General features: G+C 67.6%; 47 protein-coding genes (1 of these 47 running past the window's edge). 19 read left to right on the plus strand and 28 right to left on the minus strand.

All coding sequences use genetic code 11. The features are described from left to right. Positions 1-111 precede the first annotated feature (111 nt). The 3 genes from UUA_RS02490 to purM form a co-directional block, all read right to left on the minus strand. A complete protein-coding gene (locus UUA_RS02490; RefSeq protein ID WP_008433999.1) occupies positions 112-819 on the minus strand; it encodes a DUF3108 domain-containing protein in 708 nt (235 codons plus the stop codon). 125 nt (positions 820-944) lie between these two features. Beyond that, positions 945-1,610, minus strand: a complete 666-nt coding sequence (gene purN, locus UUA_RS02495) for a phosphoribosylglycinamide formyltransferase (RefSeq protein WP_008434001.1) — start codon at positions 1,608-1,610, stop codon at positions 945-947. A gap of 8 nt (positions 1,611-1,618) precedes the next feature. Further along, positions 1,619-2,707 carry a phosphoribosylformylglycinamidine cyclo-ligase gene (gene purM, locus UUA_RS02500; RefSeq protein WP_008434002.1) on the minus strand — a complete coding sequence of 363 codons (1,089 nt, stop codon included), beginning with the start codon at positions 2,705-2,707 and terminating at the stop codon, positions 1,619-1,621. Positions 2,708-2,856: 149 nt separating this feature from the next. On the opposite strand from purM, the gene UUA_RS02505 reads away from it, so the two are divergent. From UUA_RS02505 to hda, 3 genes are all read left to right on the plus strand, one after another. Then, on the plus strand, positions 2,857-3,837 hold the full coding sequence (locus UUA_RS02505; RefSeq protein WP_008434004.1) for a DUF2066 domain-containing protein: 981 nt from the start codon (positions 2,857-2,859) through the stop codon (positions 3,835-3,837). Positions 3,838-4,027: 190 nt separating this feature from the next. Next, positions 4,028-5,197 carry an AI-2E family transporter gene (locus UUA_RS02510; protein ID WP_008434005.1) on the plus strand — a complete coding sequence of 390 codons (1,170 nt, stop codon included), beginning with the start codon at positions 4,028-4,030 and terminating at the stop codon, positions 5,195-5,197. After that, complete coding sequence (gene hda / locus UUA_RS02515) at positions 5,194-5,892, plus strand: DnaA regulatory inactivator Hda (RefSeq protein WP_008434006.1); 699 nt, start codon at positions 5,194-5,196, stop codon at positions 5,890-5,892. The genes UUA_RS02510 and hda overlap by 4 nt, the downstream gene beginning before the upstream one ends. A gap of 51 nt (positions 5,893-5,943) precedes the next feature. Here hda and UUA_RS02520 read toward each other — a convergent pair whose 3' ends face one another. After that, complete coding sequence (locus tag UUA_RS02520) at positions 5,944-6,747, minus strand: inositol monophosphatase family protein (protein ID WP_008434007.1); 804 nt, start codon at positions 6,745-6,747, stop codon at positions 5,944-5,946. 114 nt (positions 6,748-6,861) lie between these two features. Here UUA_RS02520 and UUA_RS02525 point away from each other — a divergent pair, with 114 nt between their 5' ends. After that, positions 6,862-7,620 carry an RNA methyltransferase gene (locus UUA_RS02525; protein ID WP_008434009.1) on the plus strand — a complete coding sequence of 253 codons (759 nt, stop codon included), beginning with the start codon at positions 6,862-6,864 and terminating at the stop codon, positions 7,618-7,620. Between the two features lie 285 nt (positions 7,621-7,905). Here the strand turns inward: UUA_RS02525 and UUA_RS02530 are convergent, their stop codons facing one another. Continuing rightward, positions 7,906-9,228 (minus strand): hemolysin family protein, encoded by a 1,323-nt coding sequence (locus UUA_RS02530; protein ID WP_008434011.1) that lies wholly within the window; start codon positions 9,226-9,228, stop codon positions 7,906-7,908. A 135-nt stretch (positions 9,229-9,363) separates the two neighbouring features. Here UUA_RS02530 and UUA_RS02535 point away from each other — a divergent pair, with 135 nt between their 5' ends. Further along, positions 9,364-9,993: a DUF47 domain-containing protein gene (locus UUA_RS02535; protein ID WP_008434012.1), complete on the plus strand. Its 630-nt coding sequence runs from the start codon at positions 9,364-9,366 to the stop codon at positions 9,991-9,993. An 87-nt stretch (positions 9,994-10,080) separates the two neighbouring features. Further along, positions 10,081-11,193 (plus strand): inorganic phosphate transporter, encoded by a 1,113-nt coding sequence (locus UUA_RS02540; RefSeq protein WP_008434013.1) that lies wholly within the window; start codon positions 10,081-10,083, stop codon positions 11,191-11,193. 92 nt (positions 11,194-11,285) lie between these two features. Here the strand turns inward: UUA_RS02540 and UUA_RS02545 are convergent, their stop codons facing one another. Further along, positions 11,286-11,690, minus strand: coding sequence for a hypothetical protein (locus UUA_RS02545; RefSeq protein WP_008434015.1), 405 nt, complete (start codon positions 11,688-11,690; stop codon positions 11,286-11,288). Positions 11,691-11,756: 66 nt separating this feature from the next. Here UUA_RS02545 and UUA_RS02550 point away from each other — a divergent pair, with 66 nt between their 5' ends. The 5 genes from UUA_RS02550 to UUA_RS02570 all read left to right on the plus strand — a co-directional run bounded on the left by UUA_RS02550 (position 11,757) and on the right by UUA_RS02570 (position 19,934). Next, a complete protein-coding gene (locus tag UUA_RS02550; RefSeq protein ID WP_008434017.1) occupies positions 11,757-12,098 on the plus strand; it encodes an MGMT family protein in 342 nt (113 codons plus the stop codon). A gap of 235 nt (positions 12,099-12,333) precedes the next feature. Further along, complete coding sequence (gene recQ / locus UUA_RS02555; RefSeq protein WP_008434018.1) at positions 12,334-14,169, plus strand: DNA helicase RecQ; 1,836 nt, start codon at positions 12,334-12,336, stop codon at positions 14,167-14,169. Positions 14,170-14,503: 334 nt separating this feature from the next. Next, positions 14,504-15,928: a sugar porter family MFS transporter gene (locus tag UUA_RS02560; RefSeq protein WP_008434019.1), complete on the plus strand. Its 1,425-nt coding sequence runs from the start codon at positions 14,504-14,506 to the stop codon at positions 15,926-15,928. 159 nt (positions 15,929-16,087) lie between these two features. Then, entirely contained in the window at positions 16,088-17,110 is a 1,023-nt protein-coding gene (locus UUA_RS02565; RefSeq protein WP_008434020.1) for a LacI family DNA-binding transcriptional regulator, read from the plus strand. A 325-nt stretch (positions 17,111-17,435) separates the two neighbouring features. Beyond that, positions 17,436-19,934, plus strand: coding sequence for a sensor domain-containing protein (locus UUA_RS02570; RefSeq protein ID WP_008434021.1), 2,499 nt, complete (start codon positions 17,436-17,438; stop codon positions 19,932-19,934). Between the two features lie 18 nt (positions 19,935-19,952). Here the strand turns inward: UUA_RS02570 and UUA_RS02575 are convergent, their stop codons facing one another. The 18 genes from UUA_RS02575 to UUA_RS02660 form a co-directional block, all read right to left on the minus strand. Then, positions 19,953-20,363 carry an ACT domain-containing protein gene (locus UUA_RS02575; RefSeq protein WP_008434022.1) on the minus strand — a complete coding sequence of 137 codons (411 nt, stop codon included), beginning with the start codon at positions 20,361-20,363 and terminating at the stop codon, positions 19,953-19,955. A 27-nt stretch (positions 20,364-20,390) separates the two neighbouring features. Further along, complete coding sequence (locus UUA_RS02580; RefSeq protein ID WP_008434023.1) at positions 20,391-20,831, minus strand: GNAT family N-acetyltransferase; 441 nt, start codon at positions 20,829-20,831, stop codon at positions 20,391-20,393. An 18-nt stretch (positions 20,832-20,849) separates the two neighbouring features. Beyond that, positions 20,850-21,038, minus strand: coding sequence for a hypothetical protein (locus tag UUA_RS02585; protein WP_008434024.1), 189 nt, complete (start codon positions 21,036-21,038; stop codon positions 20,850-20,852). Between the two features lie 80 nt (positions 21,039-21,118). Beyond that, positions 21,119-21,466, minus strand: coding sequence for a GFA family protein (locus tag UUA_RS02590; RefSeq protein WP_008434025.1), 348 nt, complete (start codon positions 21,464-21,466; stop codon positions 21,119-21,121). Next, the gene (locus tag UUA_RS02595; RefSeq protein ID WP_039953441.1) at positions 21,463-22,029 is read right to left on the minus strand and encodes a GNAT family N-acetyltransferase; all 567 of its coding nucleotides are present in this window, start codon (positions 22,027-22,029) and stop codon (positions 21,463-21,465) included. Before UUA_RS02595 ends, UUA_RS02590 begins: the two co-directional genes overlap by 4 nt. A gap of 135 nt (positions 22,030-22,164) precedes the next feature. Beyond that, on the minus strand, positions 22,165-23,082 hold the full coding sequence (locus tag UUA_RS02600; protein WP_008434027.1) for a S1 family peptidase: 918 nt from the start codon (positions 23,080-23,082) through the stop codon (positions 22,165-22,167). Positions 23,083-23,335: 253 nt separating this feature from the next. Then, entirely contained in the window at positions 23,336-24,733 is a 1,398-nt protein-coding gene (locus tag UUA_RS19205) for a hypothetical protein (protein WP_008434028.1), read from the minus strand. Between the two features lie 181 nt (positions 24,734-24,914). Continuing rightward, on the minus strand, positions 24,915-25,367 hold the full coding sequence (locus UUA_RS02610) for a carboxymuconolactone decarboxylase family protein (RefSeq protein WP_039953442.1): 453 nt from the start codon (positions 25,365-25,367) through the stop codon (positions 24,915-24,917). A gap of 95 nt (positions 25,368-25,462) precedes the next feature. Then, the gene (locus UUA_RS02615; RefSeq protein WP_050981787.1) at positions 25,463-25,720 is read right to left on the minus strand and encodes a hypothetical protein; all 258 of its coding nucleotides are present in this window, start codon (positions 25,718-25,720) and stop codon (positions 25,463-25,465) included. Between the two features lie 463 nt (positions 25,721-26,183). Beyond that, positions 26,184-27,860: an alpha-amylase family glycosyl hydrolase gene (locus tag UUA_RS02620; protein ID WP_153022853.1), complete on the minus strand. Its 1,677-nt coding sequence runs from the start codon at positions 27,858-27,860 to the stop codon at positions 26,184-26,186. 152 nt (positions 27,861-28,012) lie between these two features. Further along, positions 28,013-29,506, minus strand: a complete 1,494-nt coding sequence (locus UUA_RS02625; RefSeq protein WP_008434032.1) for an MFS transporter — start codon at positions 29,504-29,506, stop codon at positions 28,013-28,015. After that, positions 29,503-31,707, minus strand: coding sequence for an alpha-L-rhamnosidase-related protein (locus tag UUA_RS02630; protein ID WP_008434033.1), 2,205 nt, complete (start codon positions 31,705-31,707; stop codon positions 29,503-29,505). Before UUA_RS02630 ends, UUA_RS02625 begins: the two co-directional genes overlap by 4 nt. 302 nt (positions 31,708-32,009) lie before the next feature. Further along, the gene (locus tag UUA_RS02635; protein ID WP_008434035.1) at positions 32,010-33,566 is read right to left on the minus strand and encodes a GH39 family glycosyl hydrolase; all 1,557 of its coding nucleotides are present in this window, start codon (positions 33,564-33,566) and stop codon (positions 32,010-32,012) included. Between the two features lie 167 nt (positions 33,567-33,733). Further along, positions 33,734-35,758: a glycoside hydrolase family 13 protein gene (locus tag UUA_RS02640; RefSeq protein WP_008434036.1), complete on the minus strand. Its 2,025-nt coding sequence runs from the start codon at positions 35,756-35,758 to the stop codon at positions 33,734-33,736. Positions 35,759-35,891: 133 nt separating this feature from the next. Further along, positions 35,892-38,276 (minus strand): glycoside hydrolase family 31 protein, encoded by a 2,385-nt coding sequence (locus tag UUA_RS02645; protein WP_153023008.1) that lies wholly within the window; start codon positions 38,274-38,276, stop codon positions 35,892-35,894. Between the two features lie 17 nt (positions 38,277-38,293). Then, positions 38,294-39,841 (minus strand): alpha-amylase family glycosyl hydrolase, encoded by a 1,548-nt coding sequence (locus tag UUA_RS02650; protein WP_008434039.1) that lies wholly within the window; start codon positions 39,839-39,841, stop codon positions 38,294-38,296. 38 nt (positions 39,842-39,879) lie between these two features. Further along, the gene (locus UUA_RS02655) at positions 39,880-41,397 is read right to left on the minus strand and encodes a tryptophan halogenase family protein (protein WP_008434040.1); all 1,518 of its coding nucleotides are present in this window, start codon (positions 41,395-41,397) and stop codon (positions 39,880-39,882) included. A gap of 97 nt (positions 41,398-41,494) precedes the next feature. Then, positions 41,495-44,452: a TonB-dependent receptor gene (locus tag UUA_RS02660; protein ID WP_008434042.1), complete on the minus strand. Its 2,958-nt coding sequence runs from the start codon at positions 44,450-44,452 to the stop codon at positions 41,495-41,497. A gap of 434 nt (positions 44,453-44,886) precedes the next feature. Here UUA_RS02660 and UUA_RS02665 point away from each other — a divergent pair, with 434 nt between their 5' ends. Together UUA_RS02665 and UUA_RS02670 are read left to right on the plus strand one after the other, a co-directional pair. Further along, the gene (locus UUA_RS02665) at positions 44,887-46,509 is read left to right on the plus strand and encodes an alpha-glucosidase family protein (RefSeq protein ID WP_008434043.1); all 1,623 of its coding nucleotides are present in this window, start codon (positions 44,887-44,889) and stop codon (positions 46,507-46,509) included. After that, a complete protein-coding gene (locus tag UUA_RS02670) occupies positions 46,509-47,486 on the plus strand; it encodes an alpha/beta hydrolase (RefSeq protein WP_039953444.1) in 978 nt (325 codons plus the stop codon). Before UUA_RS02665 ends, UUA_RS02670 begins: the two co-directional genes overlap by 1 nt. Positions 47,487-47,691: 205 nt before the next feature. Here UUA_RS02670 and UUA_RS02675 read toward each other — a convergent pair whose 3' ends face one another. Continuing rightward, entirely contained in the window at positions 47,692-49,314 is a 1,623-nt protein-coding gene (locus UUA_RS02675) for a M28 family metallopeptidase (protein WP_425476874.1), read from the minus strand. Between the two features lie 110 nt (positions 49,315-49,424). Then, positions 49,425-49,859 (minus strand): PepSY domain-containing protein, encoded by a 435-nt coding sequence (locus tag UUA_RS02680; protein ID WP_039953445.1) that lies wholly within the window; start codon positions 49,857-49,859, stop codon positions 49,425-49,427. Positions 49,860-50,060: 201 nt separating this feature from the next. On the opposite strand from UUA_RS02680, the gene UUA_RS02685 reads away from it, so the two are divergent. Both UUA_RS02685 and UUA_RS02690 read left to right on the plus strand, forming a co-directional pair. Then, a complete protein-coding gene (locus UUA_RS02685) occupies positions 50,061-50,594 on the plus strand; it encodes an FHA domain-containing protein (protein ID WP_153023007.1) in 534 nt (177 codons plus the stop codon). Then, positions 50,591-52,297: a protein kinase domain-containing protein gene (locus tag UUA_RS02690; protein ID WP_039953446.1), complete on the plus strand. Its 1,707-nt coding sequence runs from the start codon at positions 50,591-50,593 to the stop codon at positions 52,295-52,297. Before UUA_RS02685 ends, UUA_RS02690 begins: the two co-directional genes overlap by 4 nt. An 8-nt stretch (positions 52,298-52,305) precedes the next feature. On the opposite strand, the gene UUA_RS02695 is transcribed toward UUA_RS02690, so the two are convergent. Together UUA_RS02695 and UUA_RS02700 are read right to left on the minus strand one after the other, a co-directional pair. After that, positions 52,306-53,217, minus strand: a complete 912-nt coding sequence (locus tag UUA_RS02695; protein ID WP_008434053.1) for a LysM peptidoglycan-binding domain-containing protein — start codon at positions 53,215-53,217, stop codon at positions 52,306-52,308. A 27-nt stretch (positions 53,218-53,244) separates the two neighbouring features. Then, positions 53,245-53,523 (minus strand): hypothetical protein, encoded by a 279-nt coding sequence (locus UUA_RS02700; RefSeq protein ID WP_008434054.1) that lies wholly within the window; start codon positions 53,521-53,523, stop codon positions 53,245-53,247. Positions 53,524-53,903: 380 nt separating this feature from the next. Here UUA_RS02700 and UUA_RS02705 point away from each other — a divergent pair, with 380 nt between their 5' ends. The 4 genes in view from UUA_RS02705 to UUA_RS02720 are tightly spaced (at most 53 nt apart) and all read left to right on the plus strand, a layout consistent with a single transcriptional unit that may run on beyond the window. Beyond that, positions 53,904-55,304, plus strand: coding sequence for a TIGR03013 family XrtA/PEP-CTERM system glycosyltransferase (locus UUA_RS02705; RefSeq protein WP_008434056.1), 1,401 nt, complete (start codon positions 53,904-53,906; stop codon positions 55,302-55,304). A gap of 30 nt (positions 55,305-55,334) precedes the next feature. Further along, positions 55,335-55,958, plus strand: a complete 624-nt coding sequence (locus UUA_RS02710; protein ID WP_008434058.1) for an XrtA/PEP-CTERM system exopolysaccharide export protein — start codon at positions 55,335-55,337, stop codon at positions 55,956-55,958. A 53-nt stretch (positions 55,959-56,011) separates the two neighbouring features. Next, the gene (locus UUA_RS02715) at positions 56,012-57,601 is read left to right on the plus strand and encodes an XrtA system polysaccharide chain length determinant (protein WP_008434059.1); all 1,590 of its coding nucleotides are present in this window, start codon (positions 56,012-56,014) and stop codon (positions 57,599-57,601) included. After that, positions 57,598-57,671, plus strand: partial view of a P-loop NTPase family protein gene (locus UUA_RS02720; protein WP_008434062.1) — the beginning only. It continues 838 nt past the right edge of the window; the window shows 74 of its 912 coding nt (coding positions 1-74); it begins with the start codon at positions 57,598-57,600; its stop codon lies beyond the right edge, outside the window. Before UUA_RS02715 ends, UUA_RS02720 begins: the two co-directional genes overlap by 4 nt.

Raw genomic sequence — 57,671 nt, forward strand, 5'->3', positions numbered from 1 at the left:
GGGGTGCTCTTGATCTTCCGGCAAGTTCGGGGCTACGCCCTCCAACCTCCCCCTGCTTGCAGGAGGAGGAATCGAGGTGCCGTTGCTGCGTCGAGGCTGGCCAAGGCCACTTCAGTCGGCTTTGTAGCTCACCAGCTCCATCACCATGTCGCCACCGTCGTGCTGCGACAGCTTCACCGGCAGCGGGTAGCGATCGGGTGCGTACCATGCGCTGAAGCCGCGGTCGGCGTCGGTGCGGTCGACCCGTTGGGCGTCGAAGCGGCCGGCGGGTACCGTGATGGCTTCGCGGCCGGTCACCTTGAAGTTCTGCACCTGCACTTCCTGGCGTACCGCCACCGGCAGCGCAACCTGCTGCTTGCCGTCGCGCAGGGCCACGCCGAGTGCCAGCGCCAGGGTGTTGCGCTCGACCATGCCGGGGACGGCCCGGTAGCTTTGCGGGCCCTTGCCTTCGTCGACGCTGACCTGTTGCCTCGGCCAATCGACCGCCAGCTGGCGCTGTTTCTGCTTGACCGCCGTCTGCATCCGGTAGTCGTAGCTGATCGCCTCCGGCACGTCGCCCTTCCAGCGGAAGCGCGAGCTTTCGGTGACGCTGGCAGCGAGCAGCGCGGCCAGCCCGCCGGTGCCCTTGACGTCCTTGCGGTAGATCCACTCGCCGTTGCCGGCCGCGTGCAGGCTCACCGTGGCCTGGCCCATCGACTGGCCGCCCTGCGACACGTTGTAGGTGGCGGTGAACGCCGGGGGCGTGGCGGCGATGGCGGCGCCGGCGCCAAGCAGCAGGCCGAGGCCGAACAGGGAGGCGAGCAGGGATCGGATGGTCATGCGCCGAGTCTGCCCATGCGGGGCTGAACCGGTTCTAAGGCCGCTCTTGCCCGTCATTCCGCCTGACCAGCCTCTGGCTGTTGAAAAGCGCCTCACGGGAGTGACGGCGGTTGTTCGGACCTGTCCTAGGGCTGCAGGCCGCGGTCACCCAGCCGCAGCGGCGCCGTCAGCAGCTGGCCGTCGAAGCGCGGCGCCTGGCCGTCCCAACGCAGCCGCCCTTCAGTCAGCAGGCGCAGCACCTCCGGCAGCAACCGGTGTTCCAGCGGCAGCAGGCGCTGGGCCAGACGTTCCTCGTCGTCGCCGGCTTCGATCGACAGGCAGGCCTGCGCGATCACCGGGCCGCCATCCAGTTCGGCGGTGACGAAATGCACGCTGGCGCCATGTTCGGCATCGCACGCCTCCAGCGCGCGGCGGTGGGTGTGCAGGCCGCGGTATTTCGGCAGCAGCGAGGGGTGGATGTTGATGATCCGGCCCACCCACGGCTGCAGCGCCTCGCCATCGAGCACCCGCATGAAACCGGCCAGCACCAGCCACTCGGCACCGCTGGCGGCGATGCGGGCGAACAGGTCGAAGTCGAACGCGCGCCGGTCCGGGTAGCTGCGCGGGTCGAGCGCCAGCGTCGGGATGCCGGCGGCTTCGGCCAGGCGCAGTGCGGGCGCGGCGGCCTTGTCGCTGCCGACCAGCACGAACTCGACCGGCAGTTCGCCGCGTGCGTGCGCATCGAGCAGCGCGGCGAGGTTGCTGCCGCGCCCGGAGGCGAGCACGGCGACTTTGGCAGGAGCAACGGTCATGGAGCGGTTCAGCCGATCTGCACGCGCTCGTTGCCGGCCGCGGGCACGATTTCGCCGATCACCGAGCTGGCCAGGCCGTGCTTCGCCAGCAGCGCCGAGGCGCCCGCCACCGCGTCGCGCGGCAGGATCACGGTGAAACCGACGCCGCAGTTGAACGTGCGCCACATTTCCTCGCGCGCCACCTTGCCTTCGCGCATCAGCCAGTCGAACACCGGTGGCAGCATGATGGCGGAGGCGTCCAGCGCGATGCCGAGGCCGTCCGGCACCACGCGGATGATGTTCTCCTTGAGGCCGCCGCCGGTGATATGGGCCATGCCGTGGATGGCCGGGATTCGGGATTCGGGACTGGTCCCTTCGACAAGCTCAGGGCGGGGAATTCCGGAAGAGCTGGCGCCCAGCAACTCAAGCATGGGTTTGACGTAGATCGTGGTCGGCGCCATCAGCGCGTCGACCAGCTTCACGCCGCCGAGGTCGAGGTCGAACGGGTTGCCGGCGCGCTCGAGAATCTTGCGGATCAGCGAATAGCCGTTCGAGTGCGGGCCGCTGGAGGCCACGCCCAGCACCACGTCACCGGCCACGATGGCCGCGCCGGTGAGCATCCGCGACTTTTCCACCGCGCCGACGGTGAAGCCGGCCAGGTCGTATTCGCCCGGCGGGTACATGTCCGGCATCTCGGCGGTTTCGCCGCCGATCAGCGCGCAACCGGCCAGTTCGCAGCCCGCGGCGATGCCGCCAACCACGGCGGCGGCGGTGTCCACGTCCAGCTTGCCAGTGGCGAAGTAGTCGAGGAAGAACAGCGGCTCGGCACCCTGCACCAGCACGTCGTTGACGCACATGCCGACCAGGTCGATGCCGATCGTGTCGTGGCGGTGCAGCGTCTGCGCCAGCTTCAGCTTGGTGCCCACGCCGTCGGTGCCGGAGACCAGTACCGGCTCCTTGTAGCGGCCGGAAAGGTCGAACAGGCCGCCGAAGCCGCCCAGTCCGCCCATCACCTCGGGGCGGCTGGTGCGCTTGACCAGCGGCTTGATGCGTTCGACCAGCGCATTGCCGGCATCGATATCGACGCCGGCGGCGCGGTAGGTGAGGGCGTCAGACATGGCGGAAACCGGCGTGGGTGAAACGCGCAAGTTTACCAGCTTGCGGCGCCGTTGCCGGCCGCTGGCGCCGGGTTTGGTGACGGCCGCGATGGACGCTGGGGGCGCGATTGGGCAGACTTCCGGCGAGCTTTCCCGGAAGATGCCAGCCCATGCGCCTGCCCCGCCTGTTGATCGTCACCCTGTTGCTGCTGCTTGCCGCGTTGCCCGCGGCGCACGCGCAGGTCGCCAGCTCGCCGTATGCGGTGGTCGTGCCGGTGGCCGACACCAGCGATGCCCAACGCGACCAGGCGTTCGCCACCGCGCTCGGCCAGGTGCTCACGCGGGTCGCCGGCGGCCAGGACCTGCGCAGCAACGCTGGCTACGGCGAGGCGCTGGGCAAGGCGGCCTCGATGGTGCAGAAGTTCCAGTACCAGCGCGCCGCGACCGGACTGGTGCTGGAGGTGGAGTTCGAGCCGGGCACGGTGCGCCGGCTGGTGGCGAAGCTGGGCGTGCAGAGCGTAGGAATCAAGCCGCCAGTGCTGTTGCTGGTGCAGGGCAGCGACGGACACCTGCTCGACCAGGCGGCGCTGGCCAGCCTGGCCACGGTGGCCGGCGCACGCGGCACCAATGTGGTCTATCCCGATGGCAACCCGCCGGACCCGGCCAAGGTCGCCGCTGCCGAGCCGGCCGCGCTGGTGGCGGTCAACCGGCAGTACCACACCGGCCTGGTGCTGCTCGGCAAGCTGCGCAATGGTGCCGCCGACTGGACGCTGATCTCCGGCGGCCAGGCGCAGCACTGGAGCGGCCAGGGCGCGAATGCGGGGGCACTGCTGGGCGATGCCGGCAACGGCTTGGCCGACCGCCTCGGCAAGCAGTTCAATGTCATTGGCGCGGGCCCCAGCGAGGGCAAGCTGTGGGTCAGCGGGCTGGAATCGGCGATGGATTACGCCAACCTGGTGGCGCTCCTGCAGGAGGACCCCTCGGTGAAGCAGGTGCAGACCCTGGGCGCGCAGAATGACGGCGTGCTGCTGTACGTCAAGGCGTCCGCGCCGATCAGTGCGCTGGCCGCGAACCTCGCCGCCGGCGGCCACCTGCTGCTGCAGGGCGAACCGCATCCGGGCGCCGACGCAAACCTGCGCTGGCTGAGGTGACCGAGTGCTAGTCCCTCGCAAAACCCCGCACATCCCGGTACGGACTATTCATGGGATGCGAGTCCCTCGCAAAACCTCGCACGTCCTTGTGCGGACTACTCATGGGATGCGAGTCCCTCGCAAAACCCCGCACATCCCTGTGCGGACTCCTCAAGATAACGGGTAACCATTCCTTCCCGGGGCGTGCCGAGTGAATCAGGACAAGGATCTTTCGCGCCGCTGGCAACTGCTCGCCATCACTGCGGCCATCGCCTGGCTGGTCTGGCTGCTGGCGCCGGTGCTGATGCCGTTCGCGGTGGCCGCCATGCTGGCCTATCTGGGCGACCCGCTGGCCGACCGGCTGGAACGGCTGGGGCTGAAGCGGATGTGGGCGGCCACCATCGTGTTCGTGGTGATCATGGTCGTCGTGGTCGGCGTGCTGCTGCTGCTGATCCCGCTGATCGCGCGCCAGATCGAGAACCTGGTCAGCAACCTGCCGCGCTATGGCGACTGGGCGCAGAACACCGTATGGCCGTGGCTGCAGGCGCGATTGCACCTGGATCCGCATACCTTCGACAGCGACCGCCTGATGGCGGCGATCAAGGCGCACATCGGCTCGATCGGCGGCGTCGCCACGGCGGTGCTGGGCAAGGTGTCGCGCGGCGGCCTCGGCATCGTGATGTGGCTGACCAACCTGGTGCTGATCCCGGTGGTGGCGTTCTACCTGCTGCGCGACTGGGACCGGCTGGTGGCCAAGGTTGACGCCGTGCTGCCACGCTCGATCCAGCCCACCGTTGCCTACCTGGCCAGCGAATCGGACCAGATCCTCGGCGCGTTCGTGCGCGGCCAGATGCTGGTGATGCTGGCGCTGGGGGTGTTCTACGGCGCCGGCCTCGGCGTGATGGGGCTGACCGTGGGCCCGCTGATCGGCATGGTCGCCGGCCTGCTCAGCTTCGTGCCGTACCTGGGCTTCATCATCGGCTTCGTGGCGGCGATCGTGGCCGCGCTGGTGCAATACGGCGACTGGGCGCACGTGCTGCTGGTCTGCGGCGTATTCGCGGTCGGCCAGTTGCTGGAGGGCTACGTGCTGGTGCCCAAGCTGGTCGGCGACAAGATCGGCCTGCACCCGGTGGCGGTGATGTTCGCGGTGCTGGCCGGCGGCTACCTGTTCGGCTTCCTCGGCGTGCTGCTGGCGCTGCCGGCCGCGTCGGTGATCATCGTGCTGCTGCGCTACCTGATCGAGCGCTACCGCATGAGCGAGCTGTACAACCGGACGGGGCCGGACGATCCGGTGGTTGCCGAGGTGGAGCTGGCCGTGCATCGCGACGGCGCGGTCGAGGCCACCGTCGAACCGCCGCAGGACGACCGGACCGAACCATGATCCCGCAGTTGCCGCTGGCTTTGCGCTGGCCGCGCCGCCAGCGCTTCGAGCATTTTCACGCCGGCGCCAACGCTGCTGCATTGGCTGCGGTGCAGGCACTGGCGCTGCAAGCCGCTGCGCCGTGGGTCTACCTGCACGGCGCTGCCGGCAGCGGCCGCAGTCACCTGCTGATGGCCGCCTGCCAGGCCGCCAGCGCGGCGGGGCGGCAAGTGCAGTACCTGCCGTTGGCCACGGTCGTCGATCGCCCGGCCGCCCTGCGCGGCGTCGCCGGCAGCGAGTTGCTGGCGCTGGACGATCTCGGTGCCATCGCCGGCAACCGCGACGCGGAGCATGCGCTGTTCGACCTCTACAACCGTGCCCGTGCCGAAGGCAGCGCCTTGCTGTTCGCCGCCGACGCCACGCCGGCTGCACTGGGAATCGAGCTGTCCGACCTGCGCTCGCGCCTCGGCGCCTGCACCCAGTTCGCGCTGAAGCCGCTGGACGACGCCGAGCGCCGCGCCGTGCTGAAGGCGCAGGCTGCATCCCGCGGCATCGAGCTGGACGACAGCGTGCTGGACTGGCTGTTCGCCCGCCACACGCGGGACCTCGGCGCGCTGCTCGACCTGCTCGATAAACTGGATGTCGCGTCGCTGGCTGCGCAGCGGCGCATCACCATTCCGTTCCTGCGCGGCTTCCTGCGCGAGGCGGCATCCTGAAACGACGAAGGCGCCCGCAGGCACCTTCGCTCATCCGGTCGGTCGCACCGCTCAGGCCTTGAGCAACCCCGGCGTGGCGTGCTGGCCGATCGCGTCGGTCAGCGCCTTGGCCACGTTGAGGTTGCCGGCGATGAGGTTGCCGCTTTCCGGGATGCCGTCGCGGCCGGCGAAGTCGCAGTAGCGGCCGCCGGCTTCGTGCACCAGCAGCACGCCGGCGGCCATGTCCCACGGCTTCAGGCCGATCTCGAAGTAGCCGTCGTAGCGGCCGGCAGCGACGTAGGCCAGGTCCAGCGCGGCGGAGCCGGAGCGACGGATATCCTCGGCCTGGCCGAGGATGGCGCGGGTCATGTCCAGCTGCGCGGCGAGGTGTTCGCGCTGGCGGAACGGGAAGCCGGTGGCGATCATCGCGCCGCCCAGGTTCTCGCGCTTGCCGACGCGCATGCGGCGGTCGTTGAGGTAGGACCCGTCGCCCTTGCTGGCGGTGTACAGCTCGTCTCGCAGCGGGTCGAACACCACCGCATGGATCGGCACGCCCTTCTCCAGCAGCGCAATCGACACGCAGAAATGCGGGATGCCGCGCAGGTAGTTGTGGGTGCCGTCCAGCGGGTCGATCACCCAGGTCAACGGGCCCTTGCCGGTCGCGCCGCTTTCCTCGGCGAGGATCGCGTGGTCGGGGTAGGCGCGGCGCAGTTCCTTGATGATTTCCGCCTCGGCCAGCTTGTCGACCTCGGAGACGAAATCCATCTGCTGCTTCTCGACGATGTTGAGGCCGTCGATGCGGTTCATGTAGCGCAGGATCACGTTGCCTGCGGAACGGGCGGCGCGCGCCGCGATCGTGACGTGGGGTCGGGCCATGGGTTTCGACTTTGGAAGAGAGCGGGGCTGCGGCCGGCGATTCTAGCAGAGGCGGGCCCTGGCCGCCCCGCGTCCACTATTCTTGTCGACCCGAACCACCTATCCGCCCAGCGCATGACCGACCTTCACGACCTCGCCGCCCGCATCCGCTACGTGCTGGTGCGCACCTCGCATCCGGGCAACATCGGCAGCGCGGCGCGGGCGATCCGCACGATGGGCTTCGCGCGGATGGAGCTGGTCGCGCCGCACCGTTTTCCCGACCCGGAGGCCAACGCGCTGGCCGCCGGTGCGGACGAGGTGCTGGCCAGCGCGGGCCTCCATGCCGGGCTGGTCGACGGCCTGGCCGGCAGCAGCCTGGCGCTGGGCCTGTCGGCGCGCCGGCGCGGCGTGAACCTGCCGGAACTTTCGCCGCGCGAGGCGGCCCGCCAGGCGCTGGCGGCGGCGACGCGCGGCGAGCAGGTGGCGCTGGTGTTCGGCAACGAGCGCACCGGGCTGGAGAACGAGGAACTGGCGCGCTGCCACGCGATGGTGCGGATTCCCAGCGTGGACGACTTCAGCTCGCTCAACCTGGCGCAGGCGGTGCAGGTGATGGCCTATGAACTGCGCATGGCGCTGCTCGGCGACGAACCGCCGGCGCCGCCGCCGGAGCACGACGAGCCGCCCGCGGACGCGGCGCAGATGGAGCAGTTCTACCGCCACCTGGCGCAGACGCTGGACGACATCGACTTCCACAAGGGCCGCGAGCCCACCACGATCATGCTGCGCCTGCGCAAGCTGTTCCAGCGCGCGCAGCCGGACGAGCGCGAGTTGCGCGTGCTGCACGGCATCCTCGCCGATGCGCAGCGGATGGCAGGGCTGGCCAACGGCAGGTAGGCGGCTTCGGTAGGGCGGGCACTGCCCGCCGGCCTTTCAATGTGCGGTGGGTAATGCAGGAGCGGCGGGCGGTGCCCGCCCTACGAAGCTGCACGGCATCCTTGCCGATGCGCAGCGGATGGCGGGGCTGGCCAACGGCAAGTAACCGGCTTTGCTCCCTCCCCTGCGCAGCAGGGGAGGCTGGGGTGAGGTGCTTTTTGCCAGGGCGGTGCGAAGAGCTTCACCCCCTCCTGACCTCCCCCTGCGAGCAGGGGGAGGGGCCGACCGTGCGGTCAGGGATGTTTGTCACTGCTCGTCGTCAGACAGCTCCAGCGACGGCGCCGGTGTGACCAGCAGCTTGTCGATGCGGGCGCCGTCGAGGTCGACCACCTCGAAGCGGATGCCGTGCCAGGCGAACATCTCGCCGGTCTGCGGAACGTGGCCGAGCGCGGTCATCACCATGCCGGCGGCGGTGCGGTAGCCGTGTTCCTCCTCGCCCGGCAGTTCGTCGATCTGCAGCAGCTCGCGCAGGTCGTCGGTGGAGAGGCTGCCGTCGACCAGCCAGCTGCCGTCGGCACGCCGCTTGATCGGGCTGTCCTCGCCGCTGCCGGCGTGGCCGATCTGGCTGGCGCCGACCACTGCCGCCAGCAGGTCGTTGACGGTGACCACGCCTTCAATGTCGCCGTACTCGTCGACCACCAGCGCCAGCGGCGTCTCGGCATCGCGGAACTCTTCCAGCAGGTCCAGCGCGCGGGCGGTGGCCGGCACGAACAGCGGCTTGGCCAGGTGGCCGAACAGCTCCGGCTTGCCCTCGGCGAAGCTGTGCAGCAGGCGTTTGACCTCGACCACGCCGACCACCTCGCTCTCGTCGCCGCGATACACCGGGTAGCGCGAATACGGGGTCGCGCGCAGCACCTCGACGTTCTCCTCGCGGCTCGCCGCGATGTCCAGCCAGGCGATGCGCATGCGCGGGGTCATCACGCTGTCCACCGTGCGGTCGCCCAGGCGCAGCACGCGGTTGACCATGTTGTGCTCGTCGGCGTCGAGCACGCCCTGCTCGGCGCTCTCGGCCACCAGCAGGCGAATCTCCTCCTCGGTGACCACGCCGCCTTGCGGGGTGGCCCGCAGCAGACGCAGCAGCAGGTTGCTCGATGCATTCAGCAGCAGCACGAAAGGCGCGGTCAGCCGCGACAGCAGCAGCATCGGGATTGCCGCGTACGAGGCCAGTTTTTCCGGCGCCGACAGCGCCAGCCGCTTGGGCACCAGTTCGCCGACCACGATCTGGATGTAGGAGATCAGCACGAAGCCCAGCACGATGCCGACGCCCCGTGCGTACGGCGCCAGCCACGCCAGCGGCGCGCTTTGCAGCAGCAGGGTGGAGATCTGGCCGCCGAGCGCGTCGCCGGCGACCGCGCCGGTGATCAGCGTCACCACGGTGATGCCGACCTGTATGGTGGACAGGAAACGCTCGGGCGCCTCGGCGTGCCGCAACGCGGCGGCGGCCTTGCGGCTGGTCCGCGCCATCTGCTTGAGGCGGCTCTTGCGGGAGGCCACCAGTGCCATCTCCGACAGCGCGAAGAAGCCGTTGCAAAGGGTGAGCACGAGGACGAGCGCGATTTCGGTCAGCATCGCGGCGATGTCGGGGGAGGCTGCATGGGCACAGTGTAAGGGTTGCGCGGGCCGCCGTTCACGAGAGCATTGATGCGGGGCAACACGGGCGTCCTGTAATATTACTGTCATCCAACCCCTTCAGGCATGGCCCGGATGTTTTCACTGCAGACGATTTTCGGCAAAGGTGACAAGTTCTACGGCCTGCTCGAACAAAGCGCTGCCACCGTCTGCGAAAGCGCCGGCGCCCTGCACGAACTGCTGACCCGGCCCGGCCAGGGGCCGGTGATGGCGGCCTTCACCGCCACCCGCGCGCGCGAGAAGGTGCTGGCTGCGCAGATCAGCGAGGAGCTGGTGAACACCTTCGTCACCGCGCTCGACCGCGAGGACATCGAGGCGCTGAATTCGGCGCTGTACAAGATCCCCAAGACCATCGAGAAGTTCGCCGAGCGCTACGAGATCGTGGCCGATCGCCTGGCCGGGGTGGATTTCGCCCAGCGCACGCTGGTGCTGCAGCGTTCCAGCGAGGTGGTCGCCGAGATGATCGGCGAGCTGCGCCGCGGCCTGCGCATCGACCCGGTGAAGAAGCTGCAGGACCGCCTGCAGGCGCTGGAATCGGAAGGCGACCGCATGCTGCTGGCGCCGTACCGCACGCTGTACACGGAAGGCGGCGACGCGATGAGGGCGATGCTGGCGAAGGACCTGTTCGAGCTGATCGAGAAGGCCATCGACAAGTGCCGCGACGTCGGCAACATCGTCTATTCGATCGTGCTGAAGAACTCCTGAGGTTACGCCCGTGACCTCGCGCCTTCCGCCCCGTCCGGCCGCGCTGCCGGTGTTGCGCACGTCCTCCCGCCTGATCGGGGGCCGCGCATGAGCGTCGTCATCGCGGTAGTGGTGATTGCGCTGGTCTTCACCTATATCAACGGTTTCCACGACACCGCCAATTCGATCGCCACGGTGGTGGCGACCAAGGTGCTCTCGCCCGGCCAGGCGGTGCTGCTGGCGGCGGGTACCAACCTGGCCGGCGCGTTCATGGGCACCGCGGTGGCGGCCACCATCGCTTCCGGACTGATCAACGCCGGGGTGATCGAGATGGGTTCGCAGCTGCTGGTCTGCGCACTTCTGGCGGCGATCGTGTGGAACCTGATCACCTGGTGGCTGGGCCTGCCGTCCAGTTCGAGCCATGCGCTGATCGGCGCGCTGGTGGGCGCGGCGCTGGCGGCTTCCGGCAACAATTTCGACGCGGTGGTCTGGGTCGAGGGCAGCGTGCTGAAGGGCCACGGCGTGGTGCCCAAGGTGATCATCCCGATGGTGCTCTCCCCGCTGGCGGGTTTCATCATCGGCTTCTTGCTGATGGGCGCGCTGTATGCGCTGCTGGCCTGGTTCGCGAACCGGCAGGGCTGGTCGCGCCGGTTCGGGCGCACCCCGTTCGTCAACGCGTTCTTCGGCAAGGCGCAGGTCGTTTCGGCCAGCGCGATGGGCGTGGCGCACGGCATGAACGACGCGCAGAAGAGCATGGGCATCATCGCGCTGGCGCTGGCCGGCGCCACCGCGGCGCACCAGTTCGACCACCTGCCGGCATGGCTGGGCTTCCTGCGCATCGACGGCGACCCGGCCGGCGGCTTTGAGATCCCGGTGTGGGTGAAGGTGGTCTCCGCGCTGACCATGGCCGCCGGCACGGCCGGTGGCGGCTGGCGCATCATCAAGACGCTGGGCCACAAGATGGTCAAGCTGCACCCGATCAACGGCTTTGCCGCCGAGACCAGCTCGGCGGCGGTGATCCTGGCCGCCTCGGCATTCGGCATTCCGGTGTCGACCACGCACAATGTGTCCGCCTCGATCATGGGCGTGGGCGCGGCCAAGCGTTTCAACTCGATCCGCTGGTCGGTGGTCGAGCGCATGGTGTGGGCGTGGATTCTGACCCTGCCGGTCACCGCGCTGCTGGCCTACGGGTTGGTGATGGTGTTCCGCATGGCGTCCTGAGGCATCAACTGTAGGAGCCCGCTCGCGGGCGATGCCTCTGGAGCGGAGGTTCGGGGTTCGCAAAAGCAAAGGCATCGCCCGCGAGCGGGCTCCTACAGAGTGTCGTCGCCGGTACTGATGAGCTGTTCCAGCTGGTCGCCGAGCACACCCAGCTCGTGCACCACGCGCTGCAGTTCGGTGCGGTCGAGGAACTCGTAGGGGCGGTTTTCGCACAGGTGCAGGTAGGGCGATCCGTCCAGGTCGGTCACCGCGAGAAAGCCGGTGCGCTGCTGCCAGTTGAAGCGCAGGCAGCGCACGGGGTCGGTGCCGGCGAGCGGGCCGATCGGCGTGGATACGCGCAGATAGCGCAGCCCCGCTTCGTCTTCCAGTTCCGCCAGGTAGATGCCCTGGTAGCGGTTCGGCGCCAGTTTCAGATCGAAGCTGATCAGGTAGGGATCGTTCTGGCGCAGCTCGTGCAGGCTGCCGAGATGGGAACGCACGGCTTCGAAGTGGCGCATGGCGGCTTCCTTCGACAAGGACCGGAAGCTACTCTGCCACGGATATCCGCTTGCGTCGCGTGAACCATGAATGAGGCCGCCGCCCGCATCTACGCCGCCATCGCCGCGATCCCGCGCGGCCGCGTCGCCAGCTACGGCGCCATCGCCGCCCGTGCCGGACTGCCCGGGCGGGCGCGGCTGGTCGGCCGGCTGCTGGGCGAGGTGCCCGATGGCATGGAGTTGCCGTGGTACCGCGTGCTGCGTTCCAGCGGGCACATCGCGATGGCGCCGGGCAGCCGCGGTTTTCGCGAGCAGTCGCGCCGGCTGCGCGCCGAAGGCGTGGAAGTGAAGAACGGCCGCGTGCCGCTGTCGCGCTTCGGCCTGGATGGCGATCTCGACCACGCGCTGTGGGGCATGCCGGACGGCTGAACGGTGGCGTCGCCGACGAGTCGTCGCAGCTATTTCCGGCGGCCAGGCCGGGCCGGTTTGTTACCATGCAGCCGATGAAAGCCATAGAGCCTGCTCATGATCTCCAAGTGCCCCGCGTTGCCATCGAGTGGCCGCCATGCGGCAGCGCGTGGCTTGGTCTGACAGCCAGTCAGGCGCGGCGCCACGCACTACCACCTGGCGGCCACTCGATGGCAACGCGGGGCACTTGGAGATCATGAGCAGGCTCTCAGCCCTTGAGCTGCTGCAAAGCGTTTTCGGTTATCCCAGTTTCCGCGGCCAGCAGCAGGCCGTGGTCGAGCATCTGGCCGAGGGCGGCGACGCGCTGGTGCTGATGCCCACCGGCGGCGGCAAGTCGCTGTGCTACCAGATTCCCGCGCTGCTGCGCCAGGGCACCGGCATCGTGGTGTCGCCGCTGATCGCGCTGATGCAGGACCAGGTGGATGCCTTGCGCGAAGCCGGCGTGGCCGCCGCCTATCTCAACTCCAGCCTGGGCGCGGAAGCGCAGCGCGAAGTTGAGCGCCAGCTGCTCGCCGGCGAGCTGAACCTGCTCTACGTGGCGCCCGAGCGGCTGCTCACGTCGCGTTTCCTGGGCCTGCTGGAAAGCATCGAGGTGGCGCTGTTCGCGATCGACGAGGCGCACTGCGTGTCGCAGTGGGGCCACGACTTCCGCCCCGAGTACCGCGAGCTGGTGGTGCTGCACCAGCGCTTCCCGCAGGTTCCGCGCATTGCGCTCACCGCCACCGCCGATCCGCGCACGCGCGAGGAGATCGTCGAGCGGCTGGCGCTGCAGGAGGCGCGGCGGTTCGTCTCCAGCTTCGATCGGCCGAACATCGGCTACCGGGTCGGCCTGCGCCACAACGCCAAGCGTCAGCTCGCCGAGTTCCTGCAGGGCCACCAGGACGAATCCGGCATCGTGTACTGCCTCAGCCGGCGCAAGGTGGACGACACCGCCGCATGGCTGGCCGAGTCGGGCGTCGAGGCGCTGCCATACCACGCCGGGCTGGACGCGGCCACTCGCGCGAAGAACCAGCAGCGCTTCCTGCGCGAGGACGGCGTGGTGATGGTGGCCACCGTCGCGTTCGGCATGGGCATCGACAAGCCCGACGTGCGCTTCGTGGCGCACCTGGACCTGCCGCGCAGCATCGAGGGCTACTACCAGGAGACCGGCCGCGCCGGCCGCGACGGGCTGCCGGCCGAGGCGTGGATGATCTACGGCCTGTCCGACGTGGTCACCATGAGCCAGATGATCGCGCAGTCCGAATCAGACGACGAGCGCAAGCGGGTCGAGCGGCAGAAGCTGGAATCCCTGCTGGCCTACGCCGAGGCCACCGACTGCCGCCGCCAGCTGCTGCTGGGTGCGTTCGGCGAAAGCCACCCCGGCGCCTGCGGCCATTGCGACAACTGCGTCGCGCCGCCGAAGACATGGAACGCCACGGTGCCGGCGCAGAAGGCGCTGTCGGCGGTGTACCGCACCGGCCAGCGCTTCGGCTCCGGCCACGTGATCGACGTGCTGCGCGGCGAGGAAACCGAGCGCGTGCTCAGCCTCGACCACCACCGGCTCAGCACTTTCGGCATCGGCGCCGATCTCGACGAGAAGCAGTGGCGCTCGGTATTCCGCCAGCTGCTCGCCGCCGGCCTGCTGGAGGCCGATGCCGAAGGCTACGGCACGCTGCGCCTCACCGCCGCCAGCCGCAGCGTGCTCAACGGTGGCCGGCAGGTGAAGCTGCGCGAGGATGCCCGCCCCGAGCGCGCCAGCCGGCGCCGCCGCGACAGCAAGCTGGTCACATCCGGTAAAGGCAGCGGCGGCGGCAGCCTCGGCATCGAGGCCTACGAGCAGGACCTGTGGGACGCGCTGCGCGCCTTGCGCACGCAACTGGCGAAGCAGCAGGGCGTACCGCCGTACGTGGTGTTCCACGACGCCACCTTGCTGGCGATGCTGCGCGCCATGCCGGCCAACGAGGACGAGCTGGCCGGAGTCAGCGGCGTGGGTGAAGCCAAGCTCAAGCGCTACGGCCGCGATTTCCTGGCGGTGATCAACGCTACGGCCTGAGCGGCGGCAGCGGATATTCTCCCTTCGTTGGTTCTCGAACCCTCACGCCGCCTGAGCCCTTCCCCTTCGGGAGAGGAGTTGGAGTGCGGTTGCGTGCGCCCCACGCTCCGCCTGCACCCTCATCCGCCCTCCGGGCACCTTCTCCCGGAGGGAGAAGGGAAAGGCCAAGTTTGATACGGGTACGCGGCACCGGAGACAGGAGTGAGGGTACGAGCAGGCTCTTGCGAATCCCGAATCCCAAATCCCTTCACTGCATACGTATTCACCCGGACACGGTCAGGCGCTACGGTGCAGACTCGGGCGCATCTTGATGCCATGACGTTGGGGAGACGCGATGAGCACGATGGACACGACGGGCGACGGCCTGGGCCAGCGCGCCACCGCACGGGTGGTGCTGATCTCGGCGGCGGCAGCACTGGGCGGCTTCCTGTTCGGTTTCGACACGGCGGTGATCAACGGCGCCGTCGACGCAATCCGCGGCGGCTTCGCGCTGGACGCGGCGCAGACCGGCTTCGCGGTGTCCTGCGCGCTGCTCGGCTCGGCGCTGGGTGCGTGGTACGCCGGCATGCTGGCGAACCGCTTCGGCCGCGTGCGCACGATGCAGGTGGCGGCGGCGCTGCTGGTGGTCAGCGCGCTGGGCTCGGGGCTGGTCACCGGGGTGTGGGACCTGGTGCTGTGGCGGCTGGTCGGCGGCATCGGCGTGGGCGTGGCCTCGGTGATCGCGCCCACCTACATCGCCGAAGTGTCGCCCGCGCACATTCGCGGCCGGCTCGGCTCGATGCAGCAGCTGGCGATCGTGCTGGGCATCTTCGCGGCGCTGCTCAGCGACGCCTGGCTGGCCGGCGTGGCCGGCGGCGCAGCCGAGCCGCTGTGGCTGGGGCTGGCGGCGTGGCGCTGGATGTTCCTGGTGGCGACGCTGCCGGCACTGGTCTACGGCACCCTGGTGCTGGGCGTGCCGGAATCGCCGCGCCACCTGGTCGCCAAGGGCCGCCTCGACGAGGCCCGCGTGGTGCTGCGCAACGTGCTGAACATGCACAACGAAGCCGCGCTGGACAACAAGCTGCGCGACATCGAGGACAGCCTGCGCTCGGAGCACAAGCCGCGCCTGCGCGACCTGTGCGGCAAGACGGCGGGCCTGCTGCCGGTGGTGTGGGTCGGCATCCTGCTGTCGGTGTTCCAGCAGTTCGTGGGCATCAACGTGATCTTCTATTACTCGTCCACGCTGTGGCATTCGGTGGGCTTCAGCGAGGCCGACTCGTTCACCATCACCGTGGTCACCTCGATCGTCAACGTGCTGGTCACCCTGGTGGCGATCGCGCTGGTCGACAAGGTCGGCCGCAAACCCCTGCTGGTGGTCGGCTCGGCCGGCATGGCGATCACCCTGGGACTGATGGCGTGGTGTTTCTCGCAGGCCACCGGCAGCGGCGCCACGCTGAGCCTGCCCGGCGCCACCGGCGTGGTGGCGCTGGTCGCGGCGAACGCCTACGTGGTGTTCTTCGGGGTGAGCTGGGGCCCGGTGGTGTGGGTGCTGCTGGGCGAGATGTTCCCCAACCGGATCCGCGCCACCGCGCTGGCGGTGGCCGCGGCGGCGCAGTGGCTGGCGAACTTCGCGATCACCAGCACGTTCCCGGCGCTGGCCGAGCTGGGCCTTACCTTCGCCTACGGGCTGTATGCCGGCTTCGCGCTGCTGTCGCTGCTGTTCGTGCTGGCCGGCGTGCGCGAGACCAAGGGCATCGAGCTGGAGGACATGCGCGCATGAAAGCCATCGGGCATGCCGCGCTCCGGTCAGTGGCGCCGGCTGCGGACTGCGCCTGCCGCGAGGCGCGGCGGGCGGTATACGACAGGCGGCGGGCAAACCGGCTAGGATTCGGGGGCGCCGGCACCGTGCCGGACAAGCGGATGGCGGATCAGGCCGCGGATGAAGGGAAAAGCCACATCGATCGACATTGCCCACCTGGCCGGGGTGTCCCAGGCCACGGTGTCCCGCGCGCTGCGCGGCAGCCCGCTGGTCAATGAGGAAACCCGGCGGCGCATCCAGGCCGCCGCCGACCAGCTCAACTACAAGGTCGACAAGAACGCCTCCAACCTGCGCCGGATGCACACCGGCACGCTGGCGCTGCTGTTCTTCGAGGACCCTACCGCCGACGAGTCGCACATCAACCCGTTCTTCCTGTCGATGCTGGGCTCGATCACCCGCGCCTGCGCGTTGCAGGGCTACGACCTGCTGATCTCGTTCCAGCAGTTCTCGCGCGACTGGCATGCCGATTTCGCCGACAGCAAGAAGGCCGACGGCCTGATCCTGCTCGGCTACGGCGACTACCTGGCGTATACCGACAAGCTGGAGAAGCTGGTGGCGCAGGGCACCCGCTTCGTGCGCTGGGGCGCGGTGCTGGCGGATCAGCCCGGCGTGTCGATCGGCTGCGACAACTTCCGTGGCGGCCAGGCGGTGGCCGCGCATCTGCTAGAACGTGGCTGCCGCCGCATCGCCTTCCTCGGCGACGCCTCCAGCCACTATCCCGAGTTCTTCGGCCGCTATCGCGGCTACGTCGACGCCTTGCAGCAGGCGGGCGTGGAAGTGGACCCGGCGCTGCAGGAGAACGCCGAGAGCACCGAGCACTCCGGCTACGAGGCGATGCGCAGCCTGATCCTGCGCGAGGTCGGCCTGGACGCGGTATTCGCCGCGAGCGACCTGATTGCGATCGGCGCCATGCGCGCGCTCAGCGACCACGGCCTGCGCGTGCCGCAGGACGTGGCGCTGGCCGGCTTCGACGACATCGCCACCGCCAGCTTCGTCAACCCGCCGCTGACCACCGTGCTGCAGGACACCAAACAGGCCGGCGAGGTGCTGGTGGACAGCCTGCTCGGCCTGATCCGCGGCGAGCCGGTGGACAGCGAGGTGCTGCCGGTGAAGCTGGTGGTGCGGCGCTCCAGCCTGCGCTGAGAGGTTGTGATTCTTCAACCTCTCAGGCCGGCCAGGGCGAGGGCATGGATGCCCGAGTTGAGGCAACGCAGGAGCGGTTGCCCGATGCCCGAGTTGAGGCAACGCAGGAGCGGTTGCCCGGTGGGCGGACATGAAACAGTCACGCCAGTGCCTGTTTCATGTGAGCGAGGCCGGACGTGTACCGGACTCGCGATCGAAGAAAACCACGGGATGTGGTTTTCTTCACAAGCTCTGAGATCATCGCTGCGCGGCGCCACTATCGCCTTTGCATGCGATCGCATAATCTGCCACTGCCATAGCCACTGGCGTGACGGACGCTCGCACCATGGATCAACCACGGCTGGAGCTGGACTTTCACCAGGTATTCGAGCGGGTCACCGACGCCTACGTGGCGCTGGACCGCGACTGGCGCTACACCTACCTGAACGCGGCGGCCGGCGAACTTTTCGGGCGCAGGGCGGAGCAGCTGATCGGCCGGCACATCTGGACGGAGTTTCCGGAAGGTGTCGGGCAGCCGTTCCAGCTCGCCTACGAAAAGGCGATGGTCGAGCAGTGCCCGCAGCAGGTCGAGGCGTTCTACCCGCCGTACCATCGCTGGTTCGAGAGCCGCGTCTATCCGTCGGCGGACGGGCTGACGATCTATTTCCGCGACATCACCGAGCGCAAGCGCGCCGAGCAGCTGGCGACCGGCCAGCACGAGATCCTGGAAGGTATCGCGGCGCAGCGGCCGCTGGTGGAAAGCCTCGAACGGATCGCGCGCCTGCACGAGACGATGAACCCCGGCGCGCTGTGCTCGCTGCTGCTCCTCGACGACGACGGCCGGCACGTGCTGCACGGCGCCGCACCCAGCCTGCCGGACGCTTACAACCGCGCCATGCACGGGCAGGAGATCGGCGAGGCGCATGGCTCGTGCGGCACCGCCGCGTGGCACGGCGAGCGGGTGGTGGTGGCCGACATCGCCAGCCACCCGTACTGGGAGAACTACCGGGAAGTGGCGCTGGCGCATGACCTCAAGGCGTGCTGGTCGACGCCGGTGCTCGGCAGCCACAACGAGGTGCTCGGCACGTTCGCGGTGTATTTCCGCGAGCCGCGCGAGCCGCGCGAGGAGGAACTGCGCAGCATCGATCAGATGTTGCCGATCACCGGTATCGCGATCGAGAGCGAGCACCTGGTCGCGCGCCTGCGCGAACGCAACCGCTTTTTCGAGTTGTCGCAGGAGATCTTCTGCATCCTCGACCCGCGCAGCGGGCGGTTGCTGCAGTTCAACCCGTCGCTGCCCCGCCTGACCGGCTACGGCGCCAGCGAGCTGACCTCGCGACCTTATCGCGAGTTCCTGTTGCCGCAGAACCCCGGCGACGATTCCGACCCGATGCTGGCGTGCGACCAGTCCGGCGAGTGCGTGCGCGAGTTCGTCAACCGCTGCCGCTGCCGTGACGGCAGCGAGCGGCTGCTGGAGTGGGTCTCGTTCGCCGCGCCCGACGGACTGCTCTACGCGGTGGCGCGCGACATCACCGAGCGGCGCCGGGTCGAGGCCGAGCTGGCCCGTGCCTCCAGCCATGATCCGGTTACCGGCCTGCCGCAGCATCTGCAGCTCCGGCGCGAGGCGAGCGACCTGCTGAAGGACACGACGGCACCGGTCTGGGTGCTGGTGATCGGGCTGGACCGCTTCCAGGGTGTCAACGAATCGGTGGGCCACCTGAGCGGTGACGATGTGCTGCGGCAACTGGCCGGCCGCCTGCAGGCGGCGCTGGCCGGACAGGGCCGGGTCGCCCGCTTCGCCGGCGACGAGTTCGTGGTGACGGCGACCGGCCTGTCGGCGGACGGCGCACTGGCGCTGGCCGAGCGCCTGCGCGCCGCCGTGGCCGAACCAGTCGAGGGCAGCGATTACCGCCTGCTGCTGACCGCCAGCGTCGGCATCAGCCATTCACCCGACCACGGCACCGATCCAAACGACCTGCTGCGGCGGGCCGAGGCCGCGATGAGCCAGGCCAAGCGGGAGGGGCGCGACCGGGTGTCCGAGTTCTCGGTCGAGCAGATGCGCGATCTGGAAGACCGCCTGGTGATGGGCAACCAGCTGCGCGATGCGATCCGGCGCGGCGAGCTGGAACTCCACTACCAGCCGCAGTATCGCGCCACCGACCGTCGGCTGACCGGTTTCGAGGCGTTGCTGCGCTGGAACAGCGGCCAGCTCGGCCAGGTCCCGCCGGGGCGTTTCATCCCGATCGCCGAAGCGCTGGGCCTGATGCCCGAGATCGGCGAGTGGGTGCTCGACGCGGCCTGCCGGCAACTGCGGGCGTGGCTGGACCACGGCCATCGCGACTTCACCGTCGCGGTGAACATGTCGGCACAGCAGTTGCAGCGCCCCGGTCTGGCGGCGCAGGTCGGCGCGGCCCTGCAGCAGCACGGCGTGCCGGCGGCGATGCTGGACATCGAGATCACCGAGAGCTCGTTCATGGAGAACGTATGGCGCGTGCAGCGCACGCTGGCCGAGCTGAAGGCGCTGGGCCTGCAGTTGTCGCTGGACGACTTCGGCACCGGCTATTCCAGCCTGGCCTACCTCAAGCAGTTCCCGATCGACAAGCTGAAGATCGACCAGTCCTTCGTGCGCGAGCTGCCGGCCGATGCCGCCGACGCGGCGATCGTGCGCACCATCATCGCGGTGGCGCACGAACTGCACATGCATGTCGCCGCCGAAGGCGTAGCGACCCAGGCACAGGCGGACTTCCTCGCCGCCGCCGGCTGCGACGAACTGCAAGGCAACCACCTCGGGCCGGCCCTGAATGTGGAGCAGGCCGGGGAGCGTTTCGGTGTGGGGCGCGCGTAGCTGATCGGTGGCGTCCGCTCAGGCGGCGCCGGCACGTTCCTGCAGTGCCCGCAGCACGGCAAGCGCGTGGCTGGCCGCCTCGACGTGCACGAACAGGTGGTCGTGATACGCCGCGGCGACCACGTTGCAGCTGATGCCCGCCTCGGCCAGCGCAGCCGCGACGGCGGCGGTCAAGCCGACCGCCTGCAGGTCGGAATGCACGCTCAGGGTGATCCACGCGGCGCGGAACAGCACCGCCAGCCCGGCGTCCACCGCCTGCTGCTCCTCGACGATGAGGGTGAGTCCCTTACGCTCGCGGAAGGTGGCGATCGGCTCGACCCGATCCGGGATGCTGCCGCCGGGCAGTGCGACGAACACATACACGCCGCGGTTCAGCACGGGATGCATCGAGTGCAGCAGTTCGGCGAGATTCGAGACGGGGTGGCTCATGGCAGTCCTCGCGACAGGCGCAAGCGGTCAGCTCGCCGGCCGCACGCTCCTGGGCCGGTACGCCATGCCGACGCCCGCCGGCGCGGTCGGTTCGAAGCCGAACCGGGCGTACAGCTCCTGCGCCCTGCCGTCCGCGATCAGGCTGACGTAGCCGCCGGGCGGCACGTTCGCGTCCAGGTAGCCCAGGATCTCCTGCATGATGCGCTTGCCCAGGCCCTTGCCCTGGTGCCCGGGCAGCACCGCGATGTCCACCACCTGGTAGAAGCACGCGCCGTCCCCGATGATGCGGCCCATGCCGATCGGCTCGCCGCGATGCAGGATCTGCACCGCGAACAGCGAGCCCGGCAGCCCGCGCGCGGCCACCTCTTCGGACTTCGCGCTGAGCCCTGCGCCGGTGCGCAGGGCGTTGTAGACGCTGGCGCTCGGGGTTGCATGGACGACGGCGCAGGCGGCGTCGTTCGTGCTCATGCTGCTATGGGTGCCGGTTCATTTGCCGGCCGACGATGCGGTGGGCGTCCTGCGGAACAGTCGAAGCCAGAACGCCAGCTCGAACAGCACGCCGGCGAGGAGCAGCACGCTGCCGACCAGCGGGGCGCCGAAGTACAGCGGGCCGAGGCCGAGGGCATAGGCGGTGATGGCCGCGAGGAAGATGGCGAAAGTGATCAGGTGGCGCATGGATTCACCTCTTTGCGTGGGGCGTGGCATTCACTGATAGGCCGCAGGCCGTTTCGTGGCAGCAAGGGCCGGCCCGCGTTTCACAGCGCACGGCCATCGTAGTGCCGGACCGGGATGGTCGAGAGCTCGATGCCCTCGATGCAGCGGATGTTGATCGCAGCCATCACGCTGCCCTTCGGGTCCGGGCCTTCGGCGTACGGATGCATGCCGCAGACCGGGCAGAACCGGTGCTGGATGGCGTGCTGGTTGAACGTGTAGCTGCTGGCGGCGTCCTCGGGCGTCAGCAGGTGGAGCTTCTCGCGCGGCACGAACCATAGCAGCGAGCCCTTGCGCTGGCAGATCGAGCAGTTGCACGCCAGCGCTTCCCCGATCTCGCCTTCCACCTCGAACGCCACCCCGCCGCAGTGGCAACTGCCCTTGTGGTTCATGGCCGACCTCCCGATGTTCTGCGTCGTGGTCCGATATTCGATGATGAGCCTGCGATGGATCGTGCCATCACGATATCCCGCTGCGGGTCGTTGCCCAGCGGAAAAACATGGTCGCCGACCTCGACGAAGCCGCATTTCCGGTAGAACGCGATCGCCCGTGGATTGTGCTCCCACACGCCCAGCCAGATCACGTCCGAGCCGCGCGCTTCCATTTCCCGGATACAGGCACGCATGAGATTCTGCGCAATCCCCTTGCCATGCCAGGCGTCGGCAACATACAGCCGCTGGATCTGGCCGGGGGAGGCGGCCGCAACGCAATCCGGTGCGCCGTCCCAGCGTAGTTGGGCGAAGCCGACCAGCCCCTCGTTGCCATCGCACAGCAAGGTCAGCATGCGCGGGTCGGCGATCTCACCCGACTGGATCGCTTCGCCGTAGCTGGTGCAGCAGTGACGATCCATGTTTTCGGATGTATTTGCCGCGCCGAAGGTGCCTCGGAAGGTCGCCTCGGCGAGTCGCGAGAGCGGTGCTGCGTCGCCGGGGGTGGCTGTTCGAATGACGGGCAAGGACGTCTCCTGAGGTACACGGTGCCAGGGTGGACGGCGTCTGATGACGTTCGATACTGCAGGCGCCGACGCGCACCACGCACCACGAGGACAACCCCGTGACGGCAAAAAGCCTGAAAGCTCGAGGCAGGAGCGTCACGCGTTTGGGGGTGTTGGGGAGTTTCCTGCAGATTGGTTGGCCTCCGCTGGCTGAAGCCGGGTACGCGCATTCGCGGGCGCAGATATCACGCCTTCTATCCATTGGATGTAGCTTGAGATGCGAACGCCGTAGAGGATTGCGCCGTAGAGACCTTCCACGAATGGGCGACCCGGTGCCCATCTGCTCCAGAATGGATGGCCCGCTGGATACTTGCTCCAGGAGGCCAGGCCGACGAGTTGTCTTGAACCCCGGCCCCCGGTGATCAAGGGGCCGCCGCTGTCGCCGCTCCCCATGATGCCTTCAAGCGGCAAGGCGGATGCAGGCGGGTCAAAGCGATACCAGACATAGCGCGCATCGGCGCCGACAACCACGTTGAAGGCACGGCGCAAAACGGTGCGATGCGGGCTGTGGGAATCCTGGCCTTCGACGCCATTGCCCGTGGCGCCCTTGCCCACGAGCTGTGCGGTCATCCCCACTTCCTTGTTCCCGCGATAGAGAGGCACGGGAGTCACATCCGTCACAGGCGACGCAAGTTCGATCAGCGCGATATCGTCGGATGACGCAAGAAATGCATGGACCTTGGAGAGATCGCCGGATGCCAGGGCTTCCTTGATCAACTGGTCGGGCAGTTTCCTGTAGCCAGGGTAGGTGATGACACGCTTGACCCTGCGCGCCACGCCGCCGATGGATACTTCGTCTTCCATGCCTTGCATTTGCATTGGCGCTGCGTGCGCTGCGGTTACGACCCACCGAGCTGCAATCAGGACGCCGTGTCCCTCACCCGGCATGTCGACCAGCGCGGGGAATGCCGAAGCCGGGACTCGATATTTGGCATCGTTGACGTCGCTACGAATGACGACGGCGCCGGCCGTGGACGAGATTGCGAGCAATACAACCAGAAGAAGGCGCCTCATCGGTTTCCCTGTGATTGGAAGGTGGAAAATGTCCCTGACGCCTTTCTGGGTGACATGGCAGGAAATGAGGCTAGATTCAAATGACACTTACTTGAGCCCCGTTCTCGCTGAGCGTAGCCCGCGCAGCGGGCGGAGTCGAAGCGCCGGGCCGCCCCCATCGCCGGCGTGTCCTTCGACTTCGGCCTACGCTCAGAGCCTGCCCCGGACTTGATCCGGGGGCGAACGGGGCTTACTGAAGTAAGTGCCATTCGGGCTAGATTCGCACACCCGACATCCCGAGCATGATGACGATCGCCAGGATCATGCTGGCGCTGACTGCGAGTATCCAGCCGCGATCAACGACGCGCCGGGCTGCCCCGTGCGCGAGAAGTATTCCGCGCGCCCCCGAGGCAAGATGGCCAAGCACGAAGAACACCCCCAGCAGGTAGTGCGGCAGCAGCCGGATATTCCATGCCCCATGGATGATGCCGTCCGGGGCGCCCACGGCAAACGCCCAATCACTCGGAATATCCAGGTAGCTGCGGGCGTAGACGAACACCGAGTCCAGGTGTCCGATGACGTAGACGGCGAGATACAGGCCCGCGGCCAGTTGAAAGCTACGGAAAATGTCGCCGCGCTTGCCGCTCCAGTGCCAGAACAGACGCATGCCGGTTATCGTCTGCAAGAGCAGCAGCAACACCAGGATCGGCTGGACAACGGGGTTCCGGTAGACGGTCTCGCCGATGTGCTGAATGGCGTTGTACGTTTTCGGCGAGGCAAGGAAGAACAGGTGGTTGATCACGTGAAACGCAATGTAGAAGACGATCACGGCTGCCGTGATGCCGTGAACGACACGCCAGCGGGCGACGCTGTATGCTCCGTCCGCGGGCTTTTCGGTATCGGGACTCGCGAGCGCAATCCCCGCCATGGCCACCCACAGCACCGACCAGACAACCTCGTCCGGAAGACGGCTTTTCACCATGTAGGTCACGACGCCCAGAAAGACGTAGAGCGTTGGCGCCATGACGGTGGCGTAGGCGAGCCGCCGCATGCTCGTGGGCCCGGGAAGCTTCCAGGCGAAGGCAAACCCGACGGCAGGCGTGAGGAACACGCCAGCGAGCATCACCACGGCAAGCGGTATCGACGCGGACCCGGTTGCCGCGGGGCCGCCGACGGCCATGTGGAAGCCATCGAGCCAGAATGGATAGGCGATGGCCGCCACGGCGGGAATCAGTCCGAAGAATCTCGCCAAGCCGTACGACCTGACGCCGGTGGTTGGCGCCGCCGATATCTCGCACGTACTCGTATTCATTTTCGGACTCTCCATGTGCGCACTGTCGGTCATGCGATGCGGGTGGTTGACGCTCTGGACGAACCCGGCGCTGGCCAGTGCCCACTTGAAGTCGCCGGTCAGGAGCCCCGCGCCGTGATCATTGTGCAGCAGAGTGCCGGCTGCTGGTTGGCGTTGACGCAGCGCCGCGGCCAGCGCCCGGCGGGTCAGCTGGGCCGTCCGGGAAAATGTCCCTGACACGAATGGCGCTTGACACGAATTATTTAAGCCCCGTTCTCGCTGAGCGTAGCCCGCGCAGCGGGCGGAGTCGAAGCGCCGCCAGGTGATGGCCCCATCGCCGGTGTGTCCTTCGACTTCCTCGCTCCTCAGGACCGTGGCCAAATGCCCACTCCCCGCGTGCGGCCTTCGGCCTACGCTCAGAGCCTCGCCCGGACTTGATATGGGGATGAACGGGGCTTGGGCTCAAGTAAGTGCCATTCGTCCCTGAAGACTCATGTCGCCTTTTGCCTTTGAAGTTCAGTCGCCGCCGGAGCACGAAGCGCGGAGGAAACCGCAGGCACGCCTATGGCTTGACCGAATAGCGGCTGGAGGTTGCGATGCGGTTCCAGGCGTTGATGACGATCGCCAGCCATTCGACCGCTGATATTTCGTCGGCGGAAAGAGTTGCCGCCGCCAGATCGTAAACCGTATCCGGTACCTGCCCCTCGGAGATCAACGTAATCGCCTCGATGAGTTCCAGCGCGGCGCGTTCTTTCCCGGTGAAGTAGTCGGCTTCCTGCCATGCCGCAAGAACAGCGATGCGATCTGCCGGCTCGCCACTGGCAAGCGCGTCCCGTGTGTGCAGTCGGCAACAGAAGGCGCAGTGGTTGATCTGGGAAGCGCGCAAGCGCAAGAGATGCGAGAAGCCTTCGGCGACTCCTGCCTTCGTCAGTGCGTCGGACACAAGCCGTTCGAGCTTCGCCACGGTTTGGTACAAATCAGGTGCGGATTTGCTGAGATTTACTCTTTCAGTCATTTGGATTTTCCCTTGGCGCTGCCTGACACTGGAGCCGAGTCGACCCCATGCGCGAAGCGATCGAGTCCCGACTCGAGCGAACCGTCAGGCCACAGCTAGTTGCGGGACCACACGATATCGATCCCCGCGGACGTTCCTGTTGCGCGCCTGAGAAGGGCGATGAACTCACTGCTCGCGCCAAGGCGCTCCAGCGCATCGATCGCCGTGTGCTCGACGAAGTAGTCCTGATCCGTAGACGACTCTTCTTCCATGTGGTCGATCAGGATCTCCAGGTCACGCTCCGAGATATTTCCGAGCGTGCGGCCACTTTCCTTTTCCGATATGCGAATACTCATGAATGAGGCCTTTTTCATGGGTTGCGGGATCGATGGGGTGCGGCCTGACGCTTGGCAGGCTCCGCATCGGGGCAGATGCGCCCGATGTTCGGCCTTCGGCTTTCCTTGGTCAAGTCGACGAATCCTGCCGTGCAACAAGGAGTTGCGGATGGCCGCTGGTGTAGGTGAGGGACGGTGGCACGATTGCATCTTTCATGAATCGGGGTGCCAGGTCTTATCCCCACAATCGTCGGTGGTGACGGGGCTGATTCCAGGGTGCCGGTGGGTGTCCCGCTTGCAGGCTGTCATTCGACGATGTTTGCCGCCCAGGCGCTACGGCTTGCGCACCGAGGCGTGGGATAGCTGCGCCGTTGATACTGGCGGACGGCAAGCGCCATCCGCACCGGATGGGTGCAGTGGAATGGAAGGCTTCCTTGTCGGACTGGAGCAGCGCCGTACGCGGAATCCGCGCTGTCGGCGTTGCTCTTTTGCACGCGGCGGATCAGTCCTGCGGGTGTCCGCGTTCCTGCATCAGCCGCGTCAGCTCCGCCAGCAGGTCGGCGCGTTGCGCCGGTGCATCCAGCAGGTAGACCTGCACGTCGTGTGCCGGCACGCTGGCGTGCAGGCGGCCGCCCTCGGCCACGTCGATCGCGGCGCCGCCGAGCGCCGGTGTCCAGCGGCCGGGCTGCAGGTAGCCGCTGATGTCGAATGACGCGGCGGCATCGCCCTTGTTGAGCAGCACCAGCGCGATCTGATGCGTGTCACCTTTCTGGTACACACGGTAGAACGCGGCCTGGTTGCCGGCGAAGCGCAGCGGAAGCATCAGGCCGCGTTGCAGCGCAGGGGTGTTTTCGCGCAGCTGGGCGATGCGCTTGAGCTGCTGGTAGATCGGGCTGCTCGGCGCGTCGTCGATGCGCTGCTGGCCGTAGTAGTTGCGGTTGCCCTGGTGTTCGGCCTTGCCGCGTTCGAAGCCGGTTTCGGAGCCGTAGTAGATGGCGGGGATGCCGCGGGCGGTGAACAACCAGTTGTTGGCGTCGATGAAGCCGGCGTCGTCCGCCTTCAGCCGCGCCATGTCGTGGTTGTCGTAGAACGTGACCAGCTCGTACGGGTTCTGGTACGGGCCGTTGGTGAGGTAGAGGCGGTCGAGCAGGTGGGCGTAGTCGCTGGCGGGGTGCTCGAACACCTCGGCGACGCGACCGCGTAGCGGGAAGTCGAGCACGCTGATGGCGCCGCTCGAAGGCCAGGTGTACTGGCCGATGTTGTCGGGGCTGTAGTCGAACGCCTCGCCGAACATGAAGAAGCCCGGATGCTTCGTGCGGATGCGCGCGCTGAACTGCTTCCAGAACGCGGTGGACATGTGGCTGATGGTGTCGATGCGGAAGGCATCGGCGCCCTCGCCGATCCACTGCTCGTAGGCGCCCACGAAGTAGTCGAGCACGGCCGGGTTCTGGTCGTCGTTGTTGGACAGCTGCACCAGGTCGTCATACGCGTGGTAGAAGCGGTGCAGCGGGTTGCGTACCGGGTCCAGCTGGTACGGCGGCAGGTTCTGCTGGTCGGCAACGAGCTTGCCGTCCTTGTCGAAGATCTGGCCGTACTGCGGTTGACGCACCGGCATGCTGAAGGCGGGCGAGCCGTGGTTGACCACGATGTCCTGCACCACCTTGAGCCCGGCCGAGTGCATCTTCGCGGTGAACTGGCGGAAGTCGAGGTTCTTGCTGGGCAGGTGTTCGTCGAGCTTGTAGAAGTTGACGCCCCAGTAGCCGTGGAAGCCGGTCTTGCCGCGGTCGGTGAACTTCGAGCCCCAGCTCACCGGGTCGCCGCCGGTGAATGCCTCGTCGGGGTTGTCCACGATCGGGGTGATCCACACCGCGCCGAAGCCCATGCCGCGGATGTAGCCGGCGTTGTCCAGCACGCCCTTGAAGTCGCCGCCAAGGTAGCCGATGTTCGCGCTCTGGCCCTTGGGCGCGCCAGCAACCGGGACGTCGAAGGTGCGGTGCGCGCCGCCCTGGTCGCGATGGTCGTTCGACGGGTCGCCGTTGACGAAGCGGTCGGTCATCACGAAGTAGATCGCGTTGGAGGCGAACGGCGCGTCGGTGCCGACGAACTCGGCTGGAGTGGCCGCCTGGGCCAGGCCCGCGACCATCGCCAGTGCCAGACCCGTAATGAGGTTCTTTGCCATCATGTTTTCCCGTTCAGTACGTGCCCGCGACACGCACGTTTGAAGGTAGGAGCCCGCTTGCGGGCGATGCTCTTGGAGCAGGGATGACCAGACGTTCGTCTGTTGAAAGCCGGGATTCGGGATTCGCAAAAGCATCGCCCGCGAGCGGGCTCCTACGGTGACGAGGGGGTGGTGGGTTCGGGCACGCGCAGCGTGCACAGGCCGGCGATCAGCAGGCTCATGCCGCCCAGGCCCAGCGCCCAGACCGGCTGGTTGTGGAAGAACAGTTTCAGCAGCACGCCCAGCACGCTGGCGGCGAGCAGTTGCGGAATCACGATGAAGAAATTGAAGATGCCCATGTACACGCCCATCTTCGCCGCCGGCAGGTTGTCCGACAGCATCGCGTAGGGCAGCGAGAGGATCGACGCCCAGGCAAAGCCCACGCCCACCATCGAGGCGATCAGCCAGTGCGGGTCGCGGATCACCAGGAACGACAGCAGGCCCAGCCCGCCCAGCCACAGGTTGATCAGGTGGCTCCAGCGCAGCCCGCAGGCGCGCACCAGCAGCGGAATCGCGATCGCGGCGAGCACGCCCACGCCGTTGTAGGTGCCCATCAGCACGCCGGCCCAGTTGGCGCCCTCGTTGTAGGCGACCGAGGTGGTGTCGCTGCTGCCATAGAAGGTCTGCGACACCGCGGAGGTGGTGTTGATCCACATGGCGAACATCGCGAACCACGAGAAGAACTGCACCCAGTTGAGCCGGCGCATCGGCAGCGGCATGCCGTGCAGGTCGCCCATGATGTGGCGCAGCGGGCCGTCGCTGCGGGTACGGCTGAGCCACACGAACAGCGCGCCGAAACCGGCCAGGCCGCCGGCCAGCAGGTACAGTTCCTTTTCCAGCGCTAACTGGCCGATCAGGCCCAGCAGCACCAGCCCCAGTGTCAGAAACAGCGTGCCGATCTTCCACGCGCCGGCGACGCTTCCGGGCGCCTCTTCGACGCGGTTGTCGGAGAATGACTCCAGCTGTTCCGGCGGGTACTCGCGGGTGCTGAGGATGGTCCACATCATCGCCGCCAGCAGCACGAACGCGCCGGCGTAGAAGGCATACTTCACCGAATGCGGCACCTCGCCGGCCGGCGCGGTGTTGGCCACGCCGAAGTGGGTGAGCACGTAGGGCAGGAACGAGGCGACCACCGCGCCCACGCCGATGAACACACCTTGCATCGCGTAGCCCGCCGGGCGCTGCTTCGGCGGCAGCTGGTCGCCGACGAAGGCGCGGAACGGCTCCATCGACACGTTGAACGAGGCATCCATGATCCACAGCAGGCCCGCGGCGATCCACAGCGTGGGCGAGTTCGGCATCGCCAGCAGCGCCAGCGTGGCCAGCACCGCGCCGGCGAAGAAGTACGGCCGGCGCCGGCCGAAGCGGTTCCAGGTGCGGTCGGAGAAATAGCCGATGAGCGGCTGCACGATCAGCCCGGTGAACGGCGCGGCGATCCACAGCACCGGGATCTGGTCCACGTTCGCGCCCAGCGTCTGGAAGATCCGGCTGACGTTGGCGTTCTGCAGCGCGAAGCCGAACTGGATGCCGAGGAAGCCGAAGCACATGTTCCAGATCTGCCAGAAAGACAGCTCGGGTTTCGCGCGCAAGGCCGTGCCGTCCTTCACGGGGTGCCCCGGCTGGCGGCGAGCGGAGCGATCAGCAGGTCATGCACCTCGGCCTGGTTCAACGGGCCGCTGCTGCCGCCGTTGCCGCCGCTGCCATTGTCGGCGGTGTAGTGGGCGAAATGGGCGAGGTAGCTCATGTTGAATCCGTCGTCGAGGGCAAAGCGGCAGGTGCTGCCGGCCTTCGCGGTGAAGCTGCCCCAGGTGGACTGCTGCGCGCGTACGCTGTGCGGCATCACGATCGGCAGGCGCTGCGGGTCGCTGCCGTCGCAGCGGACATCGAGCATCTTCACCGCGGCGGTGACGCCGGTGTTGATCGGGCCGTGATCGTTGGCGTAGTCGAGCGCGACGCGGTAGCGGCCGCTGGCCGGCGCGGTCCACGTGCGCGGCCAGCTGCCGTTGACCTTCGCCGTTTCGCCCACGCAGGTGGTGGGACTGTGCAGCGATTCCAGTCCGTGCGCATCCACCCGCGTGGCGCTGAGGCAGGCGAGGCCCGGCTGTCGAGCGAGGCGGGTACTGCCGTCGATGTCACCGTGCACGCGGCCGTTGAGATAGAGCCGCACCTTGCCTTCGGTGCTGACCTGCCAGCCGCCGCCGTCGGCGCGTACCAGCGGTGCGGCAGGGGCGATCGGCGCGTACAGCGGTGCGTCGGTGCGCAGCGGCGCGTCGGGCACCTGCACCGCCTTCAGCGTCACCGCGGTCGCCGTGCCTTGCGTGCGGGTGCGGTCGGCGACGAGCAGGTTGCCGCTGACCTTCTTGGGCAACTGCAGGGTGATCTGCCGGTCGCGCAGGTCGAGCGTGATCGTGCGGCGCTGGCCGAACAGCATCGGCACCAGCGCGGTCGGCAGCTTCGGTTGCACGCTGCCGTCCTCGTTCAGGCCGAACACGCCTTCGGTGACCACCGCCAGCGCCGCCGCCACCGACCACAGCTGGCGCGGCGAATTCACCACCGGGCCGCTGAGCCTGCCTTCGTCCACGTGCTGGCCCTGGGTCAGCAGTTCGTAGTTCTCCATGTTCGAGCCGTACAGCGCGGCGCCGCGCAGCACCGACTCGATCTCGTGCGCGATGCGTGCGGGCTGCTCCGTCTTGCGCGCGGCCCGCAGCGCGTAGGCGCTGACGAACGGCCAGATCGCGCGGTTGTGGTAGATCGGCTGGTCGCTGCGCTCCGGCCAGATCACCGGGCTGCCGGCCGGCCACGCGGGATAGTTCGCGAGCGTCTGCCGTGCGCGCTCGCCATCGGCCACGCCGCTGTCGACCGCCAGCGCGATGCCGAGCAGGTCGTAGCTGTCGTACGGCGTGCCGTCGCCGCCGATGTAGCTCATGTACATGCCGCGGTCGGCGCGCCAGAAGTGCGCATTAATCGCCGCCTTCAACGCCTTCGCATCGGTGCGGTAGCCGGCGGCGGCTTTCGCGTCGTGGTGGGCATCGGCCAGGCTCGCGGCCAGCTGCAGCGCCTGGTAGTGCAGCACGTTGGTGGATAGCGCAAAGGACTGCGCGATGAAGGTCACCTCGTCCGCGGTCCACGCCGGATAGGTTTGCTCACGCCAGTCGAGGAAGGAGGTCTCGCCGCGGTACAGGCCGAACGCGGCGTCGAACGCGTACTGGCGGTCCTGCGCCAGCGTATCGCCCAGCGTCTTGTACACGTCGCTGGCAAAGGCCTTGTCGTCGAGCAGGTGGCGCGCGCCGAGGAACCACACCACGCGGTCGGTGCTGATCGGCCAGCTACCGCCCGAGCCGGTGTCCTGCATCGCGTACAAGCCCTGCGGCGCGGACGGGACGCGCACGTCGGACAGCTTGAACTTCAGCCCGTTGCGCGAGCGCGTGGGGTCGAAGCGCCACAGGCCCAGGTCGATCGCGTAGGACAGGTCGCGCGTCCACACGTACGGCCACTTCAGGCCGGTCTCGAAGCATTGGCAGGGAATCGGCTGGCCGTGGTCGAACGCGCCGTCGCGGATCGCGCTGACCGAATCCTGCTTGAGGTCGTCCTGCGCCATCGCGAACAGGCCGTCGAACAGGGGGCTGGCGGTTTCCGTGCGGAGCGGCTGTGCCGCGATCACGCGTTGGCCATAGGGCCACGCCAGCGTGTAGTTCTGCTGCACATCGCGGCTGATGGCGACGTGCACGCCGTGCCAGTCCAGCCCGTCGTGCCAGGCCGGCGCGGTGGCGGAGGCGGCCAGCATGGCGGTCGCGACGATGCTCAACATGCGCGTGCCGCGTGCGGCCCGCGGTGGATGATGTGCCCGGTCGGCATGGCCCCTCCTGCAACTGTGGTGTCGTGCCAGCGCGCGGCCCGCGGGTGGCGCGCCGGCACAGCGATTGTCACCGCATGGTAGATAGCGTCGCACTGCAGCAACCAGCCCATGCATACGTATTCATGGGCGAACGGGCGGGGTGTCGACCCCGACACCACCAGCGCCGTTCCGTAGGGCGGGCACGGCCCGCCAGCTTTTGGCCGAGACCAAGGGCGGCGGGCCGTGCCTGCCCTACGGAATGGTGCGCAAGCGCCTCAGTGCAACTCCACCACCACCAGTCCCTGCACCGGCACGTCGATCGTGAACTTGCCGCTGCGCACGTCCACCGACTCCGGCGCGGCCAGCTTGCCGGCTTCACGCAGCTCGGTGATCTGCGCGCGGCTGGGGAAATCGGGGCGGCCCATGCGGTCGAATGCGGCGACGGCGTTGCCGTGGGTCTCGTCCACGCGCCAGACGGTGGCGCGGGCCGCGGCGGGCAGCTGCTTCACGACGACATCGAAGCGCTTCGGCGCGCCGACGGGTTTGCCGGGCGTGTAGCTGGCGGTATCGCCGACCGGCGGGGCGTAGTTCCACAGCGCGATCACCAGCGTGCCGTCGTCGCGCCGGGTGACCAGGGCGGAGTCCGACTTCGTCGCCAGCTGGCGGTCGCCCAGCTTGTGCAGGATCGCGAACGCGTTGAACGCGGGCTTGGCGATGCGGTTGGCGGCGATCAGACCGAAACCGCCGTAGAACGGGTTGCGCACGATGCCCTGTTCCTCGAACACGTCGGAGAACGACCAGTAGCTCATCGCCTCGACCTTGCCCGCGCACTGGCGGATGGTGTTGGCCAGCCATGGCCCCATGAACACGGTGTCGGTGACGTTGGGCAGGTTGGCGTAGCTGGCGTTGTACTCGCTGAAGATCAGCGGCATGTGCGGGTAGGGCGAGGCGGCGATTTCCTTGTGCACCTTGTCCACCGCGCGGCAGACCATGTCGGCGCGCGGGATCTTCTCGTCGGTATGGAACACGTTGTCGGCGGTGTCGTCGCCGTAGACGTGGCTGCTGACGAAATCGATCGGCACGTTGTTCTTGTGCGTGTGGGCGAGGAAGTCGCTCGTCCACGCCGCCTGCGCGGTGGACGGGCCGCCCACCCGCAGGCGCGGGCTGACTGCCTTCAGCGCGCGCACGGTGTGGTCATACAGCTTGAAGTAGCTTTCCTGCGCCGGCTTGCCGGTCCAGAAGCCGATGTTCGGCTCGTTCCACACTTCGAAGTACCAGCTGGCCACCTCGTCGATGCCGTAGCGCTCGACCAGGTGCTTCGCCAGCGCGCCGATCATCGCGTCCCATTCGGCATAGTCCTTCGGCGGCGCGACGTTCGGGTGGTACCAGAACGGGTGCAGCGCGGCGGGGTCGGAAGTCAGTTCCGGCGGCATGAAGCCGAGTTCCACGAACGGCTTGAAGCCGTGTTCGAGCAGGCCGTCGTAGATCTGGTCGATGTAGGAGAAGTTGTAGGAGATCTTGCCCTGTGCGTCGCGCTGGATCAGCCCCACGTCGTGGTCGAGGATGCCGTGGAAGCGGATGTAGCCGACGCCGGTGGCCTGGTGCACGGCGTCCAGGTCCCTGCGGTAGTCGTCACGCAGCGCCAGCGCGGCGCGGCCGGAGCCGAGCATCTGTTCCCAGAAATGCGGGAACGGCGTGCCTTGCGCGCTGGCATCGACGCTCAGCTTGACGGCGGCCGTGGCGGGCGCCGCCGCGTTGGCCGCGCCGGTGACCAGCAGGGCGGTCGCACAAAGGCCCAGGGCCAGGTGGCGAAGCGAGGCGGAAAAAGTCATGGCGGGATCTCCGGTTCGGCGCCTGGATGGCGCGGGGCGGGGGAGCGGGCAAAGCCCGCAACCGTCAGGATGTAAACGTTTACATCGAGGCGCAGTTTCCTACACGCGAAGGGGCGGCGTCCAGCGGCGGTGCGGCAAATCTGCCACGCCGCCGCCATGGGCCGGATTCACTGCGCCAGGATCGCCCCGTAGTGGCCGTTCACCGCCACGCTGACCTGGCCGTTCTGCACGGTGTAACGCGTGCCGGAAATCAGCTCGGTGACCGTGCTGCCGTTGGTCATGCTCAGCTGCCACACCGGCACCGTCACCGTATGCGTCACCGAATCGTTGTTGAGCGCTACCGCGATGCGGTTGGTGGCGTCGAAGCGGCCGAAGGCATACAGCTTGTTGGTGTCGTCGGTCAGCAGCGTCATGAACGAGCCGGTGCGCAGCGCGGGGTAGGTGTTGCGGATCGTGATCAGTTTGTTGGTCAGTGCCACCGCGCTGTTGGTCGAGGTGCCGACGGTCCAGTCGAAGGTGCGGCGATTGTCCGGGTCGGCGCCGCCCTGCATGCCGTACTCGTCGCCGTAGTAGATCGTCGGCGTGCCCACGTAGGTCATCTGGAAGAACAGCGCCAGGTAGGTCTTCCAGATGTCGCCGCCGGCGCGGTTGCCGAAGCGCGTGACGTCGTGGCTGCCGAGCGCGTTGCTCATGGTCTGCTGCACGTTGGTCGGGTAGTTCGCGCGGGTGCCGTGCAGCCAGCTGTCGAACTGGCTGGTCGGGATCGAGGCGACGTTGCCGTTGTAGTCCTGGCCGGTGATCCACTCGGAGACGGGCTGCATGAAGCCGTCGTAGTTCATCGCGCTGTCCCACTGGTCGCCGCCGGCGGTCCACGGGCTCGCATTGCCCCAGAACTCGCCGAGGATCTCCGCGTTGGGGTTGACCGACTTCACCGCGTTGCGCAGCTCGGCCGTGATCTGGTGGTTGGTCGCGTCGCTGCCGTTGTTGCCTCCCGCATCGAAGTACTGCGCCGCGTCGAGGCGCCAGCCGTCGATGGCGTAAGGAGCCTTCAGCCAGGTCTGCACCACGGAAGTGCTGCTGCCGTAGATCGCGTTGCGCACGGCCGAGCCGCTGGCGCCGTAGTCGAGCTTGGGCATGCTGGGGATGCCGAAGAAGGCGGAGTAGGTGCCGGGCCAGCTCTGGAACGTGTAGTAGCCGTACCACGGACTGGACTGCGACTCGTAGGCGCCGTTCGTGGTCCACCAGTGGTAGCGGTCGAACCAGGCGTGGGTATCGCCGGTGTGGTTGAACACGCCGTCGAGCACCAGGTAGCCCTTCGGCCCGTTGCTGGTCGAGTGGATGTCCGCACTCAGCGTCTGCAGCAGCGTGTTGCTGCCGAACGCCGGGTCCACCGTCATGTAATCCTCGGTGTCGTACTTGTGGTTGGTTGGCGAGAGGAAGATCGGGTTGAGGTAGATGATGTCGGCGCCGACGGTGTTCTTGATGTAGCCGAGCTTCTGGTCGATGCCGGCCAGGTCGCCGCCGAAGAACACGGCGCTGTTGCAACCGCTGACGTTGGACACCACGCTGGTGCGCCAGGCGTGCTTCTCGGTGGCGCAGCCGGCGTAGGTGTACTGGCCGTTGGCGACGTCGTTGCTCGTGTCGCCGTTGTAGAAGCGGTCGGGGAAGATCTGGTACATCACGCCGTTCTTCATCCATGCCGGGGTGGTGAAGCCGGGGAGGATGAAGAAGTCGCCGGAGGACGGCTCGGCGGAAGTGGTGCCCGCGGCATTGAGCCAGGCCGTCGCGGTGCCGTCGTTGATCTGGAAGCGGTAGTACTTCTTCGAGGCGCTGGCCGGGATGGTGCCTTTCCAGAAGTCGAAATTGCCGGTGGCATCGTTCGCCGACCAGCTCATCGCCACCCAGTGGAATGCGCCATCGGCGCTGTCGTAGTACTTGATGTTGGCGCTGGTGATGTCGCCCTTGAAGGTGCGCAGGGTCAGCGTGACCGCCTGCGCGGCGGTCGGCTCGACGTGATTGTCGTAGAGCGGGCCCTGGTCGTGGAACAGGCCGTTCCATTCCACGTTGTTGTCGTTGCTGGCGGCGCGTGCCTCGTCGTGGATGGCCGGCAGCGCATAAAGCGCCAGCGCCGCGGCGAGCGCACATGCCAGGGTGGATCTGGAACCGTAGCTTGCCTTGCCTCGATTGCCCATCGAACGTCCCTCCGCAGTTGGTGGAGCGAAATCTTTCGAGTGAGTCAGCTGTTTCCTTTTGCAGGAGCGCACTCGTGCGCAATGCTCTTCATCATGTGGCGGAAAGCATCGCGCGCGGAGTGCGCTCCTGCAGTCAGTGCTTGAGGTCGACGGTGATGCTGTTGGCGCGCGCCGCGCTCACCCGCACCCAGGTGACCTCGCCGTAGCGGTCGTGGCCGCTGGCCCAGCCTTCGCCGCCGGATTGCTGCAGCGCCTCCAGGTTCGGGAACGACTTCAGCTTGCCGCTGACGCCGGTGGCGGCGGCGCCGTGGATCTTCAGCAGGTAGTGGCGCAGCGCCGGCTTGAAGCTGCCGCTTGCGGCGCCGAGTTCCAGTTGTACCGTGTCGCCGCGGCGCTGCACCGACAGCGGCTGCAGGAAGTACGTGCCGTGTTCGTAGTTGTAGGTGTTGCCGTCGTCGTCGTAATAGTCGAACGTGCTGCGCTGCGCGGCGGGGAACACCTCAACGTCGAGCTGGGTCAGCGGCCGTTCGCCCACGTAGTCCACCGGATCGGTGCGGGTGGGAATGATCGCGCCCTCGCGCACGAACAGCGGGATGTCGCTCCACCTCTTGCTGTCGATCGCCAGGTGGATGGTCTGGCCGCCGTCGTACGTCTTGCCGCTGAACCAGTCGGTCCAGCGCCCGGCGGGAAGGTAGACGTCCTTCGTGGTCTGACCCTGTTCGACCACCGGCGAGGCCAGCAGCCAGTCGCCGAACAGCCAGCTGTCGACGTCGTTGCGCAGTTTAGGATCGTGCGGCCAGTCGAACAGCAGCGGGCGCACCAGGCCCACGCCGCTGGCGCGGCGCGCGTGCTCGTAGCTGTAGATGTACGGGATCAGCGCGTAGCGCAGGCGGATCGCCGCGGTGGCGGCCTGCTCGGCGACTTGGCCATACACCCACGGTTGGCGCTTCTGGGCGAACTCGCCGTGCACGCGGAAGATCGGCGTGAACGCACCGAACTGGATCCAGCGCGCGTAGTTTTCCGGCGTTGGCGTGCCGTCCTTGAACCCGCCGCCGTCCATGCCCCACTGCATAGCGCCCACGTTGACCGCGCTCAGCATGCGTGCGCGTTGGCCGGCCATGCTGGCGAAGCCGGTGGGGACGTCGCCGGACCACAGGCCGTAGGCATAGCGCTGCGAACCCAGCCAGAAGTTGCGGTTGATCGACCACACGCGCTGGTTCGATACGGCGCGCTGGCTGTCATACAGCGCACGCTGCATGTTCAGGAACTCGGTCTCGCTGCCGACGGTGTCCGCCTCGTCGTTCCACCAGCCCGCGATGCCATGGTCGTAGCCGTACTTGATCGCCAGTTCGCCGAACCAGCTGCGCGCGGCGGCCAGATCGAAGTTGATGTCCTTCACCGGCTTGTGCGAGAAGTAATCGTCGCTGACCTTCTCGTCGGGCACCCAGAAACCGTGCGTGCTGGCGTAGCGCCCTTCCACCGTGTCGAGATGGATGCGCGGCTTCATGATGCCGGTCAGGCGGATCCCGCGGGCATCCATCTGCTTCTTCAGCTCACCGCTGGGGCCGTCGGGGAACTTGGCCGGGTTCCAGCGGAACTCGCCGTAGTCGTCCTCGCCCCACGCCTTCCAGTCGAAGTCCAGCGTGATGTTGTCGATCGGAATGTGTTTGGAGCGGTAGGTGTCGACGATCTGCAGCAGTTCTTTCTGGTCGATGCCCCACTGGCTGTTGGTGAAACCCATTGCCCATTTCGGGAACAGCGGGGTGCGGCCGCTGAGCTGTGCCAGCTCGGCGAAGATCTGCGCGGGCGTGCCGAGCAGGATGTAGTAGTCAGCCTGCCGCTGCGTGGCGTCGACGGCGCTGATGCTGCCCGGCGCCAGGGTGAAGTTGGCGCCGTCGCTGTCCAGCAGCACGCCGTAGCCGGCGCTGCTCCACACGAACGGCGCGCCGGCGTGGCCCTGCTCGCCGGACATGGCCACCTGCTTGCCACTGCGCAGCATGCCCGCGGAGGCATCCTCGGTAGCGTTGTAGCCGCCGATGCCGTACAGCGCATCGCGTGGGTCGTGGCGCAGGCTCAGTGAGCCCGGTAGCGCGGGGGCGAGCTCGATCTGCAGCAGTGGCTGCTGCTGCGCATCGCTGATCCTTACCTGATGGTGCTGCCGGTCCCAACGCACCGAACCACGATCGCTGGCGAGCATCGGTTCGTTCGCGCCGTCGTCGCTGCGCCGGGCGTGGAAGGCGGGCAAGCCGGCGGCGGGGTCGAGCACCAGTGCGGGCGCTGCGTCGGTGCCGGGGTGCTGCACGTGCACGATGCCGGGTGCGACGAAGCGCACGGAAAGCGGGCCGCCCCGCGTGGCGATGTTGATGCCGTCATTGAGCTTCGTGTCCATGAGCGCTGCCGGTGAAGTCGTCGTGGGGGACGCCGGCGCCTGGGCGACGCTGGCGCCGAGCGGGGCCAGGGCGAGGCCAAGACACAGCCAGGCGAGGTTGCGTCGGCGTGGGGAAACGGGTTGACTCATCGCATCGGACTCCGTGGTCACTGCAGGATCGCGGTGGTGTACGCCGGCAGCTGCAGGCGCTCGTGCTGCAGGGTGGCGCCAGGCGTGCTGCGCAGCCGCACGCGGTGGAACGGCTGTCCGTCCAGCGCCAGCGACTGCGCCTGGCCGGACAGGTTGTGCACGACCAGCACGCGATCATGGGCGTTGTCGAGCCGCCAGGCGGCGACGTGCGCATTGCCGGTGTTCCACGGTTGCAGCGCGCCGTCGCGCAACACGGGCAGTTCGCTGCGCCAGTGGATCAGCATGGTGTAGTAGTGCAGCAGCGAATTCGCGTCCGCCTGCTGCGCCTCGACCGATACCGCCGGGCCGTCGTGCGCGGTGAAGCTTTTCCAGGTGGTTTCGCCCGGCGCGTCCGCCGCGCGATTCCAGCGCATCGGCTCGCGCAGGTCCGGGTCGGGTTTCCTGCCGCGCATGCCCAGCTCCTCGCCGTAGTAGACGAACGGCTGGCCGGGCAGGGTGAGCAGCATCGCGGCGGCCATGCGCATGTGCTGCGGGTTGTCGCCCAGCTGGCTCATCACCCGCTCCTGGTCGTGGTTGGACAGGAACGGCGCGTCCACGCCCGACTTGCCGGTGACCTTGCGGTAGGCGGCGTCGGCATGCGCGAGCAGCGTGCCAAGATCGCCGGCGCGTTCGCTGCGCGCGCTGTCGATCAACTGCACGGCGAGCGGGAAGTCGAACACCGCGCTGAGCGGCTTGAAGTACGGCGCCAGTTCGTCGGCGGAGTCGCGGGTCACCTCGCCGACCACGTAGGCCGCGGGATTGACCTGGTCCAGGCCGCGGCGGAATTCGGACCACCAGGCGAGGTTCTTCTCGAGCGTCAGCGGATTGTGTTCGTCCGCCTTGAAGTCGTAGTAGATGTGCTGCGCGGCGTCGAGGCGGAAGCCGTCCACGCCCTTCTTCAGCCAGTACTGGCCGAGCTTGACCATCTCCCGGCGCACTGCCGGCGTGTCGTAGTCGAGGTCGGGCATCTCGCGGGAAAAGTCGCCCAGGTAATGCGCCTTGCCGAGCGCATGCCAGGCCTGCGCGCCGGCGGCGTCCGCGGCGTGCAGGTCGGTGCGCGGGCCGGCCCAGCTGTACCAGTCGTGATACGGGCTGGCCGGATCGCGCGCGGCCTTGAACCATGGGTGCTGGTCGCTGGTGTGGTTGATCACCAGGTCGATGATCACCTTGATGCCGCGCTTGTGCGCCTCGCGCAGCAGCCGCTCGAAGTCGGCCATGCTGCCGTACTGCGGGTTGATCGCGTAGTAGTCGGTGATGTCGTAGCCGTGATAGGTGGGCGAGGGGTTGATCGGCATCAGCCAGATGCCGCTGACGCCGAGCGACTGCAGGTAGTCGAGCTTGGCGGTGACGCCGTTCAAGTCGCCGATGCCGTCGCCGTTGGTGTCGTACCAGCTGCGCACGAAGATCTCGTACCACACGCCGGAAGGAGACGATGCGGCGGGGGCTGCGGGCGCGGCCGCGGCTGGTGCGAAACCGCCCAGCGCGAGCAGGGCGAAGAGCAGTGACGAGGTGATGCGTCGGATCATGGCTGGCTTGCTCCGGCCACGGCGGGATGCCGTGGCGCTCATGCGGCGAGGCTGCCGCCGGCGCGCGCCACGAACTTGTGGTGCGGCGGCAGGGTGTTCTTCGCGCGGCCGATCAGGGTGCGGATGTCGGCGAGGAAACCGTCCAGTTGCGCGTCGGTCAGCGCGTCGGCCAGTGGGTGGTGGCGCTGCGGCGCGATGCGCTGGCCCAGCAGCACCTGCACCCAACCGGTCTCGGCGAACAGCTCGTCGCCTTCGCGGAACACCATGGCGGTGCGGCGGAACAGCTCGACCCGGCGCGCCAGCGACGGCGGGACCTCCATCGCGCCACACTGCTGCCAGAACGGCGTGTCGGTGCGCTCGGTGGCCTTGTAGTGCAGGATCAGGAAGTCGCGCACGTGCTCGTACTCGAAGCGGGTCTGGCGGTTGTACTCGTCCACCAGTGCGCTGTCGCAGCGGCGGTCGGGGAACATCGCCAGCAGGCGGCTGACGCCGGACTGCACCAGGTGGATGCTGGTCGATTCCAGCGGCTCCATGAAGCCGGCGGCCAGGCCCAGCGCTAGGCAGTTGCGGTTCCACGCCAGCTTGCGCATGCCGGTGACGAAGCGCAGCGGGCGCGGATCGCCCAACGCCTCGGTCTCCAGGTTCGCCAGCAGCTGGGCGGCGGCCTCGTCGTCGCTGATGAAGCGGCTGCAGTACACGTGGCCGTTGCCGGTGCGGTGGCGCAGCGGGATGCGCCACTGCCAGCCGGCCGTGCGCGCGCTGGCCTGGGTGTACGGGCGCATCGGGCCGCCCGGCGCGCTGCCCACCGCCAGCGCGCGGTCGCATGGCAGCCACTGCTGCCAGTTCTCGTAGCCGGTGTTGAGCGCGCCCTCGATCAGCAGGCCGCGGAAGCCGGAGCAGTCGATGAAGAAGTCGCCCTCGACGAGCTCGCCGCTGTCCAGCTGCAGCGATTCGATGAAGCCGTCGCCCTCGCGCAGACGCGCGTCCACCACCTTGCCCTCGGTGCGCTGCACGCTGCCCGGCGCGATGCGCTCGCGCAGGTATTGCGCGTAGCGCGAGGCGTCGAAGTGGTAGGCGTAGCGCAGGCCGCCGAGCGGGCTGTCGGGGATCTTCTCCAGCGGCGCGAAACGGTTTTCCGCCGCGGCCGCGGCGTTGAGCGAATACGCCCACAGGTCCGGCGTGTCAGCGTGGCCACGTTCCTGCACGGCGCGCAGCCAGTAATGGTGGAATGGCGTGAGCCCCAGCGGCAGGCCGAGGTCGCCGAAGGCATGCAAATAGGAGTCACCCAGGCGGGTGAAGTCGTTGAGCTGCACGCCCAGCTTATAGGTGCCGTGGGCGAAGCGCAGCATCGCGTCCTCGTCGATGCCGAGGAAGCGGTTGATGTGGCGGATCTGCGGAATGGTGGCCTCGCCCACGCCGACGGTGCCGATCTCGGCCGATTCGACCAGCTGGATCTGCACCTGCGGGCCGAGCGCCTGCGCCAGCAGCGCCGCCGCCAGCCAGCCGGCGGTGCCGCCGCCGACGATCACGATGCGGCGGATGCGGGGATCGTTCATGTCACGGCTCCTCGGCACCCTGTCTGCATGATCGTAAAAAAAAGCCCCGCCGGACAACACACAGCGGGGCAGCTTGGGGAGGTAATGCCGATACGGCTTACTGGAACTTGTACGAGACGCCGATATCGTAGCGGCGGCCGTAACGCTCCCACGTCAGCACCTGGCGGGGATCGTTGTTCTGGTACGTGATGAAGCGCTTGTTGGACAGGTTGGAGCCCTGCACGATGAAGGTCAGGCCCTTCAGGCTGCCGCTGTCGAAGCTGTAGCTGAGCTGGGCGTCGTAGCTGCTGCCCCCCTTGACGGTCTGCATGATGCGGGAAGCACTGATGCCCGACACCTCGCCCAGGAAGCTCGAACGGTAGCTGTCGCTGATGCGCGCTTCGAAGCCGCTGTGCTGGTAGTACAGCGTGGCGTTGGCCACCCACTTCGACAGGCCCGGCACGGTGATCGGATCGGGGTTGCCGGCGTACACCAGCGAGCTCTTGGTGCGGTTGCCGGTGAGGATCATGCCGAAACCGTCGAGCACCGGGGTCACCAGGTTGAACGGCGTGTTCAAGGTGACCTGAACGCCCTTCACGTAGCCGCGGCCGTCGTTGGTGGGACCTTCGACGATGCCCTTGGTGGTGCCCAGCTGGGCCTGCTGCTCCGGCGTCAGGCCGAACGGCAGGAAGGCGCTGAAGTCGTACAGGTAGGCCGCGTTCGGGTTGATGTAGTCATGCAGCTTGATGAAGTAGCCCGACAGCGCGAAGTAGCCGGCGCCGCTGCGGCACAGGTCGGAGTTCTTCGCGTCGTTGGAGTTGCACTCGTAGCCCGACCCGCCCGAGAAGTAGTGCTCGTAGCTGACGTTGTAGTTGTCGGCCATGGTCGGTGTCAGCTTCGGGTTGCCACCCTTGGCGCCGAAGTAGGCCTGGTTCGGGTCGGTGTTCGCCAGGTGCGTGAGGTTGCCGCTCACCCCGAGGCTGGCGTTCATCTGGTCCATGCGCGGGCGGGCCAGGGTGCGCGCGGCGCTGACGCGCAGGTCGTCGTTGTCGGTGAAGCCGAAGATCAGGTTCGCGCTGGGCAGGTAGCGGGTGTAGGTGGTGCTGGCGGTGACCGGAATCAGCTGAGTCTGTCCGCCGGTGACCGAGCTGCCGGGCGCCACGCGCTCGCCCACGCCGCGCTGCGAGGTGCGCTGCGCCTGGATGCCGAAGTTGCCGCGCAGGCTGACACCGCCCAGGTAGGTGTCCAGGTTCATCTGCAGGTACGGCGTGAGGGTCTTCTCGCGCACCTTCCAGTTCGGCGGCATCGCCAGCGACGAACCGAAGGTCGGCACCTGTTGCAGCGTGCCGTTCGCAAGCAGGTCGAACGGGTTGTAGCAGAGCTGCGAGCTCACGCCCATCCACGACAGCGGGTCGCAGCTGCTGCCGGTGAACGGCGCGGTCTGCACTGCATTGCCGCCGCTGATGGTGCCGCCGCCCAGGGTCAGGAAGTCCTGGTCGGTGTGGTAGGTCTTGTTGCGCTTGCTGTACGCCACGCCGAACTCCATGCTGGAGAACGGACCGCTGGAGAAGCTGCGCTCCACGCTCAGGCGCAGGTTGGCGAGGTAGTCCACGGTGTGCGGCGCGTTGATGAAGCCGGCCTGCACCACGTCGTTGCCGCCGCCCCAGCCCTGCGGGTCGGTAAGCACCATGCCCTGGGTGTAGTCCAGTGTCGGGTTGACGTAAAGAAGGCCGTTGCCGAGTTCGCTGAAACCGATGGTGTCAGTGGGGCCACTCTTGTTGTAGCCGAAGCCCGAGTAGCTTTCCAGGCTCACGTCACGGCGAGTGGCGCGCGAATAGTTTGCGTTGAGGTTGGCGGTCCAGTTCTCGTTGATGGTGAACTTGTTTTCCCAGTTGAAGTTGTAGACCCGGGCGCTGGTGCTGTTGTAGTCGTTGCGGATCACTGGCGACACGTTGGTGTAGGTACCGCTAGTCACCAGGCCATTTGAGGCTGTAATACCCGGCGCCACGATGCCACTCGCCCAGCCAAGCGGAAACTCCATGCCCTTGGCCTGCTGCACTTCCTTGAAGTTGTCGTAGGTGAGATCGATGGTGCCGGTGTAGAACTCATTCGGCTGCCACTGCACGGTGGCCAGCACGCCGCGGCGCTTCATCGAGTCGGAGATGCCGAAGTTCTTGGAACCACCTAATACCTGATTGCCATTGGCGTTCGAGCAGTTGCTTACTCCATTTGTTTTTGAGCACGAGTCGGGAGTGGGATAGCCCCACGGCTGCTGGTGCTGGATCTGCGAGGGGTTGTTCTCCAGGTCCACGCCCAGGGTGACGCCCAGGGTGTGGTCGGCGAACTGGTGCACCCACACGCCGTTGACGTTGTAGCCCTTGTCGCTGACGCCCGGGCCGCTCGACAGCTGGGACATGTCGTTCCAGATGTAATGGGCATTCAGTGCGGCCTCCGGGCCGCTCTTCTCCAGCGGGCGGATGGTGTGCATGTCGACCGTACCGGTCAGGCCCTGGCCGATCAGGTTGGCGGAGGGCGACAGGTGCACCACCACGTTGTCGAACCAGCTTGACGGGTACTGGTCGAACTGCACGTCGCGGTTGTTCGAGGTGGAAACCTGCTGGCCGCCATTGATCAGCGCGGTGGAGAAATCCGGGCCCATGCCGTGGATGGTCAGCACCTGCGGACGGCCGCTCACCGTCTGCACGGCGAGGCCGGGCAGGCGGCCGAGCGTGTCGGCGATGGACACGCCGGGCAGCTTGCCGACCTGCTCGGCCGACACCGCCTCGACGATGGTGCTGGAGTTGCGCTTCAGTGCGGTGGAATTCTCGATGCTGCTGATGAAGCCGTTCACCTCCACGGCCTGCATCTTCTGCGCCTTGTGCTTGCCGTCGGCGTCCTTCTCATCCTTCTTGGTCTGGTCGGCCGACGTGGTCGGCGCCTGATCCTGCGTGCTCTGCTGCGGGCCGGCCGCGGTCGCGGGTGCGGCCGCGGGCGTGGTGGCGGCATAGGCCGTGGCGCACATGCCAAGGCACACCGATGCAATCGCCATTGCCAGCATGTTGTGTTTCAGAACCATGTAAATCCCCTCCCACGAATGGTGTGTCGCCGTTGATCTCGGTTATTGGTGTTCCCCGCGCTTCCGTCGGCGACAACCGTCGGCAGGTGCGCTGCCGAGCTTTTCGGCGGCGTGTTTGCATGGTAGGCCGGCATTTCCGCAGCGAAGCATTTCCTGCATACGTATTCATGGCGGGCGCTGTATTGCGCTTGCTGCGCTGCGGTAGCGCGTGCTCCTGCACCGGGCCTGCACGGCGCGGGCCGCAACGCGGCTTGACTTTGCGGGCGGCATGGAGACGGCGGCCGCGTGCCCATCCTGCATTGCATGCCGCAGCTGCAGCACGAATGAATACGTATGCACACTCGTGCTGCTTGTCACGGGCCTGCGGCTAAGCTGATCGCCACTCAATGACGGGTGGGCGGATGTGCCTGCCGCATGTCGCAGGGACACGTTCCATGACCGAGGCACCCTGGTGGCGCGGAGCCGTCATCTACCAGATCTATCCGCGCAGTTTCCTGGACACCGACGGTGACGGCGTGGGCGACCTGCCGGGCATCATCGAACGGCTCGACTACGTGGCCGGCCTCGGCGTGGACGCGATCTGGATCGCGCCGTTCTTCCGCTCGCCGATGGCCGACTTCGGCTACGACATCGCCGACTACCGCGACGTCGATCCGCTGTTCGGCACGCTGGCGGATTTCGACGCGCTGCTGGCGAAGGCGCACGCGCTGGGCCTGAAGGTGATGATCGACCAGGTGCTCAGCCACACCTCGGTCGAGCACGCGTGGTTCCGCGAGAGCCGCCAGAGCCGCGACAACCCGAAGGCCGACTGGTACGTGTGGGCCGACGCGAAGGGCGACGGCAGTCCGCCGAACAACTGGCTGTCGCTGTTCGGCGGCAGCGCCTGGCAGTGGGAGCCGCGCCGCGGCCAGTACTACCTGCACAACTTCCTGACCTCGCAGCCGGACCTGAATTTCTACCACCCGGACGTGCGCGCGGCGATCCTCGACAGCGTGCGCTTCTGGCTGGACAAGGGCGTGGACGGCTTCCGCCTGGACGCGATCAACTTCTGCTTTCACGATGCGTTGCTGCGCGACAACCCGCCCAAGCCGAAGGACCAGCGCGTGGGCCGCGGCTTCAGTCCGGACAACCCGTACGCGTTCCAGTACCACTATTACAACAACACGCGACCGGAGAACCTCGCGTTCCTCGGCGAGCTGCGCGCGCTGATGGATCGCTACCCGGGGGCGGCCACGCTGGGCGAGATCTCCTCGGAGGATTCGCTGGCGACGATGGCCGAGTACACCCGCCCCGGCCGGCTGCACATGGGCTACAGCTTCGAGCTGCTCACCGACGACTTCAGCGCTGCGTACATCCGCAGCACGGTGCAGGCGCTGGAAGCGCAGATGACCGACGGCTGGCCGTGCTGGGCGATCTCCAACCATGACGTCGAGCGCGTGCTGACGCGCTGGGGCGGTGGCCAGCCTTCGCGGCAACTGGCCAACCTGCTCACCGCGATGCTGTGTTCGTTGCGCGGCTCGGTGTGCATTTACCAGGGCGAGGAGCTGGGCCTGACCGAAGCCGAGCTGCCGTACGAGGCGTTGCAGGATCCGTACGGCATTGCGTTCTGGCCGCAGTTCAAGGGCCGCGACGGTTGCCGCACGCCGATGCCGTGGAGCGACGTCGACGCGCAGGCCGGTTTCAGCGGCGGCATGCCGTGGCTGCCGGTGCCGGCGGAACATCACGCGCTGGCGGTGAGCCGGCAGGAGGCCGACCCGCATTCGGTGCTGAACGGCTTCCGCACTTTCATGCACTGGCGCAAGTCGCAGCCGGCGCTGCGCTGGGGCGACATCGCCTTCATCGACACCGCCGAGCCGGTGCTGGCGTTCACCCGCCGCCTGGACGGGCAGACCGTGCTGGTGGCATTCAACCTGGCTGGCGCCGACGTGGCGATCGACCTGCCCGCGGAGCTTGGCGAGCCGCAGCCGCTGGACGGCCATGGCCTGGTGGCTGGCCGGCTCGACGGCCGCCGCCTGCATCTGCCCGGCCACGGAGCATGGTTCGCCAGCGTGGCGTGATGATGCTTCGGCTCGTCGTCCTGCCGTGGCTGCTGCCCGGCGCCTTGCTCGTCAGCGGCAACGCGATCGCGTCGCAGGGCGGCGCCGTTGACGCACCGGTGCAGTTGCAACTCGACGCACCGGCGTTCGCGCCGCAGAAGATCGCGGTCACGGTCTACCCGCCGCCGGGTTACACGCCAGCGGCGTCGCGTCGCTACCCGGTGCTGTACGCAAACGACGGCCAGGACATGGCCGCGGTGGAGCTGCAGCCGACGCTGGCGCGGCTGTACCGCGAGCGGGCGATCGAGCCGGTGATCGTGGTGGCGATCCGCATGCTCGACGACCGCGCCAGCGGCTACGGCCTGTTCGATCGTGCCAGCGCGCGCAGCCTCGTCGGCGGTTCGCGGATCGGCCCGATCGGCGTGCGCGCGCAGGACTATTCCGCCTGGGTCGCCACCGTGCTGGTGCCATACGTCGACGCGCACTACCGCACGCGCAGCAGCGCGCGCGGACGCGCCATGCTGGGCTGGTCGCTCGGTGCACTGAACGCGTTCGGCCTCGGCTGGCAGTATCCGGAGCTGTTCGGCCGGGTCGGCGCCTTCTCACCCTCGTTCTGGCTGGCGGCGGACCGCAGCAGCGCCACCGCGATCCAGCACACCCGGCTGGCGCAGGCGATGGTCGATCGCGGCCCCCGGCGCGCCGGCCTGAGGTTCTGGTTCGCGGCGGGCACGGCGGAGGAAAGCGCGGACCGCGACGGCGACGGAGTCAACGACACGATCGACGACGTGCAGGATCTGCTGGAAGGCTATCGCGGTGCCGACGGCTTTCGCACGCGCGGCCTGAGCCAGCTCGGTTATTCGATCAACCTGGACTACGCGGGGCATCCGTCGCGCAGGGCGGATGCCTCGTTGTTCCTGTTGCCGGGCGGCCAGCACAACCAGGCGTCATGGAGGCAGATGTTGCCGCTGTTCCTGCGCTGGGCTTACGGCCGGCGTTGATCTTGGCCTTGCTCCTCCCCTGCGTATAGCGGGAGGTCGTGACGGAGAAGGTCAAGGGCTGAATCCACCTCAGTCCTCCCCTGTTAAGCAGGTTCGTAGGGCGGGCACCGCCCGCCGCACTTCCGGCATGCCGGAGAGCCGGCGGGCGGTGCCCGCCCTACTTGGTCAAGGCGAGTTCGCAACACGAACCCGACGACAGCGTGGGTTACTTGCGCTCGGCGGCGCTGGTGTCGCGGATCGCGCGGAATTCGGAGTCCTTGCTCCAGTCCGGCCACTGGTCGGAATTCGCCAGCTGGTTGCCCACGGCGTAGAGCAGCTGCAGGTCGCGCGCCATGCCGGTGAAGGTCCAGCTGGCCTGCCATTCGTCGCCGGGCTGGTGGTAGCGCTTGGCGGTATAGTCGTCTGCCGTCGCCTTGCCGGCCTTGATGCCGCCGTCGATCCAGTCGTTGCCGGAGCCGAACGACACCGCCGGCACGCCGCGCTTGGCGAACGAGAAGTGATCGGAGCGGAAGAAGTAGCCGGCTTCCGGCTTCGGGTCCGCGGTGTAGCTCATGCCGTACTGCTTCGCCTTGGCCACCAGGTCGTCCAGCAGACCGAGCTTGGCGCTGCCGGAGATGGTGAAGTTGCGCGCCGGGCCGTGCGGGTCGAGCGCGTCCATGTTGAGCACGCCCACCGTGGTGGCCAGCGGGTACAGCGGGTTGGCGGCGTAGTACTCGGAGCCGAGCAGGCCCTTCTCCTCGGCGGTGACGTTGAGGAACACCACCGAGCGTTCGGGCTTCGGCCCCTGCGCGAACGCGCGGCCCATCTCGATCAGCGCCGCGGTGCCGGTGGCATTGTCGACCGCGCCGTTGTAGATGCGGTCGCCCTTCGCGTCGGGCGTGCCGACGCCGAGGTGGTCCCAGTGGCCGCTGTAGATCACCGTTTCGTCCGGATGCTTGCTGCCCTCGACCATGCCTACGATGTTGTGCGAGGTGATCACCGCGGAGTCGACCTTGAAGTTCGCCGAGAGGCTCTCACCCTTCAGCGTCACCGGCTTGAACGCCCGCGTCTGCGCCTGCTTCTTCAGCGTGTCGAAATCCAGCCCGGCATGCTTGAACATGCGCACTGCCAGGTCCCGCTGGATCCAGCCTTCCAGTGGCGTATGCGTCGCGGCGGGCTTGTCGCGCACGATGTCGAACATCGCGTTGGTGTTGGAGTTCTTCACCGTGGCCCAGCCGTACGAGGCCGGCGCGGTTTCGTGCACGATCAGCAGGCCCAGCGCGCCCTGCCGCGCGGCTTCCTCGTACTTGTAGGTCCAGCGGCCGTAGTAGGTCATCGCCTTGCCGCCGAAGTCGCCGTGGCCGGTCTCGAAGTCGGGGTCGTTGATCAGCACCACGGCGATCTTGCCGTGCAGGTCGACGCCCTTGAAGTCGTCCCAGTTGCGCTCGGGCGCCTTCACGCCGTAGCCCACGAACACCAGGGGCGCGTTTTCGATCGCCACCGTGGTCGAGCCATCCATCGGCGCGCGCACGGCGATCTGTTCGCCCTGGGTCAGCGCTTCCTGCTTGCCGCCGAGGCCCAGCTTCAGCGCCGGCGCGCCCACGATCTGGCTGCGCCGCAGCGGTACCGCCTGGGTCCAGCCGCGCTTGCCGTCCTTGAGATCGCCGCCGGGCTGCAAGCCGGCGGCCTGCATCTGCGCCACCACGTAGTCGATGGTCTTGGCCTCACCCGGCGTGGCCGGACCGCGGCCTTCGAACGCATCGGAGGACAGCGTCTTCACCTCGGCCGACAACCGTTCGGTGCTGAAAGTGGGGGTGTCGGCGGCCTGCGCAGTGGCGCAGGCCGCCATCACCAGGGCAGAGAGGAGCAGTCGCTTCACGGGCAGTCACCTGTCGGGGGGAGAGAGGATTCCCCGATGGTAGTGAGCGACCGCGGGCGGGTCCAGCCGGCGGCGGACGCCTAGTAGGTGCCGACCACCTTGCCGCTGGTGGCGTCGATCTTCAGCTTGACGGGATTGCCGGCCGGGTTCCTGGCCTTGGCCTTCCACATGCCGTCGTCGAAGTCGATGTCGTGCACGTGCGTGTAGCCCTGGGTTTCCAGGGCGGCACGGACATCGTCCTTGCTCAGCCGCGACACCTGCTCGTCCGGGTACACCTGGCCGGTGCTGGCGTCGATGCGCAGGTCGACCCGGCGGCCGTTCGCGCTCCTGGCTTCGGCGTACCACATGCCGTCCCTGAACTTCAGGTCGTGCACCTTGGTATAGCCCTGCGCGGTGAGCTGGCTTTGTACCTGCGGCTCGGTCATCGCCTGCTGCGCCACCGCAGCGGAGGAAATGCCCAGCGCCAATGTTCCCAGCGCCAGGGTAAGGGTCAGTGGAGCGAGTTTGTGGGCCATGGAGGACACCTGGTTGCGTGCGGAAGTCCGAGTCTCGAATCGGCCCAAGCAACCGGCGGTGAACGCGGCATCCCGCTGCTGGCTGGCGTTCAGGCAGGTGACGCGGGCGTCAAGTTTTTCACTGCTGCGCCGATAGCCGTGTTCATGCCCGGTAGTCGCCAGTTGGCTATAGTGCCGGCTGGCCCAGGGGGTGAGGTTTCGATGAGTGAGCGTCAGGCACCGTTTCGCCCTTCCGGCGGACCGCAGGGCACCCGGTTTTTTTCCACCGAGGCATTGCGGCAATACGCCAGCGAGACCGCGAGCGCGACGGAACGCCGGATCAGCGTGCACGAACCGGTGCTCGAAGGCACCAGCGTCGGCATCGAGGGGCATCGCTTCGCGCTGGGTCCGGGCCGCCAGTCCATCGGCCGCCGGGGCGACAACGAGATCGTCATCGACGACCTCAGCGTGTCGGGCAACCATGCCTGGATCACCAACCAGAACGGTCACTGCGTCATCGTCAACACGCTGTCCACCAACGGCACCTTCGTGAACGACCAGCGCATCCACGAGGTGGCCTTGTGCCACGGCGACCACATCCGGCTGGGGCAGGCGGAGTTCGTGTTCCTGACCCGCGAGCACGGCCAGCCGGAACCTGCATCGCGGCGCCGGATCGTCGCGGCCGTGCTGCTCGCCGCGGTGGCGGTGCTAGCGGCGCTGGCCGCGCTGGCGTGGTGGTTGCGCGGGTCGCCGTGAGCGCGGACGCCATTCCGCAGCAGGTCGGCCGCTACCGCATCGAGGGCGTGCTCGGCGAAGGCGCGATGGCAGTCGTCTACGCCGGCTTCGACCCGGACATCGAACGCAAGGTGGCGATCAAGTGCCTGCACCGCGAGGTTGCCGCCGACCCCGCCTACCGGCGCCGCTTCCTGATCGAGGCGCGCGCGGCCGGCCACCTGACCCACCCGCACATCGTCACCATCTTCGACGTCGGCGAGACCGACGACGGCCGCTCCTATATCGCGATGGAGCGGCTGCCGGGCGAGACGCTTGCCAGCGCCGTCGCCCGCGAGGGTTTTCCGCCGCTGCCGGTGATCATCGACCTGGTTGGGCAGCTCGCGGCGGCGCTCGACTACGCGCATGCGCGCGGCATCGTGCACCACGACGTCAAGCCCGAGAACATCATGCTGGTCGACGGCTGGAGCTACGCCAAGATCAGCGACTTCGGCATCGCCGAGCGCCGCGGCTCGCCGGGCGACGTCGGCGGGGCGTCCGCGGAAATCGGTGGCACCCCGGCCTACATGGCGCTGGAGCGCCTGCGCGGCGAGCGCACCGATGCGCGCAGCGACCTGTTCTCGCTGGGCGTGGTGCTGTACTGGCTGGTCGTCGGCAAGCTGCCGTGGCCGGATATCGGCAACCCGCAGCAACTGCTCCGCAAGCGCCTGCGTCTGCCGCGGCCGCCGATCCGCCCGCGCGACCCGACCACGCCGTCGATCCTGGTCAGCATCGTGCGCACCCTGCTGGCGCCGGTGGCGGAGTCGCGCTATCAGCGCGGCGCGGAGGTCATTGACGACCTCCGCCTGGCCGCGCGCGAGTACGAGCGCGAGCGCGAGAACCCGCTGACCACCCGCATCATTTCCCTGCGCCTGCGCTGGGCCAGCAGCCTGGGCGCGATCCTGAGCCTGGTGCTGGTGCTGGGGCTGGCCGCGATCTATGCCAAGCAGAACGCCGCGGTGACTGGCGTGGCGCTGGATTTCGGCAGCTCGATGGGGCGCATGATCGCCGGCGAGTCGGCCGAGAACCTGCTGCTCGGCGACCAGGCTGCCACGCGCGCGCTGGTCACCGACGTCTCGCGCAACCAGCAGATCCGCTACCTGGCGATCGCCGACCGCGATGGCGGCGTCATCGCCAGCACGCAACCGCGGGAGGTCGGCCAGCGGCTGCCCGCGCCCGACGGCGAGAAATACCTGGCGCCATCGGGTGACGTCCAGAGCTACCTCAGTCGTACCGCGGGCGACCGGGGGGAGGGCGGCATGCTGCTGTTCGACGTGCCGATCCAGTACCAGGCCAAGACCGTGGGCGAGCTGCGCCTGGGCATCAGCAACGCGGCGCTGCGCGCGGCGCAGCGGACCACCTTGGGGGTGATCGCCGTGGTGCTGGTGCTGACCCTGGCCGCGGTGGTCGGCGCGGCCTACTGGCTGTTCCGTCGCCCGCTCAACATGCTGGCCCTGCTTGGCGATGCGCTGCTGAAGGTGGCGCGCGGCGATTTTCGCCACCGCATCCGGCTGGCCCGCCGCGACGAGTTTGGCCGGCTGTTCGATGCCTTCAACCTGATGAACGGCGCCTTGCAGGCGCGCCAGCACCGGTCCGCGACGCCCGCGCCGGCCACCGCCGGCGAGGATGTCACGCGGCCGACGCGGATCATGGCCGCGGTCACGGAAGACGGTGCCGGCGAACCCTGAGCTGCGGCTCAGTATTGCTTGAGCCGCTGCTTGAGCTCGCGTGCGCGGGTGCGGTAGACGATCGCCGGTTCGTAGTCCGGCGCGATCGCCAGGACCCGGTCCCACAGCGCGATAGCCTGGTCCAGTTGCTGGTCGCGGTACAGCACGATCGCGCGCTCGTGGTACGAGTCCAGCAGTTGCTTGCGCAGCGCGACCGCGCCGGTGCCCGTCGGCTTCAGGCTGGGGTCGATGCTCAGTGCCTGGTCGAGGCGGGCCAGCGCCTGCTGCTGGTGGCCCTGGCCGAGCAGGGACACACTCTCGTCCTGCAGTCGGCGCGCGGCGGTCGCCGGTGGCTCGGCGGATCGCACGACCGCCGTCGGCAGCGTGGTCGCCGCCGGCGCCGCGGGTGCGGCATCGGCGCCGGCCGACAGCGGCATGTGCAGCGTCTCGCCGACGCGCAGCATTGAAGGATTGGTCGAACCGTTGTAGCGGGCCAGGATCAGGAACAGGTTCGGGTCGCCGAGGTAGCGCGCAGCCAGGGTGCTGTAGGAATCGCCCGACTGCACCACGTGCGCGCGCCAGCGTTCGCCCAGCTCCTGCCGTGGATCGGCGGTGAGCTGGCGCAGCATGGCGCGTGCGGCACGGTCGCCCGGGCGCCGTTCCAGGATCTGACGCAAGGCCTTTTCGCCTTCGGCATAGTGGCCGGACTGGAGCCGGTCGCCGATCGCGGCCAGCGACGGCTCCCTGGCGGCGTTCGCCGATGTCGCCGCTGCCGTCGGCGATGCTGAGGGCGTGACCACCACCGCGGCACGCCTGTCGCGCAACTGCGCGCAGCCGCCCAGCCCCAGCGTGGCCAGGGTCACCGCCATCAGCATCGCCCGCTGCCACCGGCTGGCGGCAGCGGGCGAGAGCGTGCGGGTGTCGTTCGGCAGACTCGTCATGCGGTGATCCCCTGTGCCGGCATCCGTCTACGCCTTCCGGGTCCGCCGCGGCTTCGCCTGCGCCGCCGCAATCAACTCCTGCAGGTAGGCAATGCCTTCCTCCTCCGGGAAGAACGTCACCACGTCGGCCACGCTCAGCTGGTGCCGCTGGCGCAAGGCCAGGAACTCCTCTCGCGCCCGCGTCAGCCGCTGTGCCGCTGCGGCCTTCTTGCCAAGCGGCTTGGCCGGCGATTGCGGTTCGGGCTTGCGTTCGAGCCTGGCGAGCTCTTCCTGGAATTGGCGGAAATCGTATTTCGGGGCAGTCATGAAATAGAGGGTACTGGTTGGTGGCCCGATTTTCGCACGTCGGGCCATCGCCGCGCAGTCGCACGGGCCTTTGCCGATCTATGGCGCGTGCCGGGCAAGGCAAAAGCCCGCTAATGAGAGCAGGAGAGACTTGTTGCCATGCCTGGTGACCGGAGACGGCGAAGCGCCGAAACGGGACCTTCGTCAATCGACCTGCGGACATTGCCGGCTGATGCACCCCCGCCACTCGTCGTGCCGGTGCCATGACTCGCAGTGCGCAATCGCCGTCCCTTTCAGCGCTTTCACGGGAAGGTCACTTGACCAAGATCTAAAATCGTGACCCCTGTCACAGTTTTATGGACAGAAGCATCGTTGCGGTGGGGATGTGGGGAGGCGCAAACATGTACGGGCTATTCCGACTCCGTGCGCTGCACTGGCAGTTGCTGCTGGCATCGGTCGAGTTTGTGTTGCTGGTGGGAAGTGTCTACGGCGCGGTGGTGCTGCGCTACCTGGGCGACGTCAACACCCAGGTTGCGTTCAGCGAAGCGCTGCATTGGCGTGGGCTGCTGGTGGCGATGATGCTGATTGTCTCCATGGAGGCGCTGGGCTTGTACCAGGTCCATCTGCGGGCGGGCTGGCTCGGCCGGCTCAGTCGGCAAGGCATTGCCTTCGTGCTGGGCTGGATCGCGCTGACCGTGTTGTATTACGCGGTTCCTGCGGCGTATCTGGGCCGCGGAGTTCTGGGCATCGCGCTGGTCGTGGGCTACTTCGTCGTGGCGTTGTGGCGGGTGGTGTTCCTGGGTTTCGTGGACGCCGATCTGTTCAAGCGTCGCGTGGTGATGTTCGGCGCCGGCGAGCGTGCCGCCGAGGTGAGCCACAAGATGCGCCGCAGGACCGACCAACGCGGGTTCAAGGTCCTGGGCTACGTGCCGGTTGGGGATGATCCGATATCCGTCTCCGCGCCCTTGCTGCTGCATCCCGATGGGGCCTTGTACGAATGGGCGGCCCGGCGTGGCGTGGACGAAATCGTGGTGGGGCCGGACGATCGTCGCGGCACCTTGCCGGTGGACGCGTTGCTGGAGTGCAAGCAGCGCGGCATGGCGGTGACCGAGCTCACCGAGTTCTTCGAGCGCGAGGCCGGCAGGATCAAGATGGATCTCACCAACCCCTCGTGGCTGATATTTTCGGACGGCTTCAACAGCTCTCCGGTGCGGCGCTCGATCAAGCGGGCCTTCGATGTGGCCGTCGCCGCACTGGTGCTGGCGGTGGCATGGCCGTTCATGCTGTTGACGGCGCTGGCCATCCGGCTGGAGTCGGGCCGCGGCGCCCCGATCCTGTACCACCAGGAACGGGTGGGCGAGAACGGCGAGCTGTTCTCGGTGATCAAGTTCCGCAGCATGGGCATCGACGCCGAGCGCGACGGGGTGGCCCGCTGGGCCAGCAAGAACGATGGCCGCGTGACCCGGGTCGGGCATTTCATCCGCAACGCCCGGCTGGACGAGTTGCCGCAGCTCTGGAATGTGCTGTGCGGCGACATGAGCATCATTGGCCCGCGCCCCGAGCGGCCGCAGTTCGTGGCCGATTTCAACACCCGCATTCGCTACTACCGCTTGCGCCATTGCGTGAAGCCGGGGCTGACCGGCTGGGCACAGCTGCGCTACCCGTACGGTTCCTCGCTGGAGGACGCCGAGCAGAAGCTGAACTTCGACCTGTTCTACGTGAAAAACCACAACCTCGTGTTCGATCTGACCATCCTGGCCCAGACCGTGGAAGTGGTGCTGTTCGGGCGTGGCGCGCGCTGAAAATCAACGGACACAGAGGGGGAGCAAAGGATGAAACCGCACCCGGGAAACGGCTTTTTCTGGCTGGTGATGGCAGCGGGCTTGCTGCTGCTCGGCGGCTGCAGCAGCGCACCGATCATCGATGGTCCGACCGCGGCGCCGCCGCCGGTGGAACGCTACATCATCGGGCCGGGCGATACGCTGGAAATCTTCGTGCGCGACAACCCCAGCCTGTCCACCACCGTGCCAGTGCGTCCCGACGGGCGCATCTCGATCCCGCTGGTGCAATCCATCATGGCGGCCGGCGAAACCCCGGACAAACTGGCGAGCGACCTGGAGAGCGCGTTGGGCCGCTACGTCCGCTCGCCAATGGTGACCGTGATCGTCAAGAGTTTCGTCGGCGCCTATAGCCAGCAGGTGCGCGTCGTCGGGCAGGCGACGATGCCCAAGGCGGTGCCTTACCGCAGCGGCATGACCCTGCTCGACGTGATGATCGAAGTCGGTGGCCTCACCAAGTTTGCCGCGGGCAACGGTGCGAAGGTCGCGCGTCGGCTGCCTGACGGCGGCGAGCAGACCATCCCGGTGCGGCTCGGCGACCTGATGAACGGCACGATCAAATACAACATGGTCATGCAGCCCGGCGACATCCTGATCATTCCGCAGTCACTGCTCTGACGCAACGCGTGCGAGTGCATGGCAACCGTCAACGACATCGGGAAGGCGAAGTGATGCAGAAGCAATCGTTCGATTTGCGTGAGCTGTTTCAGCATGTGCTGCTGGAGGCGCGCACCAGTTGGCGCTACCGCTGGCATGCGCTGATCGTCGCGTGGTGCGTGGCGATCGTCGGCGCGGTGCTGGTGTTCAGCCTGCCGAACAAGTACGCGGCCAATGCCCAGGTGTATGCCGACACCGAGGCGCTGACGAATCCGCTGCTGCGCGGGGTTGCGGTGCAGCCGGATGTGCGGGGGCGTCTCCTGATCATGACCCAGACCTTGCTTTCGCGCCCCAACCTCGAGGCCGTGGCGGACAAGACCGGGTTGTCCCTGCGCGCCACGACCCCGGCGGACAAAGACGAGTTGTTGCTCAAGCTGGGCGCTGCCGTCACGGTGAAGGGCGCTGGCCCCAGGGATCTCTACGACATCAGCTATGCCGATCCCGACCGGCGGATGGCGCAGAAAGTGGTGCAGGCGTTCCTGCAGATCCTCATGAACGAGACGCTGGGCGCGAATACCGTGTCCACCGAGACGGCGCAGAACTTCCTGCAGCAACAGGTGCAGGCCTACAGCAACCGGCTGAACGAGGCGGAGCAGAAACTCGCGGATTTCCAGAAGGCCAATGTCGGCTATGTGCCAGGCCAGGGCGGCAGCAGTTACTCTGCGCGCCTGCAGGCGGCCGAGACCCAGTTGCAGAACCTGCAGGGCCAGTACGATACGGCCGTCGCCAGTCGCGCGACCACCCAGCAGCAGATGCGCGCGCTGGCAAGCAGCGGCCCGACCTCGTTGGGAGTCGACCCGCGCACCCAGGATGTCGACAAGCAGATTGCGTCCTACCAGCAGCAGCTCAACCAGCTGTTGCTGAGTTATACGGACGAATACCCCGACGTGGTTTCCACCCGCCGCATGATCGCGCAACTGCAGGCGCGGCGCGATGCGCTGCGGAAGAGTGCGCCCGCGAGCCCGATGATGGGCGTGGTCTCGGACAATCCCGTGTACCAGGAAATGCAGAAATCCATGTATTCCACCCAGGTCAGCATCCAGGCGCTGGCCACGCAGATCGCGTTGCAGAAGCGGCAGATTGCCGACCTCAAGGGCAATGTGGACAAGATCTCCGACGTGCAGGCGACCTTGCAACGGCTGATGCGCAATTACGACGTTACCAAGAAGCAGTACGACCAATTGGTGGAGCGCTTGAACACGGCCGAGCTGTCTCAGGATGCAACGCAGAGCGGCAACAATCTGAAGTTCCGTGTCATCAATCCACCGGTCGTTCCGCTGCAGCCGGTGAGCCCGAAACGCGGACTGCTGCTATTGCTGGTGCTCGCGCTGGCGCTGGTCGTCGGCGGCGGGTTTGCGTACTTCCTGCACAAGATGAACCCGGTGTTCGTGAGTCTCAAGAGCTTGCGGGAGTCCGGCGGTTATCCCGTGCTCGGCGCGCTCAGCCTGATCACGTCGCCATCGCGGCGCCAGGATCAGCACCGCGAAGTGGTCGGGTTTTGTACCGGGACCGGCCTGCTGGTCGTGGTGTTGATGCTGGGGTTCGCCTTTGACGGACAACTTGCCCGGCTGGTGCAGCATTTCTTCATGGTGGGGGCCGCATGAGCATCGTCGAGAAGGCAGTCGAGAAGCTCAAGAACCGGCAGCCGGAACCGCCGGTATCGCCAGCTGTCGA

This window comes from Rhodanobacter thiooxydans LCS2 (assembly GCF_000264375.1).
Classification (GTDB): Bacteria; Pseudomonadota; Gammaproteobacteria; order Xanthomonadales; family Rhodanobacteraceae; genus Rhodanobacter; species Rhodanobacter thiooxydans.

Bases quoted from the DNA above. Each gene is read 5' to 3' on its own strand.
- UUA_RS02705 (WP_008434056.1), top strand. From the start codon at position 53,904: ATGTACGGGCTATTCCGACTCCGTGCGCTGCACTGGCAGTTGCTGCTG.
- UUA_RS02670 (WP_039953444.1), top strand. From the start codon at position 46,509: ATGATGCTTCGGCTCGTCGTCCTGCCGTGGCTGCTGCCCGGCGCCTTG.
- hda (WP_008434006.1), top strand. From the start codon at position 5,194: ATGATCCCGCAGTTGCCGCTGGCTTTGCGCTGGCCGCGCCGCCAGCGC.
- UUA_RS02665 (WP_008434043.1), top strand. From the start codon at position 44,887: ATGACCGAGGCACCCTGGTGGCGCGGAGCCGTCATCTACCAGATCTAT.
- UUA_RS02575 (WP_008434022.1), bottom strand. From the start codon at position 20,363: ATGAGCCACCCCGTCTCGAATCTCGCCGAACTGCTGCACTCGATGCAT.
- UUA_RS02640 (WP_008434036.1), bottom strand. From the start codon at position 35,758: ATGGGCAATCGAGGCAAGGCAAGCTACGGTTCCAGATCCACCCTGGCA.
- UUA_RS02600 (WP_008434027.1), bottom strand. From the start codon at position 23,082: ATGAGGCGCCTTCTTCTGGTTGTATTGCTCGCAATCTCGTCCACGGCC.
- purM (WP_008434002.1), bottom strand. From the start codon at position 2,707: ATGTCTGACGCCCTCACCTACCGCGCCGCCGGCGTCGATATCGATGCC.
- UUA_RS02540 (WP_008434013.1), top strand. From the start codon at position 10,081: ATGAGCGTCGTCATCGCGGTAGTGGTGATTGCGCTGGTCTTCACCTAT.
- UUA_RS02610 (WP_039953442.1), bottom strand. From the start codon at position 25,367: ATGACTGAAAGAGTAAATCTCAGCAAATCCGCACCTGATTTGTACCAA.
- UUA_RS02655 (WP_008434040.1), bottom strand. From the start codon at position 41,397: ATGAACGATCCCCGCATCCGCCGCATCGTGATCGTCGGCGGCGGCACC.
- UUA_RS02545 (WP_008434015.1), bottom strand. From the start codon at position 11,690: ATGCGCCACTTCGAAGCCGTGCGTTCCCATCTCGGCAGCCTGCACGAG.
- UUA_RS02490 (WP_008433999.1), bottom strand. From the start codon at position 819: ATGACCATCCGATCCCTGCTCGCCTCCCTGTTCGGCCTCGGCCTGCTG.
- UUA_RS02505 (WP_008434004.1), top strand. From the start codon at position 2,857: ATGCGCCTGCCCCGCCTGTTGATCGTCACCCTGTTGCTGCTGCTTGCC.
- UUA_RS02530 (WP_008434011.1), bottom strand. From the start codon at position 9,228: ATGCTGACCGAAATCGCGCTCGTCCTCGTGCTCACCCTTTGCAACGGC.
- UUA_RS02525 (WP_008434009.1), top strand. From the start codon at position 6,862: ATGACCGACCTTCACGACCTCGCCGCCCGCATCCGCTACGTGCTGGTG.
- UUA_RS02550 (WP_008434017.1), top strand. From the start codon at position 11,757: ATGAATGAGGCCGCCGCCCGCATCTACGCCGCCATCGCCGCGATCCCG.
- UUA_RS02580 (WP_008434023.1), bottom strand. From the start codon at position 20,831: ATGAGCACGAACGACGCCGCCTGCGCCGTCGTCCATGCAACCCCGAGC.
- UUA_RS02615 (WP_050981787.1), bottom strand. From the start codon at position 25,720: ATGAAAAAGGCCTCATTCATGAGTATTCGCATATCGGAAAAGGAAAGT.
- UUA_RS02630 (WP_008434033.1), bottom strand. From the start codon at position 31,707: ATGTTGAGCATCGTCGCGACCGCCATGCTGGCCGCCTCCGCCACCGCG.
- UUA_RS02535 (WP_008434012.1), top strand. From the start codon at position 9,364: ATGTTTTCACTGCAGACGATTTTCGGCAAAGGTGACAAGTTCTACGGC.
- UUA_RS02520 (WP_008434007.1), bottom strand. From the start codon at position 6,747: ATGGCCCGACCCCACGTCACGATCGCGGCGCGCGCCGCCCGTTCCGCA.
- UUA_RS02660 (WP_008434042.1), bottom strand. From the start codon at position 44,452: ATGGTTCTGAAACACAACATGCTGGCAATGGCGATTGCATCGGTGTGC.
- UUA_RS02565 (WP_008434020.1), top strand. From the start codon at position 16,088: ATGAAGGGAAAAGCCACATCGATCGACATTGCCCACCTGGCCGGGGTG.
- UUA_RS02570 (WP_008434021.1), top strand. From the start codon at position 17,436: ATGGATCAACCACGGCTGGAGCTGGACTTTCACCAGGTATTCGAGCGG.
- purN (WP_008434001.1), bottom strand. From the start codon at position 1,610: ATGACCGTTGCTCCTGCCAAAGTCGCCGTGCTCGCCTCCGGGCGCGGC.
- UUA_RS02700 (WP_008434054.1), bottom strand. From the start codon at position 53,523: ATGACTGCCCCGAAATACGATTTCCGCCAATTCCAGGAAGAGCTCGCC.
- recQ (WP_008434018.1), top strand. From the start codon at position 12,334: ATGAGCAGGCTCTCAGCCCTTGAGCTGCTGCAAAGCGTTTTCGGTTAT.
- UUA_RS02590 (WP_008434025.1), bottom strand. From the start codon at position 21,466: ATGAACCACAAGGGCAGTTGCCACTGCGGCGGGGTGGCGTTCGAGGTG.
- UUA_RS02710 (WP_008434058.1), top strand. From the start codon at position 55,335: ATGAAACCGCACCCGGGAAACGGCTTTTTCTGGCTGGTGATGGCAGCG.
- UUA_RS02635 (WP_008434035.1), bottom strand. From the start codon at position 33,566: ATGACTTTTTCCGCCTCGCTTCGCCACCTGGCCCTGGGCCTTTGTGCG.
- UUA_RS02650 (WP_008434039.1), bottom strand. From the start codon at position 39,841: ATGATCCGACGCATCACCTCGTCACTGCTCTTCGCCCTGCTCGCGCTG.
- UUA_RS02560 (WP_008434019.1), top strand. From the start codon at position 14,504: ATGAGCACGATGGACACGACGGGCGACGGCCTGGGCCAGCGCGCCACC.
- UUA_RS02675 (WP_425476874.1), bottom strand. From the start codon at position 49,314: ATGGCGGCCTGCGCCACTGCGCAGGCCGCCGACACCCCCACTTTCAGC.
- UUA_RS02620 (WP_153022853.1), bottom strand. From the start codon at position 27,860: ATGGCAAAGAACCTCATTACGGGTCTGGCACTGGCGATGGTCGCGGGC.
- UUA_RS02645 (WP_153023008.1), bottom strand. From the start codon at position 38,276: ATGAGTCAACCCGTTTCCCCACGCCGACGCAACCTCGCCTGGCTGTGT.
- UUA_RS02680 (WP_039953445.1), bottom strand. From the start codon at position 49,859: ATGGCCCACAAACTCGCTCCACTGACCCTTACCCTGGCGCTGGGAACA.
- UUA_RS02715 (WP_008434059.1), top strand. From the start codon at position 56,012: ATGCAGAAGCAATCGTTCGATTTGCGTGAGCTGTTTCAGCATGTGCTG.
- UUA_RS02685 (WP_153023007.1), top strand. From the start codon at position 50,061: ATGAGTGAGCGTCAGGCACCGTTTCGCCCTTCCGGCGGACCGCAGGGC.
- UUA_RS02695 (WP_008434053.1), bottom strand. From the start codon at position 53,217: ATGACGAGTCTGCCGAACGACACCCGCACGCTCTCGCCCGCTGCCGCC.
- UUA_RS02585 (WP_008434024.1), bottom strand. From the start codon at position 21,038: ATGCGCCACCTGATCACTTTCGCCATCTTCCTCGCGGCCATCACCGCC.